This window comes from Methylosinus sp. DMC45, assembly GCF_056313885.1.
Map to the genome: position 1 here is coordinate 1 of NZ_JBQUZK010000062.1, position 55316 is coordinate 55316.

General features: G+C 63.9%; 55 protein-coding genes and 1 tRNA gene (1 of these 56 running past the window's edge). 21 read left to right on the forward strand and 35 right to left on the reverse strand.

What is annotated here, in order from left to right; translation table 11 throughout:
- The first annotated feature begins 357 nt into the window (after positions 1-357).
- Entirely contained in the window at positions 358-2391 is a 2034-nt protein-coding gene (locus ACT53T_RS23105) for a peptidoglycan DD-metalloendopeptidase family protein (RefSeq protein ID WP_476163040.1), read from the forward strand.
- Positions 2392-2403: 12 nt separating this feature from the next.
- Here ACT53T_RS23105 and ACT53T_RS23110 read toward each other — a convergent pair whose 3' ends face one another.
- Positions 2404-2958, reverse strand: coding sequence for a hypothetical protein (locus ACT53T_RS23110; protein WP_476163041.1), 555 nt, complete (start codon positions 2956-2958; stop codon positions 2404-2406).
- A gap of 90 nt (positions 2959-3048) precedes the next feature.
- Positions 3049-3294 carry a hypothetical protein gene (locus tag ACT53T_RS23115; RefSeq protein WP_476163042.1) on the reverse strand — a complete coding sequence of 82 codons (246 nt, stop codon included), beginning with the start codon at positions 3292-3294 and terminating at the stop codon, positions 3049-3051.
- A 151-nt stretch (positions 3295-3445) separates the two neighbouring features.
- Here ACT53T_RS23115 and ACT53T_RS23120 point away from each other — a divergent pair, with 151 nt between their 5' ends.
- A complete protein-coding gene (locus tag ACT53T_RS23120; RefSeq protein WP_476163043.1) occupies positions 3446-4477 on the forward strand; it encodes an AI-2E family transporter in 1032 nt (343 codons plus the stop codon).
- Between the two features lie 3 nt (positions 4478-4480).
- On the opposite strand, the gene ACT53T_RS23125 is transcribed toward ACT53T_RS23120, so the two are convergent.
- The 9 genes from ACT53T_RS23125 to amoC form a co-directional block, all read right to left on the reverse strand.
- Entirely contained in the window at positions 4481-4813 is a 333-nt protein-coding gene (locus ACT53T_RS23125; RefSeq protein ID WP_476163044.1) for a hypothetical protein, read from the reverse strand.
- Positions 4814-4922: 109 nt separating this feature from the next.
- Positions 4923-5726 (reverse strand): tRNA glutamyl-Q(34) synthetase GluQRS, encoded by an 804-nt coding sequence (gene gluQRS, locus ACT53T_RS23130; protein WP_476163045.1) that lies wholly within the window; start codon positions 5724-5726, stop codon positions 4923-4925.
- 25 nt (positions 5727-5751) lie between these two features.
- Positions 5752-6408 (reverse strand): (d)CMP kinase, encoded by a 657-nt coding sequence (gene cmk, locus ACT53T_RS23135; RefSeq protein ID WP_400768691.1) that lies wholly within the window; start codon positions 6406-6408, stop codon positions 5752-5754.
- Complete coding sequence (aroA, locus tag ACT53T_RS23140; protein ID WP_476163046.1) at positions 6401-7783, reverse strand: 3-phosphoshikimate 1-carboxyvinyltransferase; 1383 nt, start codon at positions 7781-7783, stop codon at positions 6401-6403. Before aroA ends, cmk begins: the two co-directional genes overlap by 8 nt.
- 407 nt (positions 7784-8190) lie before the next feature.
- Entirely contained in the window at positions 8191-9408 is a 1218-nt protein-coding gene (locus ACT53T_RS23145) for a hypothetical protein (RefSeq protein WP_476163047.1), read from the reverse strand.
- 671 nt (positions 9409-10079) lie between these two features.
- Positions 10080-10556 carry a hypothetical protein gene (locus tag ACT53T_RS23150; protein WP_476163048.1) on the reverse strand — a complete coding sequence of 159 codons (477 nt, stop codon included), beginning with the start codon at positions 10554-10556 and terminating at the stop codon, positions 10080-10082.
- A gap of 360 nt (positions 10557-10916) precedes the next feature.
- A complete protein-coding gene (amoB, locus tag ACT53T_RS23155) occupies positions 10917-12203 on the reverse strand; it encodes a bacterial ammonia monooxygenase, subunit AmoB (protein WP_400770295.1) in 1287 nt (428 codons plus the stop codon).
- Positions 12204-12334: 131 nt separating this feature from the next.
- Entirely contained in the window at positions 12335-13105 is a 771-nt protein-coding gene (gene amoA / locus ACT53T_RS23160; protein WP_018265987.1) for a bacterial ammonia monooxygenase, subunit AmoA, read from the reverse strand.
- Positions 13106-13246: 141 nt separating this feature from the next.
- Positions 13247-14023 carry a bacterial ammonia monooxygenase, subunit AmoC gene (gene amoC / locus ACT53T_RS23165; RefSeq protein ID WP_476163049.1) on the reverse strand — a complete coding sequence of 259 codons (777 nt, stop codon included), beginning with the start codon at positions 14021-14023 and terminating at the stop codon, positions 13247-13249.
- A gap of 820 nt (positions 14024-14843) precedes the next feature.
- Between amoC and ACT53T_RS23170 the strand changes: the two genes are divergently transcribed.
- The 3 genes from ACT53T_RS23170 (at position 14844) to ACT53T_RS23180 (ending at position 18160) form a co-directional block, all read left to right on the forward strand.
- Positions 14844-16166 (forward strand): hypothetical protein, encoded by a 1323-nt coding sequence (locus ACT53T_RS23170; RefSeq protein ID WP_476163050.1) that lies wholly within the window; start codon positions 14844-14846, stop codon positions 16164-16166.
- A gap of 436 nt (positions 16167-16602) precedes the next feature.
- The gene (locus ACT53T_RS23175; RefSeq protein WP_026191392.1) at positions 16603-17121 is read left to right on the forward strand and encodes a hypothetical protein; all 519 of its coding nucleotides are present in this window, start codon (positions 16603-16605) and stop codon (positions 17119-17121) included.
- 22 nt (positions 17122-17143) lie between these two features.
- A complete protein-coding gene (locus tag ACT53T_RS23180; RefSeq protein WP_476163051.1) occupies positions 17144-18160 on the forward strand; it encodes a Mu transposase C-terminal domain-containing protein in 1017 nt (338 codons plus the stop codon).
- 46 nt (positions 18161-18206) lie between these two features.
- Here the strand turns inward: ACT53T_RS23180 and ACT53T_RS23185 are convergent, their stop codons facing one another.
- Both ACT53T_RS23185 and pgi read right to left on the reverse strand, forming a co-directional pair.
- Positions 18207-19163, reverse strand: coding sequence for a phytanoyl-CoA dioxygenase family protein (locus ACT53T_RS23185; RefSeq protein WP_476163052.1), 957 nt, complete (start codon positions 19161-19163; stop codon positions 18207-18209).
- Positions 19164-19266: 103 nt separating this feature from the next.
- Positions 19267-20907 (reverse strand): glucose-6-phosphate isomerase, encoded by a 1641-nt coding sequence (gene pgi, locus ACT53T_RS23190; protein WP_476163053.1) that lies wholly within the window; start codon positions 20905-20907, stop codon positions 19267-19269.
- 266 nt (positions 20908-21173) lie between these two features.
- On the opposite strand from pgi, the gene ACT53T_RS23195 reads away from it, so the two are divergent.
- The gene (locus ACT53T_RS23195; protein WP_476163054.1) at positions 21174-22211 is read left to right on the forward strand and encodes a C45 family peptidase; all 1038 of its coding nucleotides are present in this window, start codon (positions 21174-21176) and stop codon (positions 22209-22211) included.
- A 17-nt stretch (positions 22212-22228) separates the two neighbouring features.
- On the opposite strand, the gene ACT53T_RS23200 is transcribed toward ACT53T_RS23195, so the two are convergent.
- Complete coding sequence (locus ACT53T_RS23200; protein ID WP_476163055.1) at positions 22229-23209, reverse strand: L-threonylcarbamoyladenylate synthase; 981 nt, start codon at positions 23207-23209, stop codon at positions 22229-22231.
- Entirely contained in the window at positions 23206-23952 is a 747-nt protein-coding gene (locus tag ACT53T_RS23205) for a proteasome-type protease (protein WP_476163056.1), read from the reverse strand. Before ACT53T_RS23205 ends, ACT53T_RS23200 begins: the two co-directional genes overlap by 4 nt.
- A gap of 183 nt (positions 23953-24135) precedes the next feature.
- Between ACT53T_RS23205 and ACT53T_RS23210 the strand changes: the two genes are divergently transcribed.
- Positions 24136-24211: transfer RNA gene (locus ACT53T_RS23210), tRNA-Ile, on the forward strand.
- A 148-nt stretch (positions 24212-24359) separates the two neighbouring features.
- On the opposite strand, the gene ACT53T_RS23215 is transcribed toward ACT53T_RS23210, so the two are convergent.
- From ACT53T_RS23215 to ACT53T_RS23235, 5 genes are all read right to left on the reverse strand, one after another.
- Positions 24360-25220: a TauD/TfdA dioxygenase family protein gene (locus tag ACT53T_RS23215; protein ID WP_476163057.1), complete on the reverse strand. Its 861-nt coding sequence runs from the start codon at positions 25218-25220 to the stop codon at positions 24360-24362.
- A 230-nt stretch (positions 25221-25450) separates the two neighbouring features.
- Positions 25451-26056 (reverse strand): TetR/AcrR family transcriptional regulator, encoded by a 606-nt coding sequence (locus tag ACT53T_RS23220; protein WP_476163058.1) that lies wholly within the window; start codon positions 26054-26056, stop codon positions 25451-25453.
- Between the two features lie 137 nt (positions 26057-26193).
- Positions 26194-27501 carry an SCP2 sterol-binding domain-containing protein gene (locus ACT53T_RS23225; RefSeq protein ID WP_476163059.1) on the reverse strand — a complete coding sequence of 436 codons (1308 nt, stop codon included), beginning with the start codon at positions 27499-27501 and terminating at the stop codon, positions 26194-26196.
- A gap of 75 nt (positions 27502-27576) precedes the next feature.
- Positions 27577-28029, reverse strand: coding sequence for a MarR family winged helix-turn-helix transcriptional regulator (locus ACT53T_RS23230; RefSeq protein ID WP_476163060.1), 453 nt, complete (start codon positions 28027-28029; stop codon positions 27577-27579).
- Between the two features lie 203 nt (positions 28030-28232).
- Complete coding sequence (locus ACT53T_RS23235; protein ID WP_018266010.1) at positions 28233-29324, reverse strand: ATP-dependent DNA helicase; 1092 nt, start codon at positions 29322-29324, stop codon at positions 28233-28235.
- A gap of 194 nt (positions 29325-29518) precedes the next feature.
- Here ACT53T_RS23235 and ACT53T_RS23240 point away from each other — a divergent pair, with 194 nt between their 5' ends.
- Together ACT53T_RS23240 and ACT53T_RS23245 are read left to right on the forward strand one after the other, a co-directional pair.
- Positions 29519-30610 carry a DUF262 domain-containing protein gene (locus ACT53T_RS23240; protein ID WP_476163061.1) on the forward strand — a complete coding sequence of 364 codons (1092 nt, stop codon included), beginning with the start codon at positions 29519-29521 and terminating at the stop codon, positions 30608-30610.
- Positions 30611-30642: 32 nt separating this feature from the next.
- The gene (locus ACT53T_RS23245) at positions 30643-31248 is read left to right on the forward strand and encodes an MAE_28990/MAE_18760 family HEPN-like nuclease (RefSeq protein ID WP_476163062.1); all 606 of its coding nucleotides are present in this window, start codon (positions 30643-30645) and stop codon (positions 31246-31248) included.
- A gap of 32 nt (positions 31249-31280) precedes the next feature.
- Here ACT53T_RS23245 and uvrB read toward each other — a convergent pair whose 3' ends face one another.
- Complete coding sequence (uvrB, locus tag ACT53T_RS23250) at positions 31281-33797, reverse strand: excinuclease ABC subunit UvrB (RefSeq protein ID WP_476163063.1); 2517 nt, start codon at positions 33795-33797, stop codon at positions 31281-31283.
- 60 nt (positions 33798-33857) lie between these two features.
- Positions 33858-35768 (reverse strand): ABCB family ABC transporter ATP-binding protein/permease, encoded by a 1911-nt coding sequence (locus tag ACT53T_RS23255; protein WP_476163064.1) that lies wholly within the window; start codon positions 35766-35768, stop codon positions 33858-33860.
- Positions 35769-35917: 149 nt separating this feature from the next.
- Between ACT53T_RS23255 and ACT53T_RS23260 the strand changes: the two genes are divergently transcribed.
- Positions 35918-36523 (forward strand): LOG family protein, encoded by a 606-nt coding sequence (locus ACT53T_RS23260; protein WP_400770296.1) that lies wholly within the window; start codon positions 35918-35920, stop codon positions 36521-36523.
- Between the two features lie 46 nt (positions 36524-36569).
- Here ACT53T_RS23260 and cimA read toward each other — a convergent pair whose 3' ends face one another.
- From cimA to cysS, 4 genes are all read right to left on the reverse strand, one after another.
- Positions 36570-38165 (reverse strand): citramalate synthase, encoded by a 1596-nt coding sequence (gene cimA, locus ACT53T_RS23265; RefSeq protein WP_476163065.1) that lies wholly within the window; start codon positions 38163-38165, stop codon positions 36570-36572.
- On the reverse strand, positions 38162-38665 hold the full coding sequence (locus tag ACT53T_RS23270; RefSeq protein WP_476163066.1) for an N-acetyltransferase family protein: 504 nt from the start codon (positions 38663-38665) through the stop codon (positions 38162-38164). Before ACT53T_RS23270 ends, cimA begins: the two co-directional genes overlap by 4 nt.
- 2 nt (positions 38666-38667) lie before the next feature.
- Positions 38668-38802 (reverse strand): hypothetical protein, encoded by a 135-nt coding sequence (locus tag ACT53T_RS23275; protein ID WP_018266016.1) that lies wholly within the window; start codon positions 38800-38802, stop codon positions 38668-38670.
- 471 nt (positions 38803-39273) lie between these two features.
- The gene (gene cysS, locus ACT53T_RS23280; protein WP_476163067.1) at positions 39274-40677 is read right to left on the reverse strand and encodes a cysteine--tRNA ligase; all 1404 of its coding nucleotides are present in this window, start codon (positions 40675-40677) and stop codon (positions 39274-39276) included.
- Positions 40678-41218: 541 nt separating this feature from the next.
- Here cysS and ACT53T_RS23285 point away from each other — a divergent pair.
- The 4 genes from ACT53T_RS23285 (at position 41219) to ACT53T_RS23300 (ending at position 44367) form a co-directional block, all read left to right on the forward strand.
- Positions 41219-41488: a hypothetical protein gene (locus ACT53T_RS23285; RefSeq protein WP_476163068.1), complete on the forward strand. Its 270-nt coding sequence runs from the start codon at positions 41219-41221 to the stop codon at positions 41486-41488.
- A 119-nt stretch (positions 41489-41607) separates the two neighbouring features.
- Entirely contained in the window at positions 41608-42927 is a 1320-nt protein-coding gene (locus ACT53T_RS23290) for a homoserine dehydrogenase (RefSeq protein WP_476163069.1), read from the forward strand.
- A gap of 21 nt (positions 42928-42948) precedes the next feature.
- Positions 42949-43944, forward strand: coding sequence for a class II fructose-bisphosphatase (gene glpX / locus ACT53T_RS23295; protein WP_476163070.1), 996 nt, complete (start codon positions 42949-42951; stop codon positions 43942-43944).
- Positions 43945-43950: 6 nt separating this feature from the next.
- A complete protein-coding gene (locus ACT53T_RS23300) occupies positions 43951-44367 on the forward strand; it encodes an MAPEG family protein (RefSeq protein WP_476163071.1) in 417 nt (138 codons plus the stop codon).
- Positions 44368-44494: 127 nt separating this feature from the next.
- On the opposite strand, the gene ACT53T_RS23305 is transcribed toward ACT53T_RS23300, so the two are convergent.
- Entirely contained in the window at positions 44495-45067 is a 573-nt protein-coding gene (locus ACT53T_RS23305) for a recombinase family protein (RefSeq protein WP_476163072.1), read from the reverse strand.
- Positions 45068-45296: 229 nt separating this feature from the next.
- Between ACT53T_RS23305 and ACT53T_RS23310 the strand changes: the two genes are divergently transcribed.
- Complete coding sequence (locus tag ACT53T_RS23310) at positions 45297-45599, forward strand: hypothetical protein (RefSeq protein WP_476163073.1); 303 nt, start codon at positions 45297-45299, stop codon at positions 45597-45599.
- A gap of 14 nt (positions 45600-45613) precedes the next feature.
- Here ACT53T_RS23310 and ACT53T_RS23315 read toward each other — a convergent pair whose 3' ends face one another.
- On the reverse strand, positions 45614-45775 hold the full coding sequence (locus tag ACT53T_RS23315) for a hypothetical protein (protein ID WP_476163074.1): 162 nt from the start codon (positions 45773-45775) through the stop codon (positions 45614-45616).
- 111 nt (positions 45776-45886) lie between these two features.
- Positions 45887-46009 carry a hypothetical protein gene (locus tag ACT53T_RS23320; protein ID WP_476163075.1) on the reverse strand — a complete coding sequence of 41 codons (123 nt, stop codon included), beginning with the start codon at positions 46007-46009 and terminating at the stop codon, positions 45887-45889.
- Positions 46010-46036: 27 nt separating this feature from the next.
- Here ACT53T_RS23320 and ACT53T_RS23325 point away from each other — a divergent pair, with 27 nt between their 5' ends.
- Positions 46037-46216, forward strand: coding sequence for a helix-turn-helix domain-containing protein (locus ACT53T_RS23325; protein WP_476163076.1), 180 nt, complete (start codon positions 46037-46039; stop codon positions 46214-46216).
- A gap of 66 nt (positions 46217-46282) precedes the next feature.
- Here ACT53T_RS23325 and ACT53T_RS23330 read toward each other — a convergent pair whose 3' ends face one another.
- Positions 46283-46426 carry a hypothetical protein gene (locus ACT53T_RS23330; RefSeq protein WP_018266023.1) on the reverse strand — a complete coding sequence of 48 codons (144 nt, stop codon included), beginning with the start codon at positions 46424-46426 and terminating at the stop codon, positions 46283-46285.
- 203 nt (positions 46427-46629) lie between these two features.
- Here ACT53T_RS23330 and ACT53T_RS23335 point away from each other — a divergent pair, with 203 nt between their 5' ends.
- The 4 genes from ACT53T_RS23335 (at position 46630) to guaA (ending at position 50316) form a co-directional block, all read left to right on the forward strand.
- Entirely contained in the window at positions 46630-47922 is a 1293-nt protein-coding gene (locus ACT53T_RS23335; protein ID WP_476163077.1) for an RsmB/NOP family class I SAM-dependent RNA methyltransferase, read from the forward strand.
- A gap of 79 nt (positions 47923-48001) precedes the next feature.
- Positions 48002-48271, forward strand: a complete 270-nt coding sequence (locus ACT53T_RS23340; protein ID WP_476163078.1) for a type II toxin-antitoxin system ParD family antitoxin — start codon at positions 48002-48004, stop codon at positions 48269-48271.
- Entirely contained in the window at positions 48268-48582 is a 315-nt protein-coding gene (locus tag ACT53T_RS23345; protein WP_476163079.1) for a type II toxin-antitoxin system RelE/ParE family toxin, read from the forward strand. The genes ACT53T_RS23340 and ACT53T_RS23345 overlap by 4 nt, the downstream gene beginning before the upstream one ends.
- A gap of 132 nt (positions 48583-48714) precedes the next feature.
- On the forward strand, positions 48715-50316 hold the full coding sequence (gene guaA, locus ACT53T_RS23350) for a glutamine-hydrolyzing GMP synthase (protein WP_476163080.1): 1602 nt from the start codon (positions 48715-48717) through the stop codon (positions 50314-50316).
- A gap of 4 nt (positions 50317-50320) precedes the next feature.
- Here guaA and ACT53T_RS23355 read toward each other — a convergent pair whose 3' ends face one another.
- From ACT53T_RS23355 to ACT53T_RS23365, 3 genes are all read right to left on the reverse strand, one after another.
- A complete protein-coding gene (locus ACT53T_RS23355) occupies positions 50321-51094 on the reverse strand; it encodes a hypothetical protein (protein ID WP_476163081.1) in 774 nt (257 codons plus the stop codon).
- A gap of 3 nt (positions 51095-51097) precedes the next feature.
- Positions 51098-51571 carry a hypothetical protein gene (locus tag ACT53T_RS23360; RefSeq protein ID WP_476163082.1) on the reverse strand — a complete coding sequence of 158 codons (474 nt, stop codon included), beginning with the start codon at positions 51569-51571 and terminating at the stop codon, positions 51098-51100.
- A 187-nt stretch (positions 51572-51758) separates the two neighbouring features.
- Complete coding sequence (locus ACT53T_RS23365) at positions 51759-52091, reverse strand: rhodanese-like domain-containing protein (RefSeq protein WP_476163083.1); 333 nt, start codon at positions 52089-52091, stop codon at positions 51759-51761.
- 148 nt (positions 52092-52239) lie between these two features.
- Between ACT53T_RS23365 and ACT53T_RS23370 the strand changes: the two genes are divergently transcribed.
- On the forward strand, positions 52240-52674 hold the full coding sequence (locus ACT53T_RS23370; RefSeq protein WP_400768818.1) for a CHRD domain-containing protein: 435 nt from the start codon (positions 52240-52242) through the stop codon (positions 52672-52674).
- 23 nt (positions 52675-52697) lie between these two features.
- Here the strand turns inward: ACT53T_RS23370 and ACT53T_RS23375 are convergent, their stop codons facing one another.
- Both ACT53T_RS23375 and ACT53T_RS23380 read right to left on the reverse strand, forming a co-directional pair.
- On the reverse strand, positions 52698-54005 hold the full coding sequence (locus ACT53T_RS23375) for an ABC transporter ATP-binding protein (RefSeq protein WP_476163084.1): 1308 nt from the start codon (positions 54003-54005) through the stop codon (positions 52698-52700).
- A gap of 11 nt (positions 54006-54016) precedes the next feature.
- A protein-coding gene (locus ACT53T_RS23380; RefSeq protein ID WP_476163085.1) for an ABC transporter permease crosses the window boundary here: on the reverse strand, positions 54017-55316 show its 3' portion. The gene runs 434 nt beyond the window's last position; the window shows 1300 of its 1734 coding nt (coding positions 435-1734); its start codon lies beyond the right edge, outside the window; its stop codon occupies positions 54017-54019.

Here is a 55316-nt window from a genome sequence, read left to right on the forward strand (position 1 = left end):
CAATTCCAGAGACGCTTCTTCGTCCCGACGAACCAGCCAGGTTGGCCAACTCCCCAAAAGACGAAGAAACGACTTCGTTCGCCGCTCGTTGGCAGCGCCGCCGTCGATGAACGCCTTATAGGACCGCCCCTCCCGGACTGTCAACGACCGTTTTGGAGATTTTTCACGAAACCGTCGTCGAGATCGTCAACCCTCGGCTTTCCCGGGGTTTCGGCGGTGGATAACTTCAGCGCCGCAATTGGGCCATAATGCGCAGGCTTCGTTTTGCGGTCCCTGGGAGCCGTTCCCGGGCCGTCCATCGAAGCGCCCCGCGTCTCAATCGTTTATCGCACCCGAAAACGGATCGGCCGCCACTCTATGCCCCTCGATGCGAATAGGCGCCTCGTTTCCGCTCTGGCGGAGGTCGACTGGACCGATATCGGCGATCAGCCGGCCATAGAGGCCGACGGCCGGCGCCATTCCCCTCTCGACCGCCGGCGCGTCTCCATTCGTTGGCTCGCCGGCACGGTGCTCACCGGCCTGTCCGGCGCCCTGCTCATCAGCTCGGCGGCCTATACGGCGCTCGATCATCAGTCGCGCTTCGCCGAGGCGCCGACCCGGGCGCAGCTCGGCCGCAAGGACGAGAAGGACAGTCAGGTCGTCAATCCCAAGAAGGGCGACCGCATCGTGCGCTCGGTGGACATTGTCGCCGCCAAGCAGACCTTCAAGACGACGACCACCTCGCGCGCCGGCGAGAAAGAAGTGATGCGCACGCGCGCCTATACGCATGTGGCGACGACGCTGACGCTCGCGCCGACCAGCTTCGCGGAAGAGGTTCCGTCGTTCAATCCGCTGAAGCTGCTGGCGGATTCCCGCAACGCCGCCGATAGCGCGGCGGAGCCGGACATTGCGCCGGACGACGCCGAGGTCTCCTTCGTCACCAGGGACTTCGCGGTCGGCGAGCCGGAGCGGCAGAGCGCCGCTCTGTCGCTCGAGGAGTGTCAGGCGCAGGTGGCCGAGCAGGCCAAATCGCAGATCGCCTCCGGCGCCAAGCCCGCCCTGCCCTTGCCCGGCCAATTGCTGCTGTCGCGCACCAGCCGCGCCTCGCTCGATCCGCAGGCGCTCGCCTATGCGGCGGCGGGAACGCCCTCTGTCACGGCGCCCTTCTCGGCCATCGAGGTGCGCATGGTGCCGGAGAATGTCACGATAGCGCCGCGCTCGGCGGGACCGCAGCCGACGCAGATGGACGAAAAGCTCATCGTGCTGCGCCGCGGGGAGACTCTGGTCGACGCGCTTCTCGCCAATGGCGTGCCAAAGGCGAGCATAGGAGCGGTGGCGGCGGCTTTCGGCGCCAAGCGCGTCGAGACGGCGGCGCGCGAGGGCCAGAAGGTCAAGCTGCTCTTCGCGGATTTCGACGGCTCCGGCGCCAATCTCCAGCTCGCCCGCATCTCGATCTATACGGATGATCGGCTGGATACGATGGTGGCGGCGACCGATCGCGGAACCTTCCTGCAGGTGACCGCCCCCGCCAATCTGGCCAAGGTCGGTCGCCGCGGCTCCGCCAATGTGGAAGAGGATGGCGGCGACGCAGACGACGATCCGGGCGGAATGCGGCTCTACGATTCGCTCTACGAGACCGCGCTGAAGCAGGATATTCCTCGGCCGATCATCAATGATCTCGTGCGCATATTCGCCAATGATCTCGATCTGCAGCGCGGCGTGAACGGCGGCGATTCGCTGGACGTTCTCTATGACGAGAACGAGGAGGGCTCGGGACGCGAGGCGCTGCTCTACGCCTCCATCACCACGCGCAACGAGACCTTGCGCTATTACCGCTATCAGACGGCCGACGACGGGCTCGTCGATTATTATGACGAGAGCGGCCGCTCGAGCCGCAAATTTCTCGTGCGCAAGCCGATCGCCGCGGGCGAGACGCGCTCCGGCTTCGGCATGCGCCGCCATCCGATCCTCGGCTATTACAAGATGCACACGGGCGTCGATTGGGCGGCGCCCATCGGCACGCCCATTCTGGCCGCCGGCAATGGCGTGGTGGTGGAGGCCGGCTGGCACAGCGGCTATGGCCGCCGCGTGGAGATCCAGCACGCCAATGGCTATTCGACCGCCTATAATCATATGTCCGGCTTCGCGCGCGGCATTCGCGAGGGAATGCGCATAAAGCAGGGCCAGATCGTCGGATTTTTGGGCTCGTCCGGCCTCTCGACCGGTCCGCACCTCCATTACGAGGTCATGGTCAACGGCCATTTCGTCGATCCGATGCGCGTCAAGCTGGCGCGCACGCGCGAGTTCGACGGCAAGCTGCTCGCCGACTTCAAGCGCGAGCGCGACCGCATCGATCAGCTGATGGCGAAGGCGCCGAACAACCCCCATGTCGCCACGCGACAGGGGCGGTGAGGCTCCGAACTCTCATGTCGAGGCCTCGCCGCCGCGTCGCCAAAAGGCCGCGGCGAGCGCGCCGAGCACGATGACCGCCAGGATCAGGAACAGCGCCGATTGCTTGAACCAGGCGATGGCCGGCACGGCGACCGCCATGGCGAGGCCGAGCACGGCGATGTCGAAGGACACCTGAATTCCGGCGACGAATGTGCCGAGCGCCAGCAGCAGCAGAAGAGCGAGCCCGGTCGCCGGCGCATTGAGGAAGCTGTTCACGCTCGGCCAGAGCACGATGTTCATGGCGACGAGAAAGGCCGCCCAATGCAGCGCCTGCGTGCGCGCGAGAATGAAGCGCGCCTGGCGGTCCGGCGCCTGCCGCCAGCCTATGGCGACGCAGGCGACGCCGATCGCCACGCCGAGAAACTCCCAATAGCCGTAGAGCGGCTGCTGGGCGAGGCTGGTGTAGGCGACGCCGAAAATGGCGAGGCCGAGCACGATGAGATAGGGCGCCTTGCGCTTCAGCCAAGCGCCCGCCCGCGCCGCGACGGCCTGCTCTCCGAATTCCGGCGCGACGCTATAGTCGTTCATCTTTATCCCCTGCCCTTGGAGGCATGCCGCTCGAAGGCGGACATGCCGCGCCCCCGCCTTCTCGAAGGCGCGCGAATGGGTTCCTGCGCGTCAACGCACGGGAATGCGGACGCGCCGACGGAACAGGCTGCGATGGGTCGTCGGACCACGCACATGGCTGCGCGGGCGCTGCACGCGCGGCGTATGGGACGGGCGCACGAATTGCCGCTCCTGCGCTTCCGCCTCGGACGGAGCGACGACGGCGGCGAGCGGCGCGGCCGCCAGCGCCGCCAGAAGACCGGCGGCGAAAGCGCGACGGGAGAAATTTTCGTCCTTGTTTTCCACTGTGGTCGTCATCTCGTCTCTCCAATTCGTCCGAAAACGCTCGCAGGGAATTAGCGCTCGGCGCGCTTTCGACAATTGCGAGACGTTTTCCCGGGACGGCGGCGCTCTACCTTTTTCTCGCGAGCGCATCGCTCGAGAAAATTGACGAAAAAGCGGGGCGAGCATGGGAGAGCGAGCGGCCGATACGGCGGCGGTCATCGTCATCGCATTCGTGATGCTGGCGGCCTTCTCGATCGGCCAGTCGGTGCTGGAGCCGGTCGTCTTCGCGCTCTTCATCATCGCGCTCATCTGGCCGTTGCAGCAATGGCTGCAGACGTTGACGCCGCGGCCGGTGGCGCTCGTCCTCAGCATCGTCGTCGCGCTCGCGGTCATGATCGCTCTGTCCTCGCTGATCGTGTGGAGCGGCGGCGAGATCGTCGATTGGTTCATCCGCAATATCGAGCGCGTGAAGGCCTCCTTCGAGAACGCGACAAAATGGCTGGAGGCGCATGATATTTTCGTCGCCTCGCTGATCACCGAGCATTTCAACGCCGCCTGGGTGCTGGCGCTGCTGCGGGCGGCGGCGACCCGCGTCAACATATTCGTCGGCTTCGCGCTGGTGGTGCTGATCTATGTGATCATGGGCCTCGCCGAGGCCGGCGGATTCGAGAAGAAGCTCGCCGCCTCACGCAGCGAGGCGACGGCGCGCTCTCTGCTGCAGGCCGGCGCGCGCATCGCCGAAAAGCTGCGCCGCTACATGCTGGTGCGCACAGTGGCGAGCCTCGTCACCGGCGCGGTGGTCTTCCTCTTCGCGCTGGCGATCGGCCTCGATCTCGCCGCGGCCTGGGGCGTCTTGACCTTCGCCTTGAATTACCTGCCCTACATAGGCCCGGCGGCGGCGACGCTGCTGCCCGCGCTCTTCGCCTATGCGCAATTCGATTCCGGCCAGATGGCGCTGGTCGTGCTCGGCGTGCTGAGCATTATTCAGCTCGTCATCGGCAGCGGGCTGGAGCCGGCCTTCTCCGGCTCGGCGCTCGCAATGTCGCCGACGGTCGTCGTCTTCTCCGTCCTGCTGTGGACGTTTCTCTGGGGCCTGCCGGGCGCCTTCATCGGCGTGCCGATCGCCATCGCCTTTCTGACGCTGTGCGATCAATTCCCCTCGAGCCGCTGGGTCGCGGCGCTGCTCTCCGACAAAGGGCCGCGCGACGAGGGCTGAGGCTCAATCGACCGCCGGCTGCGGCGGAAAGGGGAAATCGGCGAAGCCCTGCTCGACCGAGGCGCGCCGGAGCTTCGCGAGACTGTCCTGCGCCTCCTTCTCCGTGTCGAAGCCCGGGCAGGTCAGCGCCCCGAAGCGGAAGCGATGCGAGGCCTCGAGACTCTGGCGATAGGCGTTCACCGTGGCGCCGTCCCAAAAATCGGCCTCGCGCACCTGATCGTGAACGACGACCTTGGTCCCGCCCAGCAGGCCATGGGTGAAGCAATAGCCATAATTAGCCTCGGCGGCGGAAGTCGTCGCCGCCAGAGCGGCCAGCGCGGCGAGCAATATCCTCATCGGGTGATCCTTCGCGAAAAGGCGGGAGATTTAAACTCGAGCAAGAATGCATGATTTGATCCGGGACGACAAGCGCCGCGTCCCGAGCGCCGTATCCCGCCCGACCGACTTACGACAGATCGAGCATGGCCCGCACATCGGCCGGCGTCACGCCCTCGGCCCGCAAATCCCGCAATGGCTTGGAGAGCCGGCTCTTGGCGAGCTTGCGGCCGTCCTCGTCCAGCACCAGCGCATGGTGGCGGTAGGCCGGCGCCGGCAGGCCGAGCAGTTCCTGCAGCAGCCGATGAATCCGGGTCGCCTCATAGAGGTCCCTGCCCCGCACCACATCGGTGACGCCCTGCAGCGCATCGTCGACGGCGACGGCGATGTGATAGCTCGTCCCTATGTCCTTGCGCGCCAGCACGACGTCGCCCCACTCCTGCGGCGCGGCGACGATCTCCTTCCCATGCTCGCGCCACGAGACCTCGCCGCCGACCAGCGCCGCCGCCTTCGCCATATCGAGCCGCAGATTGGCGCCGGCGCGCGCGAGCCTCTTGCCGCGGCAGGTTCCGGGATAGAGCGGCGCGCCGTCGAGATCGCGCCCCCGGCTCGCGCCGGCGATATCGGCGCGCGAGCAGACGCAAGGATAGAGCAGCCCCAGCGTGTCGAGCTTTGCGAGCGCCGCGGCGTAATCGTCCAAATGCTCGGATTGGCGGCGGACCGGCTCCTCCCAGGACAGGCCGAGCCAGGCCAAATCCTCATGGATCGCGGCCTCGAGCTCCGGCCGCGCCCGCCCCTGGTCGATATCCTCTATCCGCAGCAGGAAGCGGCCGCCCTCACGCTGCGCGAGATCGAAGCCGAGAAGCGCCGAATAGGCGTGGCCGAGATGGAGATAGCCATTGGGCGACGGCGCGAAGCGAAAGACTTTTCTCATGTCCTCGCGCATCGCGTCGCCTCGCTCAGCCGACCTTTCCGGCGAGCTCGGCCTTTTCCCGCACAATGTCCCGCGCGGCGGCGAAGGCGGCCTCTATGTCGAGATCGGTGGTGTCGAGCCGCACGGCGTCATCGGCGATTTTCAGCGGCGCCGAGCTGCGGCCGCTGTCGCGCTCGTCGCGGCGGCGGATATCCTCGAGAATATGCGCGTAATCGACGCGCTCGCCGCGCGAGGCGAGCTCCAGCGCGCGGCGCTGCGCGCGCTTCTCGGCGCTGGCGGTGACGAAGATTTTCACCGCGGCGTCGGGGCAAATCACCGTGCCTATGTCGCGCCCGTCCAGCACCGCGCCTTCCGAGCGCGCGGCGAAGCTGCGCTGCGCCTCGATGAGCGCCGCGCGCACCTGCGGAATGGCGGCGACGACGGAGGAAGCCTCGCCCAATTCGCGCGAGCGCAGCCGCGCCTCGTCGAAATCGCAGAGCGCGAGGCCGCGCGCCGCCTCCACCGCCGCGCGAATATCGTCGAGCGCGCGCCCGTCGTCGAGCAGCGCGCAGGCGGTGGCGCGATAGAGCAGGCCGGTGTCGAGATGCGGCAGGCCGAATTGCGCCGCGAGCCGGCGCGCCAGCGTGCCTTTTCCCGAGGCCGCCGGCCCGTCTATGGCGATGACAAGTCCCCGTTCAGGCAAAGCGAGCCCCCAGCCCTTCCATCAGGGCGCGAAAATTCGGAAAGCTCGTGGCGATCATGCGATCGTCGTCCACCACCGCGGGCGCGTCGGCGCCGAGCCCCATGACGAGAAAGCTCATCGCGATGCGATGGTCGAGATGCGTCTCGACATTTCCCCCGCCTTTCACGCGTCCGGCCCCGCCGCGCACGATGAGATCGTCGCCGACGATCTCGCAATCGACGCCATTGGCCTTCAGCCCGGCGGCGATCGCCTCGAGACGATCGGACTCCTTCACCCGCAGCTCGGAGAGCCCGCGCATGCGCGTCTCGCCCTCGGCGAAGGCGGCCGCCACGGCGAGGATCGGATATTCGTCGATCATCGACGGCGCGCGCGCCGCCGGCACGTCGACGCCCGTGAGGCGCGAGGCGGTCACGCGAATATCGGCGACCTCCTCGCCGCCCTCCTCTCGGACGTTCTCGAGCGCGATCCTCGCGCCCATCTCGGCGAGCGTGGCGAGGAGCCCGCAGCGCAGCGGATTGGTCATCACCCCTTCCACCACGATCTCGGAGCCCTCGGCGATCAGCGCCGCCACAATGGGAAAGGCCGCGGAGGACGGGTCCGCCGGCACGCGCACCAGGCTCGGGCGCAGCTCGGGCCGTCCCTCCAGCGTCACCTTGCGCCCATGCGCGCCATAAGGCTCGCTGACGACGCGGGCACCGAAATGGATGAGCATTTTTTCCGTATGGTCGCGCGAGGCCTCGCTCTCGATGACCACAGTGCGGCCCGGCGAGTTGAGCCCGGCCAGCAGCACGGCGGATTTGATCTGCGCCGAGGCGACCGGGGTCTTGTATTCGATCGGCAGAGGCTCGGCGGTTCCCTGCAGCAGAATCGGGCAGCGCCCGCCCTCCGCCTGCTCCAGCACGCGGGCGCCCTGCAGGACCAGCGGATCGAGAATGCGGCGCATCGGCCGCTTGCGCAGCGAGGCGTCGCCGTCGAAGCGCGCTTTGATCGGATGGCCGCCGACGACGCCCATCATCAGCCGCGAGCCCGTGCCGGCATTGCCGAAATCGAGCGTCTCGCGCGGCTCCAGCAGCGAGCCGAGGCCCGGCCCGCGCACGCTCCAGCTCCCCGGCCCGAGCCGCTCGACGCGCGCGCCGAGCTTGCGGCAGGCTTCGCCCGTGCGCAGCACGTCATCGCCCTCCAGCAGCCCCTCGACGCGCGTCTCGCCCACCGCCAGCGTCCCCAGGATCAGCGAGCGATGCGAGACGGATTTGTCGCCGGGCGGCCGGCAGCGTCCAGTAAGGCCGCTGGCGCGGAGCGCGCGGAGCGGCGAGGGGGAATGTTCGGCGTCGGTGTGCAATCTGGCTCGATCTCCCGCCGCGGCGCCGTTTCCCATGGCCCGCGCGGCATCGGCATATACAACGCGCGCCGCCGCGTCACAAATGCCGCGCGCAGACGCGAGCGCGGGGGGGCGAGAGTGGCGCCTTGGGGTTCCGAATTCAGGCTCCGAACGCAGCTCGACGAGCAGACGCCTCTCCAGCGTCATGGCCGCGCTCGTCGCGGCCATCCACGCCGCGACGACGCAGGAAAGCTGAAGAATATGTGCGGAACGACGCCGGGTCGTCTTTCTACGTGTGTCGCATGCCCCGGCGTGGATGCCCGCGACGAGCGCGGGCATGACGCGGCTGCATAGGAATTGTTGAGCGGGATTCGGGCCATGCGCGGAACGGGAAAGTCGTGCCGGGAGCGGACGTTGACGATTATTCAGTAAGAGGATGCCTTTGCTTGGCAGTTACGAGGCTCTCAGGAATAGAACGCGAACTGATCAAGCGTGAGCAACGCCTGCAGTGCCCGTGACTCTGTATAGTGTTCGGCTTTTGCACGCCCGTGCCCAACTGCGTTTCTGGCTACACTCGATTGATTCGATTCAACATCAAAATCCGCATAGGTGTAGTGTTTTAGATAGTGAGCAAACTCGACGGGGAAGAACAGCGTGTCCTTTCCTCCCGCCATCTTAGTGGCGGTGTCCACAGTGAATTCCAAAAGCTTACTGATTTTACGAGTATGCTGTCCGGTCGAAGCGAAATAGGCCTCAGCGATTATACCCTCAATCTCGGTCAGCACCACTTTCAGACAGGCCACCCAGTCACCTTCTTTATAGGCCTTCACGCCAGAGCGAAGGATGGCTTCCTTTTCCTTGAAATGAGGCCTGGACATCCAACGGTCGAACATCCGATCCAGGCGCTCGCAAGTGAACTTTTTTGCAAGCTCGGCCTCTGCCTCAAGCAGTGGAAAACCGGCCTCGCAGGCATTGCTCAGAGTTTTGAAGTCCCCAGTCATTATCTCGATGAAAGGAAACCAACCTGCGGCAACGACGCGCTTAAAGGTCGCCTCATTTGCCAGAACTGAATAGAGGTCGGCGTAGCGCATCTGTCGACATAACGTGCCAAGATCGCGTTTTGCATCCTCAATGTTGAGGTGACCTCCAGGGTTAAAGTCGAAAAATAGACCGAACCGAAACCCTTCACGGAAAAGGACGATTATTCGGTCCTCCGTCGCGATGTCTACCAACGGAAACCACATACCGGTGACGTCAGCGATATCACTCTCAAAGAGTACAGTCCCAGAGGATGCGTTTCGTTTCAGACGAGTCTCATTCATGATCGCTGCGGCGTCGATCCATAGTGCCGCCGTATTGTCCGGCTTTATTACCAGAAGAATTGTGCTGGCGTGGAGAAGGGCTGGATATTCTCCAGCCTGCTGGGTGCAGTGGCTTATTACCGAAATGAGATTCGGCGCCACTCGATGAAACACAGCTTGGTCTGAACACATTGTGGCGCGTGTCCACACCTTGACGGAAGTTCCGGGCATTGCCGCCTCGGCAGACACCCCATTAAACTTCGCGTCGCTCAGGATGATGGGCTTGCCGGGGTTGCGAACCATTACACCCGATCTCGAAGACCCAGGATCAGCTTCTGCCTTGCTCGCTTCATCGTGTTCGGAAATTGTCGTGCCTATCATTTATTCGCCCCGATGGAAGTCTGGATTGGTCATAACCCTACACCCTACCCCTGAACCGCGCCCCTTGACACGTCCTGAAAATATTCCTACACCCTTCCCACCTCCGCCCAAGAAGGGCGCGTTTCTCGGGTCAGGGAGCGCGGGCGGGGGGCGGCTCCATCCGGGATGGCGACCCCCGTCCATGGACAGCCAGCGCGTCGCCGGACGGCGTTCTTCTCCCGTCCATAGGGAGAAACAAGAACCGTTCGTGATCCCAGGCCGTCGGACTCGATCGCGTCTTGATCGAGAACCCCAGGATTCGCGGGTTCGACCAAGCCTCGGGATGTCGACGAGAACGACAACCGCGTTTCGGGACGCTCCGGCCCCGGATGATTTCCTCGCGCACCGGCCGAAGGGGCCGGAGCGTCCCGAACCGCCCTTCCCTCCCCGCCGCCGCGAGGCGCCGTGGCGCGCCCGTGCGATCTGAATTATTTCCTAGCCGCGCGTCATACCCTTTCCGGCGGATCGCTTCGCGCGGCGTTCGCCGCCTTCCTTCTCCCCGCTCGCGGGGAGAAGGTGAGGATGAGGGGCTCGGGGCGCTTTCCGTCCGTGGCTCACGCCCCGAGCCCCTCACCCCGGCCCTCTCCCCGCAGGCGGGGAGAGGGGGAACGCGCCCCGAAGAGCTGAAAGCATCAGAGCGCGGTCGATGATCGGTCCCCGGCTTCACCCGGCGCGTCGGCTTCCGTCAGACGGTCACGCCAGCACGCCACGAAGGCCTCGAAAGACGCCTCATCGGCGAAGATCACATCGACATGCCATTCGATGGTCTGAACGCCCTCGTCCCACAGCCGGCTCTCCTGGCGCCAATGAAAGGACGGCCAGGCCGGGTTGCGATAGGCGGGGCTCGCCGGATAATCCGGCGGATGCAGCGAGGGACGGCCGAGCAGATCGATCAGCCATTGCATGATCTCGGGCAGAAACGTGCAGCCGAAGGAGACGCCATGGCGATGAATGCGATGCACATCGCGCAAGATATTCTGCCGAATCAAAGCGATGGCCGGCGGCTGATCGGCCGCGCGAAATTCCCGCAGCACGAGCAGCCGAAAGCCGCGCTCCAATAATTGCGCCGGAACGGCGCGGACATCCCCGGCCTGCTCGTGATCGTGCATCGCGACCCTGCTCGCTCGCCCGGCGGAGGCCGGGATGCGCTCTCCGCACGCAAGCGCCGTGCCCCCGTCCGCCAGAACGGTCGGATGAAAGACAACAATCCTCCCCCTCTTGCTGAGGAGCCCACGAAGCGGGCGTCTCGAAGCACGAGGGGGAGTTCCAGATGGCCGCGCATGAAGATTTCCTCGTCCTTCGAGACGCCGCTTCGCGGCTCCTCAGGACGAGGAAACCTTCAACCCATCGCCCTGCCCCGCCCCCATCCTCGGGCAAAAAAAAGCCGCCCGGACGAACCGGGCGGGGAGGAAGTTTCACACCAACACGCGGAGAAGAGTGAAGAGAACCGCGTGAAGCTCGTGGTTCGGTCAGAGCGTCGCTCCGGCCGCGAAGCGCGGGATCACCGGGCCGCCGATCTCGACGCCGACGCGATTGCCCGACGGGCTGAAGAAGAACAGCAGGCCGCCGAACTGGCTGTCGGTGTCATAGGCGAGGTCGGACAGGCGCTCGATATCGAAGCGGGCGTCCTGAACGCTGATCGTGACGTCGCGCGTCTCGCCGGGCGCGATGGGCGTCTCGTCGCTGACGGAGAGGCCGCGATCGGCGAGCAGATATTCGGGGAACTGCGGCCGCGTGGTGAACACAGCGGGGTTGAGGAAGCGCAGGCCCGCCGTCGTGAACTCGCCGATCTTCACCGGCTCGGTTCCGCTATTGGTGACGCGCAGCTTCACCGACAGCTCGCGGCCCGGCACTGTGTAGGAGCCGCCCTTGAATTGCGCCGTCACAGTGGCCGGCGGAAGCGCGATCGGATCTATGCCCTTGAGCAAGCCCGCCTGCATCGGCAGCGTGCGTGGGAAGGCGCTATTGGCCCAGGCGTAGCCGAAGAGAACCGCCAGCAGGGAGGCCGCCAGCCACAGGCCGCCGATGCGCTTCTCGCGCAGGGTGATGAGCTCATTGGCCTTGCCGGCCTTCACCCACCAATAGCGCACGATGAGGCCCTTGGTCATGAACCAGTAGAGGATCCAAACCGCCGCGGCCGCCATCCAGGCGAAGTGATAAATGTAGGTCCAGGTGATGCCATAGGTCTCGAGATCGATGGTCGAGCCGTCGAGCAAAGTCACCGGATTGGTGAAATTCGCCATGTCGCCCTTGATGGTGATCCACTCGCCGGGGCCGACGATGGGTCCGCCGCCTTCGACGTTCATCTGCACATGGACGTGGAAACGCCCCTGCCGGCGGGCTTTGAGCACGAGCTTATACTCATAGTCCTTGCCGACCTGCAGAGAGAAGGAGCGCGGCGCCGGCACGTCGCCGACATAAGCGCCCTTGCGAATGAGCACCGGGCCGGGCTCGCCGACGTTCAGAAAGGCGACGTCCGGCTTGGCGACGGCCTGCGGCCAGCCGGAGAAGACATGCACCTTGCCGGAGAGCACCATCTCCTCATTGACGTTGACCTCGGTCTTCGACCATTTCACATCGTACCAATTGAGCGTGCGCATGCGCAGAAAGGCCTGCTGCGAGCGTTCGCCATGCGCCGATGCGGGCGTCGCCGCCGGCAGAGTGGTGGCGGCGATCGCCGCGGCGAGGCCGAAGGCCAGAGCGCGCAGCGCCCGCGGCCTCACGCATCCCGCCAGTGTCGCGAGGAGCTTGTTCATCATTTCGATCTGTCTCCCTTGTCCTTGTTTTCTCGGCCGCGCCGTCATTCGCGACGGGCCTCTTGGATTTCTTGCTATTTCTGGGCGAAGCGGGCCGCAGGTCCGCCTCGCGCTCGCGAATATTCGCGGGATCAAATGTCGTCGACCTCGATGTATTTGGTGTTGGTGAACCAGGTGCCGATCTTCCACCACAGGAAGTAGATCAGCATGGAAATGAAGGAGGAGAAGAAGGCCGCGACCGGAACGACGTCCTTGCCGAAGGTGCGCAGCGTGCCGCGCTCGACCATGCGGATATATTCCGGCGTGCCCGTGCGGACGTAGTTGAAGCCGATGAGATCGGCGAGCGTCAGCAGCACGCCGTCGATCTCGGCGGACTGGTGATATTGCGCCAGCACCGGCCAGTTGATCGGATAGAACAACAGGCCCCAGCCCATGGAGCCGACCAGCGCCGTCACCAGCCAACTGCCCGACAGCATCAGCACCACATCGAGCCAGAAGCCCATGGGGATGAGCGCCGAGGGGAAGACCAGATTGATCGGGAAGAAGGTCCAGCCCCAGAAATTGTCGTAGCGGTTGATCCATTCGCCGGTGAGCAGCGCAAGGCATGCGACCGTGGCGCCGATCGGCAGACGGAACTTCTGCCACAGGAAGGATTGCACCGCGGCGGCGAAGCACATTGCGACGATGGGCGCCACCGTCGGCCACATGCGGCGATCTTTGAAGTCGATCCAGAAGTCCCAGTCGCCGGCGAGCAGCATATAATGGATGTGGAAGGATCCGAGCACCACGGCGAATAGCACGACGAGGAGAATCCAATCGGTCAGCATCACGCAGCCGAGAAACTCCTCCTTCGATTTCCATGCCTTGCCGGCTGGAGCGCCGGCCTCTGTGGAAATGGACATTTCGTTCTTGCTCCTTGAGATTGTCGCCTCCCCGGCGCAGCTGCGCCGGATATTTCTTTTTTGCTTGCTCCGCCCCCGCCGCGACCGCGCGCGAGGCGCGATCGCTTTACCGAGGAGGAGAATGTGCGAGCGTGCGAAGGATCAGAGAGAGAGCGCGTCCTTCTCATATTCCTTGGAGAGCTCGATCACGCGATCGAGCACTTGGCAGGCGGTGCCAAAGACGGCGAGCGCGAACCAGCCGAAGAACACGAAGCCCCAATGCAGCGGCGCCGTGAACAGCTCTTCCATGAACCAGAAGGTGTGGCCCCACTCGTTCAGGCCGATGTTCGGGAAGATCATGAAGGGGCCCGCGAAGAACAGCAGGAAGGGCAGCGAGATTTTCTTCGCGAATTGCGGAATGCGCGTGCGCGCATACATGAAGGCGCCCCAGCCGGCGATGATGTAGATCGGATAGCTGAGGTAGAACTCCAGAATATGGCTGGGCGTGAAGTCGGTGTCGCGAATGACCGTCTGATGCCAGGTGCCGTCCTGCTCGGTGAAGTAGGAAGCGCCCCAATAGACGGTGAAAGCATAGATCGCGAGCCAGCCGATCAGCGTCAGCAGACGGCGCATCTCCTCGCGCGGCGTGACGGCGTCTATGTTGCGGTCGCGCGTTTTCCAGAGATAGCCGCCGATGCCGCAGAAGGCGATGAATTCGAGCGGCAGCTCGGTCCACATCAGGTTCAGCCAATAGGTCTGAAACTCGGGCGCGAAAGAATCGAGGCCCGCCTTCCAGCCGAAATACTGCTCATAGATGCGGATCGTCACATAGAACACGAAGAGGCAGATCATCGTCCAATAGGCAGGCCAGTAATTGACGATGGTGTCGCTCTCCGCGGCTCGGATGGATCCGGCCGCTTTCTCCGTTGTCAGACTCATTGTCGGGTTCCTCCTCTTTATAAAGTCATCGGCTCGAAAACGGTCTCCCGCCGTTCCGAATGACATTTCGTCTCCCCGTGCGGGCGGGGCCGCGACTGCCTTCCCAGCGGCGTCGCGGCCCCGCGCGCCACGTTCGGCGCGTGACGCGGACGCCGGAACTATTTCGGCGCCGCGCCTCTTTGCAGTAGAGCCCGAAAGCTCTTTGCATGTCGGAACCTACCATGTCGCTCTCGGCGCTTGTCAATTGATCATAAAGAATACATATGCGACATTATGCTGCATATACTGCAGTTAATACTTATATAGCGCGATATTTTGATATTTTAATATTATAAAAATTGAGACTCGCGCGGATAACTCCACATTTTACGCTGCACTTTTGAATGATACGAATTATAAAATATGAGATTGTCCCGTATTATTAAGTACTGCGACATTGTGCCGCCTGCATATGCTTGTTGTGACTCGCCTCCTCTTGCCTCAAAAACAGGGCGTGCGCCGCCTTCGAGACGCGGCGTGGACCAATTTTTAAAAAACGGGAGGAGAAGCTCGAATGCTGCACAAGGTCGAAGAACTCAAATGGGTCGTGCTGTGGATCCTCGTCACGGTCTTCGTATTCGCGATCTTCATTCCGACGGTGAACAGAGCGCTCAATCTCTGATCCTGCGCGACGCGCGAGCGCTGCGCGCTCGCCGCACGCAAAGGTCGGCGCAGGCAGGGAAAATCCGCCTGCGCCGAAACGGCGGGAGGTTTTCGCGCCGAGCGAATTGGTCTATATCCGCCGCGGCTCGAAACCACGGGCGGCGGCATGGATCAGACTTTGACAACGACGATTCTCTATGACGACGACGAGATACGCGTCATCTGGGCTCCGGCAGATTCGAAAATCGTTCTGATCACCTTCGGCGATGCGATCACGCCGGCCAAGGACCATCGTTTTTTCGCCGACACGCCTTTGCGGAAATCGCAAATCGCCGCGATCGGCGTGATGGCCAAGCGTGCCAATTGGTATCCGTCCGAAAATCTCCGCAGAGCGTCACAGATCATTCTGGAGACGATCGCCGATTATGAGACGCGCGTCGCCTATGGCGGCTCCATGGGCGGCTATGGCGCGGTGAAGTTCTCGCGTCTTCTCGCCGCCACGCATGTCATCGCAATGTGCCCGCAATGGTCGATCGATCGCGAGGAATGCGATGGAAGAGACCCGGGCTGGCAGCAGGATTTCATTCCCTCGATGCGCGGCATGGCGATCCGCCCGGCGGACGTCGCCGGCGACGTGTTCATATTCGCCGATTCCTATAACGCCATAGACGATTTTCACTGCCGCAAGATCGTGGAGACCTGTCCCGACGCGCATTTCATCAAGGTGCCGAGGGTGGATCATCACGTGACCACGGTTTTCGCCGGCGCCGCCAATCTGCGCGCGCTCATCGACGGCGCGCTGACGCGCGACATGGCGGAACTGCGCCGAATCGCGCGTCAGATTCGCAAGAGCCATTGGCGCTGGCAGAGCCGCATTCTGCAATATGCGATGCGCCGCTTCCCGCGCCTCGCCGCCTCCTATCTCGCCGGCTCCGACAATCGCGATCTGCTGCGCGAGAATTGGCGCTATTTCCCGCAGCTCATCAGCCATCTCGCCCAGACGGCCGGCGCGCCGCGCGCGGTCGCCTTCTATGAGGAATATTCGTCGCTGATCCCCGGCCCCGCGGAACGGCTGCTGATCGGCGCTTTTCTCGCGAGCGTGACCGGCGCGCGTATCGCCATTGCGACGACCCACGACTCGGCGCTGGTCTATGACGTCTCCGAGAACCGAGCGATCCACAAGCCCGGGCCGCTCGCGCCATGGGAGTTTCTGGTCGAGGCCGAATATCACGGCGCGGAAGTCACGCTGCTCGCGACCGTCGGCGGAACGAGATTCCCGCTTTCCGTGACGGAGAATGGATCGCTCGCCTTCGAGAGCAAAGGGCGGCGAGAGAGCATGGGCTTCGAGCTCATTCAGAACACGGACGACGAATTCACCCTTCGCCACAACGCCAAATATCTCTCCGCGATGCGGATGGGCGGCGTCGCCTGTGATCGCGACGGGCCCTATCGATGGGAGATGTTCCGCTTCCGGCCCTTCGGCGGAGCGAGCGCTCCGTAAAGGCGATTCGATCGAAAGCGCGGTGCGCGGTCGACGGGCGCTCGCTATGGCCTTCGCGGCGCCCCTCACAAAATCGACTACGTACGGATACGCATTCCACTGAATCGGCGAGAGTCTACGCTGCGACATTATGTAGCAAGACTGGTTCTATTCGATTTTCGGCCGCCATTCTTGCTATTTTGAACTATTCCAATTCCGTGAAACGTCGTCGAAACACATGGTTTACTAGGGCTTTCTCGCCCGCGCCCCCGCGCGGAAACGGGCGCGCCCGCGCGAGCCCCGCCGAGAGGCTCGGCGGGCGCGCGCGGACCGTTCAAAATCGAACGTTGTCTTCGGTTTTGAAATCATGAGAAAAAAGTCGCCTCGCAGCGCCGTGCGGCGATATGATCGGCGCGCGCGCTGCGAGAGGTTCAGTCTGCACGAGGAACGCCTGGAAATGAGCGGAAACGTTCTCGACCCCGACCATCCCCGCCTGGCCCCGGCGCCCGAACGCAAGCTCGAGACGTCGATTGGACGCGAGAGACGCAGCCGGCGCCCGGATGAGAATCGCCATCGCGAGGAGGTCATTCGCGAGGTTCTCACGCGAGAGGGCGAGCGCCTGTCGCAGGAGGTCATTCGCAAGCTGACGAGCGATCTCGGCGTTTCGCGCGCCACCGCCTATCGCATGATCAAGACCTTCCGCAGCTGCGGCGCCGTCACCGCGCCGATGACGCGTCCGGTCGGCCGCCCCAAAGGCGCGCGCGTGCTCGATTCGGCGCGCGAGACTCTCATTCGCGACACGATCGAGACCTTCTACCTGCAGCCTTCGCGGCCCAAGTTCAGCCAGCTCGTGCGCGAGATCGCCAAGCGCTGCTTGAAGGAGCGGCTGCCGGCGCCCAATTGGCGCACCATCAAGGCGCGCGTGCACGATATCGACATCCAGACGCGGGCGCGGCGGCGTAGCGAGAGCGAGTAGAACGAGAGCGGCGGCGAGCAAGGTGCGGAAGAGATCAGAGGCCACGCGGCCGCTCGAGGCCGTTCAGATCGATCACGCGAAAGTCGACGTGATGATCGTCGACGAGGACTCCGGCCGCGAGCTCGGCCGGCCCTGGATCACGCTCGGCGTCGACGCGCTCACACGCATGGCGACGGGCTTTCACCTCGCGCTGACGCCGCCGACGCGGCTGTCGGCGAGCCTCGCCATCCTCCACTCCGTCTGCGACAAGACGCGCTGGCTGGAGGAGCGCGGCGTCGATTTCGATTGGCCCGTCGCCGGACTGCCGGAGGCGATCCATGTCGACGCCAACAGCTTCTTCGGTCGCCGCGCCTTGGTGCGCGCCTGTCGCGAGATCGGCATAGAGACGGTGTGGAGCGAGCCGGCGAGCGCGCGCTATGGCGCGCATATACAGGAGCTGATCGGCAGCCGCTTGGGCTGCGTTCCGCTCATAACCGATATCGGCCCAATGGAGCGCGGCGAGCGTGATCTCTATGTCGGGCCGCATGCGCAACGTCTGACGCTGCGCGAGCTCGACAGCTGGATCGGCGCGGAGATCGCCGGCGTCTATCATTGCCGCAAGCATCGCGATCTCGGCCGCGCGCCGCTGACGCTGTGGCGCAAGCATATGCGCGACGATCTGCTGCGCCTGCCGCTCGATTGCGTGAGCTTCCGCCTGTCGCTGCTGCCGGACGACGAAGGCGTGCTGGACCAGGAAGGACTGCGCCTGCACGGCCGCCTCTATTGGTCGCGCGCCATCGCCGATGATTTCGCCGCCGGGCGCAAGCGCCTTGAGGCGCGCTATGATCCGAACGATCCTTCGCGCATTTTCGTGCGTCGCCCCTCTGGCCGATTCGTGAAGGCGCGCGCGCTGGCGATCACGACGACGATCGAGGCGCCGCCGCCAGACGTCGAATTGTCCGAGGACTCGATCAGCGCATCCGTCGTGACCGGCGCGACCGCCATCTCCTGCGCGCGCAAATGCGCGAACGCCTGCCCGTTCCTGCCCGCAGATCGCTGAGCATCGAAACGAAAACTGGAGCGTTTTCGAGCGAAGCGGAAAGACTCTAGCTCGCGCGCGCCGAGCCTATCCCGCGCCTGCCGAGCAGCCCCGCAGCTGCAGCCCGCAGCTTTTGGCCGAGCAGCCCGGCGAAGCTCACGCGCGGCGGCCGCTCATAGGCGGCCTCAAGATATGACGCCACCTCGCCCAGCGGCGAGCCGTCGCCATGACGATCCAGCGCCTCGAGCACATAGCGGTATTTTTCGTGATTGGTCATGGACAGCACGAATTTCTCGAGGCTGCCCCAGCTCAGCAGATGCTCGCGCCGAACCGGCGTTCCGCCGCGCGCCATGCGGAAGGACACGGCCAGACGATCGCATTGGCGATCCTGCGTGCGGTGAAAGACATCGCCGCGGAACAGCAGCAGATCGCCCTCGGCGAGCCGTGGCGTCTCGGCGAGCGCCTCGACATCGAAATCGAAAGCGTGCTTTTTCCCGGTGTCGCGAACGAGAACGGTCGTGCCGCCCGATTCGCGCTTCAGCGACATGGCGCCTTGTCCGACCGTCAGCCGATGCGCACCGGGCGCCGCCGCCTCGAGACGGTCGAGCGCAGCCAATGTCAGCCCGGTCTTCTCCGGGTCGGGCTTGGCGATGGGAATGAACATGTGAAGATAGTCCACATGGTTCTCGCCCCACAGCCACCAGCTGTCATGATCCTGATGCCACGCGTCGGTCACGCCCGCCTTGGCCTTGCGCGAGGACCAATAGACCGCGCCGCTCAGCATATCGGCGCGCGTCTCGCTGCCCGCCGCCAAGGCGCGGCAGACGTCGAGCAGGCGCGGCTTCATCTCTTGCGCGCAAGCGGGCGTGACGTCCTTCACGCCATAGAAACGAAAGCTCACGCGAGAGGCCTCGTCGAAATCGCGACGCAGCCGCTCTATCTCCTCTCGGGAGAGAAATCCGGGGACGGCGACAAATCCCTTGGCGCGGTATTCCGCGATCTGATCTTCGGACAGGGTCGACATGCAGCGGGCCGGCTGTGAAATATTGAAACGACTAAGGTCGAATTGATAAAAACTCTATCGTCGCGCAGGGCCGCGCGTCAATCACGCATCGGCGAGCGGAAAGTCAGGCTTCCCGCCGCCGCCAGCGGATGAGTCCCGCCGTCGAGCCGTCGAGCCCGGCGAGCGGCGCATTCTCGTCCTCCACGATCGGCGCCAGACGATTGGCCAGCTCCTTGCCGAGCTCCACGCCCCATTGATCGAATGGGTTGATGTCCCAGATCGCCGATTGCACGAAGACCTTGTGCTCATAGAGCGCGACGAGGCGGCCGAGCGTGCGCGGATCGAGCCGGCGATAGAGCAGCACGCTGCTCGGCCGATCGCCGGTGAAGACCTTGTGCGGCGCCAGCGCCTCGACGCGCGCGGCGTCGAGGCCCGTGGCGGCGAGCTGCGCTTTCGCCTCGGCGAGCGTGCGCCCGCGCATGAAGGCCTCGCTCTGCGCGAGGCAATTGGAAAAGAGCAGCGCGTGATGATGCGCGTCGGCGTCGATCGGCTCGGCGGCGATGAGGAAGTCGATCGGCGTAACGTCGGTTCCCTGATGCAGCAGCTGAAAAAAAGCGTGCTGGCCATTGGTCCCCGGCTCGCCGAACACGATCGGTCCGGTCGCGAATTCCGCGACGCCGCCGTCGCGCGTCACCGATTTGCCGTTCGACTCCATGTCGAGCTGCTGCAAATAGGCGGGAAAACGCGCGAGGCGCTGATCGTAAGGAATGATCGCCTGCGCCGCCCTGCCCTCGACGTCGCGATGAAACACGCCGATCAGCCCCATCAGCGCCGGAATATTGCGCTCGAGCGGCGCGCTGCGGAAATGCTCGTCCATGTCGAAGCCGCCGCGCAGAAATTCCGTGAAATTCTCCGGGCCTATGGCGATGACGAGCGAGAGGCCGATGGCCGACCAGATGGAATAGCGGCCGCCGACCCAATCCCAAAAGCCGAAGACGCGCGATGTATCGACGCCGAATTCCGCGACCTTGTCGAGCCGCGTCGACACCGCGGCGAAATGCGCGGCCACCGCCGCCTCGCCGAGACGCTCCACGATGAAAGCGCGCGCCAGCGCGGCGTTGGCCATTGTCTCCTGCGTGGTGAATGTCTTGGAGGACACGATGAACAAGGTGCGCGCCGCATCGAGCCCGGCGAGCGTGTCCGCCATATCGGCGCCGTCGACATTGGAGACGAAATGCGCGCGCGGGCCGCCTTTGCCGAAGGGCGCGAGCGCGCGCGCCGCCATGGCCGGGCCGAGATCAGAGCCGCCTATGCCGATATTGACGATATCCGTGAACGGCGCGCCGCCGGCGCCGCGCAACTCGCCCGAACGCAGCGCGCGCGCAAAGGCGTAGACTTTCTCGCGCTCCGCCTCGACCGCGCCGCGCACATTCTCGTCGCCGACGATGAGCGGGCGATCCGAGAGATCGCGCAACGCCCAATGGGCGGCCGCGCGGCCCTCGGTGAGATTGACCGGCTCGCCGGCGAACAACGCTGCGCGCGCGCCTTCGAGATCGGCGGCGTGGGCGAGCGCGAGGAGCAGACGCAAGGTCTCGCCGTCGATCCGATGCTTGGAGAAATCCAGCAGGAAATCGTCGAGCGCCACCGAGAATTTCGCGAAACGATCAGGGTCGGCGGCGAACAGATCGAGCGTGCGCGACCCGCGCAGCGCCCGCGCATGATCCTGCAGCGCCGCCATTGCTTCGAGAACGCGCGGACGGGACATTCGAGCTCCTCCCGAGACGACGGCGACGCTCACGGTCCCCGCCTCGCTGTTTTCTTTAGCCGATCCGCGCCGAATGCGCGCGCCTCGCAGCGCAGAGATTTTCGCCGGCGCGGGATCGGAGCGCTTTCCGATCGATCCGAGAAGGTTCCGAGGCGAATCACCGCGTCCCCTCTCGGCGGAGATATACGACGGGTTGCTTTCCGACTGTATTATGACAGTTACATGTGTGATTTATATCGTTCGGATGACATGGCGGAGGAGCCTTGGTGCGGCAAATTCCCTTTCTGGATGTGAGAGATGGCGGCCCCATCGCCCATGCCGCGGCGCGCATCGCGGCGGCCGAGGCGCTGCGTGACGCCTGTCTCGCGCCCATGCCGCGCTGGGGCCATGTCTGCCTCGCGCCGCTCGATCGGCTGGCGCGATCCTGGCTGCAGAAATCCGCCTCCCGCTATTTCGAGGATTTGGAGCGCATCGCGGAAATATTGGGATTTCACGGCGCGGCCACCCTCAACATGTCCTATCTCTTCGCCTGCACCACCCAGGCCTTCGTCGCGCCCGACGGCGCGCCGACGATTCGGCGCTCGCTCGACTGGCCCTTTCGCGGCCTCGGCCGCGGCGTCGAAATCGCCTGGGCCGCCGGCCCGGCGGGCGGCTTCTACAATGTGACCTGGCCGGGGGCGATCGGCGTGCTGACGGCCATGGCGCCCGGACGCTTCTCGGCGGTGATCAATCAGGCGCCGATGCGCCGTCGCATCGATGGCGTCGCCGCCTTCCCTTATGATTTCGCGCTCAATCTCGCCAATGCGCTGAAATATGAGACCGGCTGGCCGCCGGACCATCTCCTGCGCTACGCTTTCGAGACTTGCGCGACATTCGAGGAGGCGGTCGCTCTACTCGCGCGGGAGCCGCTGGCGCGGCCGGTGCTGTTCACGCTGACGGGAACCGCGCCACATGAGATCGCGCTGATCGAGCGGACCGAGCGCGAGGCCCATGTGCTGCGCGGCCCGGTCATCGTCGCCAATGATTGGCAGCAGCCGCGTCCCGGCTGGCGCGGCCGCATGGGGCCGGAGAATAACGAAGCCCGTCGCGCGCTGATGCGCGAGACTTCGGCCGACGCCGCGCCCTTCGCCTGGGCCGTGCCGCCCGTGCTCAATCACACGACGCGCCTCGTGGTCGAGATGACATCGACCCACGCGGATGGCCTCGCCGCGCGCGGCTATGAATGCGCGCCCTGGCGTAGCCTGCCGGAGCCGGCGACGATGGATTTCCGCCTCGGCGACGACGCAGCCGCTCTTGCGGCCTGATTATCCAGGCCGCCTGATTACTTGGGCGCCGCCGCGCGCCGCAGCCGATCATTGATCGCCTCGCCGAGCCCATGCGCCGGAATCGGCGCGACGGCGATCGCCTTCGCGCCGCTGGCGTCCAGCTCGCGCAAATAGAAGAAGAGATTGGCCGCCGCCTCCTCGAGATCGGCGGATGGGGACAAATCCATGATCGGCCCGGCCCCGCCCCGCTCGGCGAGGCGGCCGCCGAAATCGAGCCCGGCCTCGCCCGCGCGCAGCTCTTTCGCCTCGAGCCGCAGCCGCGCCGATGGCGCGTAATGGGAGGCGGTCATCCCCGGCGCGACGATCGCCGCCGCGCCGTCCTCGCCCTCCAGCGGCGCGCCCAGGACCTGCTCCAGCGCCTCCCGCGCCAAGGCGCCCGGCCGCAGCAGCCGCGGCCGCCCGCCGAGAAAGGCGACGATCGTCGATTCGACGCCCTTGTCCGCCCGCCCGCCATCGATGACGAGATCGACCCTCGGCCCGAGATCCTCCAGCACATGCGCAGCCGTCACGGGGCTGACATGGCCGGAGCGATTGGCGGAAGGCGCCGCGATCGGCCTCCCCGCCGCCAAAATCAGCGCCCGCGCGACCGGCGCCGAGGGCGCCCTGAGCGCCACGCTTCCGAGCCCGGCGCGCGCCAGCTCGCAGACCGAGCCGCCAGCCGCCCGCGGCGCCACCAAGGTCAGCGGCCCCGGCCAAAACGCCTCGGCGAGCCGCAGCGCCTCCGGCGGCAGCTCCGCCTCACGCCGCGCCGAATCGATATCGGCGACATGGGCGATGAGCGGATTGAAGCTCGGGCGTCCCTTGGCGGCGTAGATTTTGGCCACCGCCGCGGCGGAGGTCGCATCCGCCCCGAGCCCATAGACCGTCTCAGTGGGAAAAGCGACGAGCCCGCCCGCGCGCAAAATGCGCGCGCCTCGTTCGATCGCCTCCTCCCCGGCCGGCGCGAGCCGCGCCGCGCCGTCCTCGCTCCGCGTCATCGCGCCCCGCCATAGGGCGGCGCGGGAATGGCGATATGCGCGGCCCGCAGCGCCCGTGACCAGCTCTCGCGCAAATCGCGGAAATAAGGATCGGAGCCGTCTATGCGCGTCGAGACGTCGGTATGCAGCGCATCGCGGCGCAGCAGAGCGATATCGACCGGCAGGCCGACGGAGAGATTGGAGCGAATCGTCGAATCCATGGAGATGAGCCCGATCTTGAGCGCGTCGAGCACATCCGTGTCGAAGGACACCGCGCGGTCGAGGATGGGCTTGCCATATTTGTGCTCGCCGATCTGCAGATAGGGCGTGTCCTGCGTGCATTCGATGAAATTGCCCGCCGTATAGATCATGAACAGCCGCAGCTGACCGGAGCCGATCTGCCCGCCGAACAGCAGCGATACGTCGAAGCTGACCCCCGAATCCTCCGCCCCCTCCCCCGCGATGGCGTGCGAGCGCCGGACGGCGCGGCCGACGAGCTGCGCGGCCTGCAGCATACCGCGCGCGTCGACGAGACGCTCGATCTCATGAGTCTCGGGATTTTCCAGCCCTTCCGCGAGCAGAGTGACGGCGCCCTGGGTGACGGAGAGGTTTCCGGCGGTGGCGAGCATCATGACGCGCTCGCCCGGCTGCTCGAAGACATGGAGCTTGCGAAATGTGGAGATATTGTCGAGCCCCGCATTGGTGCGGGTGTCGGCGATCATGACGAGGCCGCCGCGCACGAGAATGCCACAACAATAGGTCATCGCCGCTCCGATAGCTCTGGCCCGGCTCCGACGCCGGGCGCGTCCGGCGGGCGGGCGGCGCAACTTAGCGCATCGCAAGGGAATTGGCCGCGCGAAAATCAGCCGGCGCCCAATTTTCGATCGGGCGTTGCGGCGCGGCGCGAATCCGCTATAGGAACATTATTCCCGGCCGAAACGGCGGCTGGGCCGGTAGCTCAATGGTTAGAGCCGGCCGCTCATAACGGTCTGGTTGCAGGTTCGAGTCCTGCCCGGCCCACCAATGAAATCAATATCTGACAATGTCGAGACGAGTCGCGCGACGCTCCCGTCCTTTGTTCGATTAATGAACGAGCCGACTCGTCTCGTGACGGCGGACAAAAAATGACGGGAGGCCGTCGGGCGCCGAAGGCCCGAGCGCGGAGGCCGAGTCAGGCGAGCCTGCTCTCGCGCCTTCGCGGCTGTGGCTCGTCCCCTGCGATCGTCGTGCGTGTGATCAATCGTCCGCTCTCTGGCGCATAGGGGGTCACGCGGCGCATCACGCCGGTATTATCGAAGATCAGCAGATCGCCGACCTCCCATTGGTGGCGATAGACGTAGCGAGGCTGCGTCGCCCATTCCATGAGGTCGCGTAGCAGCATGCGGCCTTCATCCGTGTCGGCGCCGTCCACATGCGAAACGGCGCTGCCGAGCATGAGCGATTTGCGGCCCGATTTTTTGGTCCAGACCAGCGGATGGACCTTGGGCGCATGGCTGCGCCATCGACGCAGCTCCTCATAGGAGGGCGTGGGATCGATCAGCCATTGCGCCGTCTCGACAGTGTGGACGACATGTAGATCGCCGATCGAGGTCTTCACCGTGTGCGGCATTTCTTCCCAGGCGACGCAGATGTTGCAGAATTCGGTCTGCCCTCCCGTCGCCGACAGCCGTCTCGCATTGAGAATGGAGGCTGCGGACGGCGCATCGTCGGTGGCGCCGTCGATGCGCCAATGGAACGAGCCTCTCACATATTCCGCAGCGGCAGGGCTCGCCGCTTCGTCGAGCGTGATCCGAAACAGGCCGTCATCGCCCTGCGGCGACAGTTCGCCGAGGGTTCGAGTGAAGGCGCGCTGCTGCGCATCGTCGAGATGGAGGCCGCGAAAGACGAGAACGCCGCGCCGCTCCAAAAGATCACGAATTTCCGTCGCGAGACGGCCGCTCAGCAGGGACGCGGCGTCGATCTCGACCTGCGCGCCAATATTCGGCGTGAGGTCGAGAGCCTGCAATTTCGTTTCGGCCGAGGACGACCTCATGGCGATGTTCTCCGAGCGACAGCGGCCTAGACCGGGATCGACGAGCCCGCCCGGCTCGAGATAGGGCGCGGAAGCGATGCTGGAATGGGCGGAACCTCGCCGTCCGAAACGACAGCTCGCGCCTCGACTAGCCGCGTCGGAATTAGCACCTATTCTAAAAACCGTCCAGATGGTTTGTTTATAGGATAGACCCGATCCGGCGTACTTTCTCACGTCGAATCAGCGGCCTGCTATTCGCTCGATGCGGACGGAGCCGGGGAGCCGTCGGCCGTCTCGGTCCGCTCGGTCCAGGAGGCCTCATCGAGCAGACGATCGAACAGGCGGTCGCGCTCCTCCTCGCCGAGCGGGCAAAGGCCCAGCAGCGCGCTCATCGCCAGGCCGCGCGCCGCCGCCCAGCGCAGCAGCGCCAAATCCTGATCTTTCGCCTCCGCCTTGATCGCCTCCAGCGATTCCGCGTCGCTCTCGCGCGCGATCGAGAGCAGGCTCGGATCCTGCCCGAGGGCGCCGAAAATCGCGAAAGCGACCGGTTGCGGCTCGACCAGCGTTTGACGCAGCGTCGCGATTTGCGCGGCGAGATGCGGCGAAGCCTGACCGGCGCCGTGCTCGGCCATATAGGCGCGCGAAAAATCCGCGAAATAGTCGATCTGATGCTCGAGCAGGGCCTTGAGCACGGCCTCCTTGGTGCGGAACTGATGCATCAGCCCGCCTTTGCTGACGCCGCTCTCGCGGGCGATCGCATCCAGCGTCAAGCGCCCCGGCCCCTCGCGCGCGATGATCGCCAGCGCGGCCTGGATGACCGCCTTGCGGGTTCGTTGCGACCTCGACGCGTTGTCCATGTCCCCTCACGTGATCTGCGCCCGCGCCACAGAGCCGGCGCTCTCTCACATATAGCGCGCCCCGCGATCGGATTGGAGCATAGCGCCCACATTGGCGCCCGCATTGGAGGGACTCCATTCGACTCCAAAGCGCGACATCAGGGAAAGCATTTGCCGAAGGCCGCGAGCAGCCGCGGATCGCCGCGCAGCCTGATCTGGAGCGTGACCAGCGCCCAGAGCAGGCTCCGCTCCTTACGCAGAAAGCGCAGCCAGCTCTGCGCATCGGCGCGGATCGACAGATCCGCCTTTCCGACCAGCCCCTCCTCCACCTCGAGCCGGCCATTGGCGATGCGCACGGTGAGGTCCTTGCGCTCGGCTCCGCTGAAGGCGAAGTGATAGACCGCCGAGAGGCCGGCCGCGCGCTTCCTCTGAAACCGCAGCGACAGGCCGCGCGCGAAGCTCGCAATGGAGGCGGCGCGCAAGCCATTGGCGACGCGCTTCACGCTCTTGTGCGGAAATCGGCGCTTCACATAATCCTCGGCGTCCGAATGCGGCGTCACATAGATCGTCTCCTCCTTCTTCTTCAGCGGATCGACGATGGCTTCCACAAAGCCCTTACGATCGTCACGATAGGCGCCGATCACATCCTCTCCCGCCGGACAGACGGCGAGACAATAGGCGGCTTTGTAATTCGGCCCATAGGCGAGGCTCTGCCACATGGAGACGGTTTCCGCATCCGAGACCTTGCCGCGATAGGAGGCGGCGCTTTTCGCATCGGCGATCGTCTCCGCCCAATCCATGAATCCGCCCATGAACTCGCGATAATTATGCGTGTAGCAGGCGGCGAAATCGAAGCCCCCGTCCGGCGCTATCGCGCCCGTCGGACAGGCGGCGACGCAGAGCTTGCAGGAGAGGCAGGGATTGTAGTCGAGCGGGCGCGAATAGGAATCGAGCGCGACATCGACGACCATCGTCCCGAGCAGAATGAAATTCCCGAATTTCGGATGAATGACATTGCGATGCACGCCCATCTTGCCGAGCCCGGCGGCGACGGCGACGGGCTTATGCGAGATCACCCACATTTTATTGGGCCAGCGCGCCGCCTCCATCGGAAAGGCCATGGCGGGATAGGCGGCGCGATGTCCCAAATCCTCGAGCATTCGCGTCAGCCGATGCGACACCGCATCGGTCTCGTCGCCGACGCGGTGAAACTCGACATTGGCGGACGAGCGCGCCGGGCTTCGGACATTCTCGCGATTCATCCTCATCACGAAAGAGACGAGCGTGCGCGCAAAGGGAAAAGCGGCGAGAATCCCAGCGCGCTCGAAAGTGATCGCCGGATCGTCGATGGAGACGAAGCCGACATCGTCAGCGCCGGCGGAAAGCGCCATCTCGCGCAAGCGTCGCGCCTCGAAAGCCGGAGCGATCGCCGGCGACGATTGCATTTCATGAGCTTCGACAGACATGTGCATATGCCCCTTTTTGCTTGCGCGAAAACTGGACAGCCAGCCTTCAGGCTCGCTCTCGCTCCACCGGGAACATCACTCTTCCTGAACGGCGGCGGCGAGCGCGCGCAGTTCCGCGACGAGATGCGCCAATCTTTCGGCGCCGAATTTTGCTTCCGCCTTGGTCTGCGCCGCGCGCCACAGCGGCAGCGCTATGGCCAGAGTGGCGCGGCCCTGCTTGGTCAGCGTCACCTCGCGCGTGCGACGATCCTCGCCCGCCTTCACGCGCAGCAGCCCGCGCTTTTCCATCACCGCCAGATTGCGCGCGAGCGCGCTGCGATCCAGCACGAAAGCCTCGGCGAGCTTGCTGACCGTCCAGCCTTCCGCCATCGAGCAGGCGACGAGCAGAGAATATTGCGTCGGCTCTAGATCGAGCCCGGAAAGACTCTCCGCATAGAGCTTGCCGACCGCGCGCGCCGCGCGCCGCACATTGGCGATAGCGCAGCTTTGCGCGCAAGCTCTGACTTCGGCCGGATCGGGCTCGTTCATACAAAAGAGGCATATGCCCCTATCTCGCCGATGTCAATGAAATCATCATTCCTCGAGGCCAATCGGATAATGACGGTCACCTTCCCACCTCATGCTGAGGAGGCTCCGCAGGAGCCGTCTCGAAGCGCGAGGGGACTCCAGAGGGCCGCGCTGACGGTTTCCTCGTCCTTCGAGACGGCGGCTGCGCCGCCTCTTCAATGAGCTCAGGCGATGACGGTGAGACGCCGCGCGGCGCGCGTCACGCCCGTGTAGAGCCAGCGCGCGCGATGCTCGCGAAAGGCAAAGGATTCGTCGAAGAGCGCGACATCGTCCCATTGCGAGCCCTGCGACTTGTGCACGGTGAGGCAATAGCCGAAATCGAACTCATCCGTGTCCTTGCGCTGCGCGTAAGGAATCTCGGCGTCGCCGCCTTCGAAGAATTGCGGCAGCACGCCGACGCGCTGGAACTTTCCCGCCATCTCCTCGGGCTCGACGAGCAGGCGCACCTTGCCGCGCCGCAGAGCGCCGGCGCTCTTCACCTTGAACAGCGCGCCATTGAGCAGGCCCTTCTTGCGATTATTGCGCAGGCAGACCAGCTTCTCGCCCGATTGCGGCAGCGAGCCCGTAAAGCCGCGCAATTGCCGCAGGCGATTATTATAGGCGCGGCGTGTGCGATTGAGGCCGACGAGCACCTGATCGGCGTTGGTGACGAGCGCCGGATCGAGCGCGTCGCGCCGCACCACTTGCGTCTCGCCATAGACGCCATAATCGAGCCGTCCGCCCTCGCGAATAATCATGGAGAGACGCACGATCGGATTGTCCGCCGCTTGGCGATGCACTTCCGTCAGCATCACATCGGGCTCGGCCTCGGTGAAATAGCCGCCACCCTTCACCGGCGGCAATTGCGCCGGATCGCCCAGCACCAGCACCTTCTTGCCGAAGGAGAGAAGATCGCGGCCCAATTCCTCATCGACCATGGAGCATTCGTCGATGATGATGAGCTTGGCTTTCGCCGCGTCGCTGTCCTCGTTCAGCTCGAAGGCGGGCTCCTCCGTCTCCGTATCGGTGGCGCGATAGATGAGACTGTGAATGGTGCGCGCATCCTTGCAGCCCTTGGAGCGCATCACCAGCGCCGCCTTGCCGGTGAAGGCGCCGAAAACGACATCGCCGTCGACGCTCTCGGCGATATATTGCGCCAGCGTCGATTTGCCCGTGCCGGCATAGCCGAACAGACGAAACAGCTGCGCGCGGCCGTCCTTCAGCCATGCGGCGACGGCCGAGAGCGCGCGCTCCTGTTCATTGGTCCAGACGGGCATGGGGATTTGAGACTCGTTCGATTGTCGGGCGGACAGGATGGCGGAAGCGGCGGACAGCGGCAAGAGGACGACCGCTGGAATTGCTCCCCCAGCCTCCAACTATTCCCAATTTTACCGTATCATCGAAAGCCGAATCGAAGAGCGCGCCACGCAAGGATACAAAGACAGTTCCACACTTGATCTCGGGAAATAATATGTCACTTGAAAAAGAGATCGAAAATGCAAGACGCCGCGTCAACACAGACGAATACGCCATGTCTATTGGCGAAATAGTTACGATGTACGAAAAAGATGAGCTTATAATAAACCCATCGTTCCAACGCCTATTCCGCTGGAGTGAGCATCAAAAGTCAAAATTCATAGAATCAATCTTGTTGGGAATACCTGTGCCGCCGATTTTTGTATTTGAAACAAACGAAGGACAGTGGGAACTTATTGATGGCTTACAGCGACTATCTACAATATTAGAATTTATGGGTCTACTCATAGACCCTAGCAATAAAAAGCGAGTGATTCCGACCCCACTATCTGCGACGAGCTATCTCCCTTCTCTAGCAGACGCGAGATGGGAAAACACTCGTCTATTCCCAAGAGCGCTACAGTTCTCTTTTCGGCGCGCCCGCTTAAATGTTCAGATATTGAAGCGTCCAAGCGATGAGCATACAAAATTTGACTTGTTCCAGCGCTTGAATGGCGACGGCTCTATCGCAACGCCGCAAGAGGTAAGAAACTGCGCTGTAATTATGGTTGATGAAAAATTATTTGAACTACTTGATAAACTTTCTCGCAATATAGAGTTTTCGGCAGTGTCGCGGATCACCGAAGCAGGAAAAATAAAGCAAAAAAAGCTTGAGTTTGTCATGCGATTTTTTGCATTTACCAAGTATGACTTTGACCCGACGTACGATGTTGAAGAGTTTGTTGACAAGCATATTGTTAATTTTGCCAACAAAAAGAGTGAGCAGGACAAGTATGCAAATATATTTCGGACAACATTTGAACTTCTATTTAGCGCAGCGGGTGAGGATGCACTCCGCCGTTACGATCCCGACTTACAAAAATTCGTCGGTGGTGTCGGGCAGGTGGCACTGGAGTCTGTCGCCGTAGGCATTGCACGCAACATCGAAGCGATCGGCAGACAAAGAAGTCCCGACTCTTTTATTTTGAAAAAGATTAAATCGTTTTGGAGCGAAGAGCGAGCAAAAGCTTTTTCTGCTCCAGGACTACGTGGAACGAAAAGATTGACTGAGACGATTTCGTTCGGAGAAGCGTACTTCGCGCCATGAAGACATACAACGCTGACGAATTTTCGCGCATCGTGACCGAGAACTACACTTGGCGGGTGAGAGAGATATCCGATCTCAAGCAGGTTGTAATGCTTAGCGGAGAACCCTATGGGGCCGTTGCCCGAAAAGCCGCATTCGCATTGGTCTATGCGCACTGGGAAGGCTATGTAAGCTATGTTTCTTTCGCTTACCTGAAGCATATCGCGAGCAAAAAGCCGAAATTTTCGACCCTAATTCCAGCGCTTCAAGCCATACGCCTAACATCAAACGTTCAACAATGGCAGCAACAACGAGATACCATTGGCTTAAGGCTAGATATTGTACAAACCATCCTAAATATAGGAAGCGAACAGTTCAAAAAGGTTCCAGCGGCTTCAATAAACACCGCCGGAAATCTTAATTTTGCTCGCTTTGCAGATATATGCAAGATTATGGGGATTGATGCAAGTCAAGTAGTTACCGACCAGCAATTTCTTGACGAGGAAATAGTCGGAACACGAAACAAGATAGCTCACGGAGATACCATAATTATTTCCGACGACCGCCTTCAAAAAGCAGCGGAATACGTCCTTGTTTTGATGCGCTGCTTCAGAACAGATGCAGAAAATTGTATTTTATCAAAACGATTTGAGATTTGATAAACTTCTTTGAACAATTTATTTGAAATATTTTACTGTTGCTTCCCCTTAACCACTTTCGTCCCCGCCTTGCCCGCCATCGATCGCGGCGCGGGGCGCGACAGCGGCCGCGCTTCGCCTCCGCCGAAATTATGCGGCCCCATATCGGCGTCGGTCGGCTTGCGGGCGCGCGTGCCGGAGATCGCGGGCGCCTCCCCTCCCCGCCCGCGCGGGCGCATCAGCGGATTGGCCTCGGCGAGAAGCTCGGCGCGTTGCAGGCGGGAAATCTCGTCGCGCAGCCTTGCCGCCTCCTCGAAGGCGAGATCGGCGGCGGCCGCCTTCATGCGCTTCTCGAGATCGGCGAGCGTCGCCTGCATATTGTGCCCCGGCGCCAGTTCCGAGAGGCCCGCGTCCACGGTCACGTGATCTTGCTCGGCGAGCGAGCCGAGAATATCGGCGATGTCGCGCTTTATGCTCGCCGGCGTGATGCCGTGCTCGGCGTTATAGGCCTGCTGCTTGGCGCGGCGGCGATCGGTCTCGTCCATGGCGCGCTTCATCGAGCCGGTGATCGTATCCGCATAGAGGATCACGCGTCCATCGACATTGCGCGCGGCGCGGCCGATCGTCTGCACCAGCGAGGTCTCGGAGCGCAAAAAACCTTCCTTATCGGCGTCGAGAATGGCGACGAAGCCGCATTCGGGAATATCCAATCCCTCGCGCAGCAGATTGATGCCGACGAGCACGTCGAAGGCGCCGAGGCGCAGATCACGAATGATCTCGATACGCTCGATCGTGTCTATGTCCGAATGCATGTAGCGCACGCGCACGCCGTTCTCGTGCAGATATTCGGTCAAGTCCTCCGCCATGCGCTTGGTCAGCACCGTGACGAGCGAGCGATAGCCGGCGTCGCTCACCGCCTTCACCTCGCCGAGAAGATCGTCGACCTGCGAACGCGCCGGGCGTATCTCCACCGGCGGATCGATGAGGCCGGTCGGGCGAATGACCTGCTCGACAAAGACGCCGCCCGTGCGCTCCAGCTCCCAATCGCCCGGCGTCGCCGAGACAGCGACCGATTGCGGACGCATCGCGTCCCATTCCTCGAAACGCAAAGGACGATTGTCCATGCAGGATGGCAGGCGAAAGCCATATTCGGCGAGCGTCGCCTTGCGGCGAAAGTCGCCCTTGTACATGGCGCCGATCTGCGGAATGCTCACATGGCTCTCGTCGGCGAAGACGATGGCGTTATCGGGCAGATATTCGAACAGAGTCGGCGGCGGCTCGCCGGGCTTGCGGCCTGTGAGATAGCGCGAATAATTCTCGATGCCGGCGCAAGAGCCGGTCGCCTCCATCATCTCGAGATCGAAGCGCGTGCGCTGCTCCAATCGCTGCGCCTCGACGAGACGCCCGGCATTGTTCAGCTCGCCGAGCCGCCCGCGCAATTCGTCCTTGATCGCCTTGATCGATTGCAGCAGCGTCGGGCGCGGCGTCACATAATGCGAATTGGCGTAGACCTTCACGAATTCCAGGTCTTGCGTCTTCTTGCCGGTCAGCGGATCGAACTCGCAGATCGACTCCACCTCATCGCCGAAAAAGGAGATGCGCCAGCCGCGGTCCTCATAATGCGCCGGGAAAATATCGACCGTATCGCCGCGCACGCGAAACGTGCCGCGCGTGAAATCGGAGCCGATGCGGCGATATTGCAGAGCGACGAGATCGGTGACGAGCTGGCGCTGCTCCAATTTCTCGCCCAGGCTGACGCCGAAGGTCATCGCCGTATAGGTCTCGACAGAGCCTATGCCATAGATGCAGGAGACCGAAGCGACGATGATGACGTCGTCGCGCTCCAGAAGCGAGCGCGTGGCGGCGTGGCGCATGCGGTCGATCTGCTCATTCACCGAGGATTCTTTCTCGATGTAGGTGTCGGTGCGCGGCACATAGGCCTCGGGCTGATAATAATCGTAATAGGACACGAAATATTCGACAGCGTTATTGGGAAAAAAGCTCTTGAACTCGCCATAGAGCTGGGCGGCGAGCGTCTTGTTCGGCGCCAGCACCAGCGCCGGCCGCTGCGTGCGCGCGATCACCTGCGCCATCGTATAGGTCTTGCCGGAGCCGGTGACGCCGAGCAGCACTTGATCGCGCTCATTCGCCTCTATGCCGGCGACCAGCTCCTCGATCGCCTGCGGCTGGTCGCCGCGCGGCTCGTAATCGGAGACGAGATCGAATTTGACGCCGCCTTCGCTCTTCTGCGGCCGCTCCGGCCGATGCGGCGTCCAAGGCTTCTTCTCGCGCAGATTGGGATCGCCGAGCTTCAGCAGCTGCTCGAGGCTCTCCATCGTCGCCGAAACGCCGCCCGCCCCGCCGAGATCGAGCCGCTCGGCCAGCTCGCCATCGACCGCGCCGGCGTCATAGACGGCCTGCGGCGCCTCCTCGAAGCCGGCCTGCCTCTCGGCGAGACCGGGATTGAGCAACGCCTGCAAATGCGGCGCGATCGGCGACACCTCGGGCTTCGCCGCCTTGGCGCGGGTCGGACGGGCCGGGTTCTTGGGCTTTTTCGGGGGAGAGGCCATGGCCGCGAATATGGCCCCGGAATCGCGCTTTTGGAAGTGAAAAGCGATCCGCCTCGCCGGTCACGCCGGCTCCTCCGCCTCCATCCATTCTTGTGTTCCCGCGCGGGGCGCGCCCTCTTCATCCGCCTGCCGCTGGCGACGCCACATAGCGGCATAGGCGCCGTTCTTCTCCAGCAATTGCTGATGCGCGCCGCGCTCCACGATGCGGCCGCGGTCGAGGAACAAGATTTCATCCGCATCAACGACGGTGGAGAGGCGATGCGCGATGACCAGCGTCGTGCGGCCGCGCGAGACGCGCGCCAGCGCCTCTTGAATCTCATGCTCGGTGAAGCTGTCCAGCGCCGATGTCGCCTCGTCGAGAATGAGCAGCGGCGGGCCTTTCAAAATCGTGCGCGCTATGGCGACGCGCTGCTTCTCGCCGCCCGAGAGCTTGAGCCCGCGCTCGCCGACCTGCGCCTCATAGCCGTCGGGAAGCGAGCGGATGAAGCTGTCGATCTGCGCGAGACGCGCCGCCTCGCGCACCTCCTCCATGCTCGCGTCCCAGCGGCCATAGCGTATGTTGTAGGCGATGCTGTCGTTGAACAGCACCGTATCCTGCGGCACCATGCCGATGGCCTCGCGCAGCGAGCGCTGGGTGACGGCGGATATGTCCTGCCCGTCTATGGTGATGCGCCCCGCCTGCGGCTCGTAGAAGCGGAACATGAGCCGCGAGATCGTCGATTTTCCCGCGCCCGAGGGGCCGACGATGGCGATGGTCGCGCCGGGCTCCGCAGTGAAGCTCACGCCCTGCAATATCGGCCGCTTGCTGTCATAGGCGAAGACCACATCGTCGAAGACGATGCGCCCTTCCCTCACATCGAGGTCCTGCGCGCCGGGACGATCGGCGATCTCCGGCTGCTGCGACAGAATGGCGAACATTTTTTCTATGTCGACGATCGCCTGCCGCGTCTCGCGATAGAGCGTGCCCATGAAATTGAGCGGCTGATAGAGCTGGATCATCATGGCGTTGACCAGCACGAAATCGCCGACGCTGTTGCGCCCGCTGCGCACGCCCTGCACGCAGAGGACCATCATGACGGCGAGGCCGATCGTGTAGATCACCGCCTGTCCGGCGTTGAGCAGAGCGAGCGAAATATAAGAGCGTATGCTGGCGTTCTCATAGATCGCCATGGATTTGTCATAGCGCTCCGCCTCGCGCCATTCGGCGACGAAATATTTCACCGTCTCATAGTTCAGCAGGCTGTCGATCGCCTTCACATTGGCGTCGACGTCGCTCTCGTTCATCGAGCGGCGAATGGCGATGCGCCAATTGGTGGCGACGAGCGTGTAGCCGAGAAAAGCCGCGATCGTCGCCATGGCGACCAACGCATAATCCCAATCGAATTGCACGCTGAGCACGCCGACGACGAGCGCGAACTCGACGATTGTCGGAACAGCCGTCGACATCACGAGCCGCGTCAGCGTCTCTATGCCGTCGCGACCGCGCTCCAGCACGCGCGTCAAGCCGCCGGTCTTGCGGCCGATGTGAAAGCGCAGCGACAATTGATGCATATGCACGAAGACGTGATTGGCGAGGCGCCGCACCGCATGCATGGCGACGGCCGCGAAAAGCGCGTCGCGCGCCTGCGTCAGAAGCGCATAGAGCGCCCGCAGCACGCCATAGAGAATGGTGAAGCCGACGGCGCCGCCGAGCAGCGTCGGGACCGCCGCATCGCCGGCCAGGCCGTCCGCCGCCCATTTGAAGGCGAAAGGAACAGCCATGTTCACCAATTTTCCGACGAGCAGCAGAGCGAGCGCGATCAGCACGCGTCGCTCGAGGTCGCGGCGGCCTTTCGGCCATATATAAGGCCAGAGGTTGCGAATGGTCGCGACGAGGGAATCGCGCTGAAGCGGTTGTTCCAGCGTCTCGGCCGCCCCATGTAATGAAACTTGCGCCGAAACCTGCTCTTCTTCTCCATCGACCTGTCGCATCACCCTTTTCCAGTCCTTCCCATGGAGGCGCCGCTATGACATCCGGCATTCATATAAGAGGTTTGGAGCGCGAACGCACGAATGCAACGGTCACGCTGCCGATCGGCGCCGGCCTTGACGCCGCGGCGTCGGCGAGCCATCAAGCAAAAATGAACGACATTCGAAAAATCGAACGTGTCTGCGTCTATTGCGGCTCCTCCACCGGCGATGATCCTATCTACGCCCATGCTGCGGAAGCGCTGGGCGCGGCGCTGGCGCGCGAAGGCATGGATCTCGTCTTCGGCGGCGGCTCCTGCGGCCTGATGGGCGCCGTCGCGCGCGCCACTCTGGCGCAGGGCGGCAAGGTCACTGGAATTATTCCGAGCTTTCTCGACGAGCGCGAGATCGCGCTCTCCTCCGTCACCGAGCTGGAGGTCGTGCCGGACATGCATACGCGCAAGCGTCTGATGTTCGAGAAGTCCGACGCTTTCGTGGCGCTGCCGGGCGGCATAGGCACGCTCGAGGAGCTGACCGAGCAATTGACCTGGATTCAGCTCGGCCGCCACAGCAAGCCGCTCGTCATCGCCGATATCGGCGGCTTTTGGAAGCCGCTGCTCTCGCTCTTCGCGCATATGCACAACGCCGGCTTCATCCGCCCGGGATATGAGGTGCGCTATCTCGTCGCCGAGCGCATAGAGGATGTGATCCCTATGCTGCGCGCGACGCGCGTCGCCAAGAGCGAAGGCGACGAGGCGGCCATAGAGAAGCATTTTTGATCGTAGAGCGCTCCCTTCTCCCACAAAGTGGGAGAAGGACGAACGACTAGACCGCGCCCGATCTGACCAGCTTATAGACGATGGCGTCGACCAGCGCCTCGAAGGACGCGTCGACGACATTGGGCGAGACGCCGACGGTGGACCATATCTCCCCCTTGGCGTCCGCGCATTCGACCAGCACGCGCGTCACCGCATCGGTGCCGCCCTGGAACACGCGCACGCGATAATCGACGAGCTTCACATCCTCGATGAAGGATTGATATTTGCCGAGATCCTTGCGCAACGCCACATCGAGCGCATTGATCGGGCCATTGCCCTCGGCGGCGGAAATGGTCGAGCGCCCGTCTATGCGCAGCTTGACGATCGCCTCGGCGCCCGCCTCCTCCGCGCCGATATTGGCGCCGAAGCGGCGATCGACGGCGACGCTGTAGCGCTCGATGTCGAAATAATGCGGAACCTCGCCGAGCACGCGCTTGGCGAGCAGATAGAAGGATGCGTCGGCGCCCTCATAGGCGTAGCCTTGCGCCTCCTTCTCCTTCACCTCCTCCAGCAGGCGCGTGAGCCGCGGATCGTCCTTCGCGAGCGAAATTCCCAATCGCTCCAGCTCGGCGACGATGTTGGATCGACCGGCCTGATCCGACACCAGCACGCGGCGCTGATTGCCGACGCTCTCCGGCGGCACATGCTCATACGTGCGCGGATCGGTCAGCACGGCGGAGGCGTGAATGCCGGCCTTGGTGGCGAAGGCGCTGGCGCCGACGTAAGGCGCGTGACGATTGGGCGCGCGATTGAGCAATTCGTCGAGCGCATGGCTGGTGCGCGTCAAATTCGTCAGGCTCTCGCGCGTCACGCCGATCTCGAAACGATCCGAGAATTCACTCTTCAGCAGAAGATTTCCGATGATCGTCGTCAGATTGGCGTTGCCGCAGCGCTCGCCGAGCCCGTTGAGCGCGCCTTGAATCTGCCGCGCGCCGCCGCGCACCGCGGCCAGCGAGACGGCGACCGCCTGCCCCGTATCGTCATGCGCATGTATGCCGAGCTTGGCGCCTGGAATGAGGCGCGCGACCTCCGCCACTATGCGCTCCACCTCATTGGGCTGCGAGCCGCCATTGGTGTCGCAGAGCACGATCCATCTCGCGCCGGCCTCATGCGCGGCATTGGCGCAGGCCAGCGCATAATCGCGATTGTCCTTATAGCCGTCGAAGAAATGCTCGCAATCGACGAGCACTTCCTTGCCGCGCGCGACGGCGGCGGCGACAGATTGGCGAATGCCGTCGAGATTATCCTCGAGCGTGGAGCGCAACGCGACGCGCACCTGATAATCCCAGGCCTTGGCGACGAAGGTCACGCAATCGCAATCGGCGTCCAGCAGAGCGGCGACGCCGGGATCGTTGGACGCCGAGCGGCCCTGCCGGCGCGTCATGCCGAAGGCGGCGAAATGCGCCTTCAAGGGCGGGCGTTTCGCAAAAAACTCTGTGTCGAGCGGATTGGCGCCGGGATAGCCGCCCTCGATGTAATCGAGGCCGAGCTCGTCGAGCATTGCGGCGATCTGGCGCTTGTCGGCGAGCGAGAAATCGACGCCGGTCGTCTGCGCGCCATCGCGCAGCGTCGTGTCGAAGAGCGTCAGCCTCTCCCGTGTCATTGCGTTGCAGCCTTGCTCTCGAGTTGCTTCTTCATCGTGGTGTTGCCGAGCCATTCGCCGCGCAGCTCGCGCATGTTGCGCTGATGGGCGACATAGCCGCGCGCGGCGAAGAAATCGCGCGCCGCGTCGGAAGCGTCGACGCTGATCTCGCGCGTTCCGCGCGCGGCGGCGAGCTTTTCCATGGCGTCGGCGAGCGCCGAGCCGACGCCGCGCCGCGCCGCGCGCGGATGCACATAGAGCATGTCGAAGAGCTTATTGTCGCGCAGCGCGGCGAAGCCGGCGATCTCGCCGTCGAGCGAGGCGACAATGGTGAGCGCGCCAGCGAGCTTTTTGGCGAAAGCCTCTTCGTCATCGGCGGCGGCGGCCCAGGCGGCGAGCTGGTCCTCGCCGTAATCTTCGGCGGCGAGCGTCTCTATGCTCGCGCGAAACAATTGCGCGAGGCGCGGCGTATCGGTCGGCAGAAAGGGGCGAAGCCCGGGAGCGGAAGCGGAGCGCGCCATGACTAGATCAGCTCGAAAGCCACGAGCACATGCCATGCGGCGACGGCTGCGAGCGCGAGGATGATGAGCTTGAACACGAGATAAGACGCCCAATGCCCCGGAAAGGGCAGAAATCTGCGCCAGTCGTTCTTAAGCATGGGCGTGGTCTCCTCTCGCGATCTCCGCGCGCGTCTCCTTCTCCCACTTGTGGGAGAAGGTGGCCTCGCAAAGCGAGGTCGGATGAGGGTCCGTAACGATATCCAACGATTCAAGTCGCCGCAGCGAGCCCTCATCCGACCCGAATTCGTCGGGCCACCTTTTCCCCCAAAGCGGGAGAAGGAGTCGCGCGTCTTGATCGTTGGAAATCGATCGGGATTCGTGAGGCGTCGACATGGAGGTCTCACTCCGATCGAAATGCGCAATCGTCGCGCGCGCATCCTTCTCCCATTCATGGGAGAAGGTGGCCTCGCGAAGCGAGGTCGGATGAGGGTCCGCGAACATGACCATCGATTCCGGCCGCCGCAGCGAGCCCTCATCCGACCCGGCTGCGCCGGGCCACCTTCTCCCCCAAAGCGGGAGAAGGAATCGCGCGCCATGATCGTTGGATAATGTTCGGGCGCAGTGAAGCTTCATCGCTTCACCTCCCATGTCGTCGTGCCGTCCTTATTGTCCTTCAACGCAATGCCCCTCGCCGCGAGTTCGTCGCGTATGCGGTCGGACTCGGCCCAGTTTTTTGCCGCACGAGCGGCGTTGCGAGCCTCGATAGCCCCATCGATGAATAGCTTCTCGTCTGGGCCGAGCGTCGATTTGACAAAGTGTTCCGTTAGCTCGACGCCGCAGAGCGCCAAACATCCGGCGAGCGATTCTCGCGCTTCTAGCTTCTCGATATCGCTCGCTGCAGTCCGTGCTATCTTTTCCAGCCTGCGAACTTCAGTCTTGGCGCTTGCTGTGTTGAGATCATCGGCGAGAGCAGCCGCAAATGCCTGCGACGGCACGCCTAGTCGCGAGATCGTTCCTTCTAACAGTCCTGCCAGGCCACCGAGTTCATCCTCTGATTCCTCCAAGCGCTCGACAGTCCAATCGATCGGCTGCCTATACTGGGTCGACAGCATCGCCCAACGAATCGTCGAGCCCGGCCATTTCCGCCCGCCGAAATTCTCCGTGTGCAGCAGCTCGTTGATGGTCACGAAATTCCCCAGGCTCTTGGACATTTTCTCGCCCTCGACCTGCAGGAATCCGTTGTGCATCCAGTAATTCGCCATCGCCTCATGGCCGAAGGCGCAGCGCGTCTGGGCGATCTCGTTCTCGTGATGCGGGAAGACGAGATCGATGCCGCCGCCGTGAATGTCGAAGACCTCGCCCAAATGCTTCCACGACATGGCCGAGCATTCGAGATGCCAGCCGGGCCGACCACGGCCCCAGGGCGAGTCCCAGCCCGGCTCGCTCTCCTTGGAGGGCTTCCACAGCACGAAATCCATGTCGCCGCGCTTATAGGGCGCGACATCGACGCGGGCGCCGGCGATCATCTCGTCGAGCGGACGACGCGACAAGCGGCCATACTCCGGCATGGACGGCACGTCGAACAGCACATGGCCGTCCGCCGCATAGGCGTGGCCGGCGGCGATCATCTTCTCGATGAGGGCGATCATCTCGGCGATATGCTCTGTCGCGCGCGGCTGCACGCTCGGCTCGAGGCAGCCGAGCGCCTTCACATCCTCCTGGAAGATTTTATTGGTGCCCTCGGTCAGCTCGCGGATGGTGATTCCGCGCTCGGCGGCGCGCGCGTTGATCTTGTCGTCGACGTCGGTGATGTTGCGCACGTAAGTGACATGATCGGCGCCATAGAGATGGCGCAGCAGGCGAAACAGCACGTCGAAGACGATGATCGGCCGCGCATTGCCGATATGGGCGTAGTCATAGACGGTGGGGCCGCAGACATACATGCGCACATTCGCCGGATCGAGAGGACAGAACTCCTCCTTGGCGCGCGTCAGCGTATTGTAGAGCTTCAGAACGGGAGCGTCGGACGACATGAATTTCCCCTCGGCCTGCCGGCCCGGGGCGTCATTGCGTGTCATGAAGAGAGACGTGACGGCTCCGGCCAGCGATTGGGCTAGCTGATAATGATCCGACAAAGGATGCAGGAGTGGAGCGTGCTCGTCATGACGCTAACATGCGCGCTCCGCGGCCGTCCGTCAAGTCGCAGACTCGGCCCGTCCTTCGCCTCCGCTCCCCCGGCCCGCCCCCTCGCCCACGCAGCGCACGGCCGCGAGCGCGGGCTTGCCAGATACATCGTTCCACGATATGAAATACATCGTAGAACGATGCAATTGCGGACGCTCTCCCGCGTCGGCGATCGCGCCCGTTCGCATCCCGACGGCTCATCGCCGGCGGCCGCCCGTTATTCCCTCTCGAGGCGACCGATCCGCGGAGAAAGGCGGGATGTGGCGCGCGCCGCCTTCGACTGCCCCGCAAGTCGAAGGCGGCGCGCCTGAAACGACCGAAGAAGGCCCGGACGCCCTCGCGATCGGCGCGAGCGACGTATCGAGAGGCCCGCAATTGGAGGAAACGACAATGAAAATCCGCTTCGTCTTCACCTTCGCCCTCATCGCCGCCGCGGCCGGCGCCGGGCTCGCAGAGGCGACGCCGCGCCAGCTCGGCGATCTCGGCTTCTCGCCGCGGCCGATCGAAAAAGTGAGCTGCGACAATCGCGGCGACGACAAGCAGGCGCGCTGCATGGAGAGCTGCGACGAAGCCTGGATCAAGGCGACGCAGGCCTATAATGGCAATATCGACAAAGCCAAGGTCGACAAGAAGGCCTGCGAGGCCAAATGCGGCTGCTGAGCCGCGCAGCCACGCCTCGCGGCTAAGGCTTTCCTTGATCCCTTCGCCGGAATAAGTCACAACAGCCCGCGCCGCGGCCCTACGCCGCGGCGCGGGCTTTTTTCTCGGAACAGGGTCAAATGGCGGAAATCTTGCGCGTCGGCGTCGCGGGCTTGGGCACGGTGGGCGCATCGGTCGTGCGGCTGCTGCAGAGGCAGGCGCAAGCGCTGGCGGCTCGCACGGGGCGCGAGATCGTCGTCACGGCGGTTTCCGCCCGCGACAAGGGCAAGGACCGCGGCGTCGACCTCTCCGGCGCGACCTTCTATGACGATCCCATCGCCCTCGCCGCCGCGGATGGCGTCGATCTCTTCGTCGAGCTGATCGGCGGGTCCGAAGGACCGGCGCGCGTCAGCGTCGAGACCGCGCTCGCCAAAGGCAAATCCGTCGTCACCGCCAATAAGGCGCTGCTCTCCGCCCATGGCTCGGCGCTCGCGGAGCTGGCCGAGAGCCGTCACGTCGCGCTCGCCTTCGAGGCCTCCGTGGCCGGCGGCATTCCTATCGTCAAGACGCTGCGCGAAGGCCTCGCCGGCAATTCGATCGAGCGCGTCTATGGCATTCTCAACGGCACCTGCAATTACATCCTCTCGCGCATGGAGGCGGAGCGCCTCTCCTTCGAGGAGTGCCTGAAGGAGGCGCAGCGCTTGGGCTACGCCGAGGCGGACCCGACCTTCGACATTGGCGGTTTCGACACGGCGCATAAGCTGTCGATTCTCGCCTCGCTCGCCTTCGGCGCGAAGATCGCGCCCGAGGCGGTGGAGATAGAGGGCATAGAGCGCGTCACCCTCGCCGACATCGACGCGGCCGGTGAGCTCGGCTTCCGCATCAAGCTGCTCGGCGTCGCCCAGCGCACGGCGCAGGGGATAGAGCAGCGCGTGCATCCCACAATGGTGCGCAAGACCACCGCCATCGCGCAGGTGATGGGCGTCACCAACGCCGTCACCATAGACGCCGACGCGGTGCATGAGCTGACCTTGGTCGGCCCCGGCGCCGGCGGCGACGCCACCGCCTCCGCCGTCGTCGCCGATATCGCCGATATCGCCAAAGGCGTGCGCTCCGCGCCCTTCGGCCTGCCGAGCGCCGCTCTGCGCAAGCTTGAGCGCGCCCCGGCTGCGCTGCATGAGGGCGGCTATTACATCCGCCTCGCCGTGCCGGACGTGCCCGGCGCCTTCGCCGCCATCGCCACGGCAATGGCGGAACGCAAAATCTCGCTCGAGAGCATCATGCAGCATGGCGCGCGCGCGGCGCGGCGCAGCGGCGCGGCCCAGGTCGGAGCCCAAGTCGGCGTGATTCTCATCACCCATGCGACGACCGAGCGCCTGGTGCGCGAGGCGCTCGACGCCATCTACGCCGACGGCGTCATCGCCGAGCCGGCGCAGGTCATCCGCATCGAGCGCGAATAGCGCATCGCCGGAGAAAAACGCATGGCGCGCCCCGCATCGGCCGCGGAAAAACCGATCGACCGCAATCTGACCCTCGAGCTCGTCCGCGTCACCGAAAGAGCGGCCGTGGCGGCGGCGCGCTGGCGCGGGCGCGGCGATGAGATGGCGGCCGACCAGGCCGCCGTCGACGCCATGCGCAGCGAGCTGGATCGGCTGGCGATTCGTGGTCGCATCGTCATCGGCGAGGGCGAGCGCGATTCCGCGCCAATGCTGTTCATCGGCGAGGAAGTCGGCGCTGGCGGCGGCCCTCGGGTCGATCTCGCCGTCGCGCCGCTCGAGGGCTCGACGCTCTGCGCCAAGGACATGGCGGGCGCCATCTCCATCGTCGCCATCGCCGCCGCGGGCTCGCTGCTCTATGCGCCGGATGTCTATATGGACAAGATCGCCATCGGCCCCGGCTATCCGCCGGGCGTCGTCGATCTCGACAATGAGCCGGGCGCCAATATCGCCGCTCTGGCCGCGGCCAAGGGCGTCGCGGCGCAGGACGTCACCATCTGCATATTGGACCGGCCCCGCCACGCCGAGCTGATCGCGCGCTGCCGCGCGGCGGGCGCGCGGGTGCGGCTCATCAGCGACGGCGATGTGGCGGGCATCATCTTCACCGCCCAGCCGGCGGAGACCGGCGTCGATATGTATCTCGGCGCCGGCGGCGCGCCGGAGGGCGTGCTGGCGGCCGGCGTGCTGCGCTGCGTCGGCGGCCAGATGCAGGGCCGCCTCGTGCTCGACAGCCCCGCCAAGGCGGCGCGCGCGGCCGAGATGGGCGTGCGCGATCCGCGCAAGAAATATGAGCTCGAGGAGCTGGCCTCCGACGATGTGGTGGTCTGCGCCACCGGCGTCACCGACGGGCCGCTGCTGTTCGGCGTCGTCTTCGGCAAGGACGCCATCGAGACGGAGACTCTGGTTTATCGCTCCTCCACCGGCACTGTGCGCCGCATCAGCGCCCAGCATCGCGTGAGCGGGAAATTCGAATTGGATTGAACGATCTTGTCCACGAAAGCCGTTCTGCTTCCCGTCTTCGCGCTCGTCGCTCTCGCTCTGGGGCTGCTCGTCGCTCTCGCGCGGTCGCGCATTCGCGCGCTGCGGGGCAAAATGGTGAAGCCGGCGGATATAGCGCTCAATCGGGGCTGGCCGGACCAAATCGCCCAGCTCGGCAACTCCTACGCCAGCCAATTCGAGCTGCCGGTGCTGTTCTATGCGCTGGTCGCGCTGACGTTGGTCACGGAGAAGGCGGACCTTTTATTCGTCGCGCTGGAATGGGCCTTTGTCGCGACGCGCTACGCGCACGCCTCTATTCATGTCGCCAGCAATCATGTGCAGCGGCGGTTTTTCGCCTTCGCGGCGGGTTTCGCGCTGCTCGCCCTGATGTGGGCGATCTTCGCCGCGCGGATCGTCTTTTCCTGACGATCCGCGGCCGCGAGCTCGAGGCCGCGAGCTCGAGGCCGAATGACATTCGCCGGCCGCATTATTCATGTTCGGCGGAACATGAATAATGCCTCGTCGCTATCGACCAGAGCGCTCTCCGATACTTCTAGCCCCGACCGGCGGGAAAGGCGTTGCGCAGGCTCCGCTGGAGGGTGCGAACGGACACGCCCAGTTCGTCCGCCACCTCCTGTACCTGCGTCTTCTCCTGCCGTATGGCTTCGAAAGCGTCGGCGATCTGATCGGGACTGAGCGATTTCGGCCGCCCGAGCGTGCAGCCGCGCGCGCGCGCGGCGGAGAGCCCCGCCCGCGTTCTTTCGCTGATGAGGGAGCGCTCGAACTCGGCCAGCGCCGCCATCATATGGAACATCAGCCGGCCGCCCGATGAGGTCGTGTTGATGTTCTCGGTCAGGGACTGAAAATTAATCCCTCGCTTTCCGAGCTTATCCATCAACGCGACGAGACCTGGCAAAGACCGGCCGAGCCGATCCAGGCGCCAGACGACCAAAGTGTCGCCAGACTTCAAATTTTGCATCGCTTTCTCCAGACCGGCGCGACTGAAATCAAGTCCTGATCGCCCATGATCCGTAAAAATTTCATCACATCCTACCTTTTCTAAGGCTTTGAGCTGCAGATCGAGTTTTTGCTCGTCTGTTGATACTCGCGCATAGCCGACGATCATTATTTGTTCTCGTGTCTCGATGCCAAAACGGCGCTGCCACGTCGTAAAGAATCGGTTTTTGTCTACCAAACTATCTCATTACGAGACAGAAAGGCTTGACAAAATCGGTCCTTTCTTGCCTGCGCCTTGAAATATGCGCTCGGTTAAAATAATCCTGTAATTACAATGCTAACATGCGCACGATGTCACAGGATTTTTACGCGCTAGTTATGGTCACAAAGGACCGTTTATGCCGCGAAATCGGGAGTTCGACGCTGCAGCCCTGCGCCGACGCGGGGATGAAAAAATGTCTTCTTTCCCTTCGAGCTTCGGCGGCGACGGGCTTGCAGTCCCGGACGAGCGCGCGGCCCACCGCGACCTCGAGGCCAGGGATATCCGCGTGTCGGACACTGTCACCGGAATGATGATCGCCGCAGTCTCCGGCGCGGTCGTCGGGTTTCTGACTGCCGGAGGGGTTGCTTGCGCGGCTCTGGTCTTCGTGTCGGCGATTGTCGGCGCCTATGCGGGCTGGCAGGCGCGAGGCGGCGAATGATGGCGGACCATTCCTCACGCGCCTCCGGCGTGGCGCCATTCGGAAGGCGTGGCCTGCGTCGCGACGACGAGCCGGGCGGCGGGCGCCGATCCGGGGACGAGCAGAGCAAGTATCGACGCGTCAGACTGCGGACGCTCGGCGCGGAGCTGACGCTCGTCTATATCGCGGACTTTCAAGGGCTGGCTCCGCAATTTCTGGTGCGGTTCGACGCAGACGGGCCATATCTTTCCGTCGGGGATCCAGTCGCGTTTTCGCTGGCGTCGAAGGAAGAGCCGATCGGCCGTGAATCACCTCGCCGTCCTCGCGTCCTCTCCGACGCCGATGCGGAGCGGAACCGAATCCTGCTCATAGCCGGAGACGAAGACGCGATCGATCGCGCCGCCGCTCAGCCTCAGCAAAATCGTGGACAAATTCCGCTCGACACAGCGGATATAGCCGTGGACATGCTCATCGGCTATTCGATCGAGGCCGTCGAACGACGGCTCGTCCTGCGCACATTGCGCCGTTTCAACGGCGATTATCGACAGACTGCCTTCGCTCTGGGGCTTTCCACGCAAGAATTGTCGGCGAAACTGCTGGCGCTGCTCCACGCGGACGCGTCCTCGACCGCGGAATGACGCTGCGGAACCATCTTCGCCGCGCGGATCGCCTTTTCGTGACGATCCGCGACGGCGAAGCGAAGCTCAGTATTTGCGGCCGGTCTCGAGCTGGGTCTTGGCGTCGAGCGGCTTCTTCGGCGGCGGGGTCAGATCGGGCTGCGACTGAGCCGCGCAGGCGGCGAGGGAGAGAGCGAGCAGAATAGCGGCGAACGGACGAAGAGAGCGCATCTTTAGCTTCCGACGGTATGTGTGGAAAACGCCGTGGCTTTCGCGGCGCAACATGACTTCAGCTAGGCTATTGAGGCCAGATTGTGGCCGTGAGCGCTACCATAGCGATTTTCTGAGACTTTTCGCTTTTCCATGGCAATCTCGCCTCCCGAGGCGCGCCGGCGCTGGCCTGCCGGCCCGCGAGGCCGTAAAGCAGAGCCGACATGACTCCCGCCGCACAAGTCTCCGCCGCCATAGAAATCCTCGCCGAGCTCGCCGAGCGCCGCCGTCCGGCCGCCGATGCGATCAAGGATTGGGGGCTTTCGCACCGATTCGCCGGCTCCAAGGACCGCGCCTCCATATCGAGCCTCGTGTTCGACGCGCTGCGCAAACGCGCCTCGGCCGCTTTCCTGATGGGCTCCGACGCGCCCCGCGCCGTCGTCATCGGCGCGCTGCGCGAATCGGGCGGGCTGACCGTCGAGGAGATCGCGGCGCTGTTCTCCGGCGAGGGCCACGCCCCCGCCCCGCTCACGGATGAGGAGCGCGAGCGCCTCGCCACGGCGACGCTCGAGGGCGCGCCGGCGCATGTCCGCGGCGATTATCCCGAATGGCTCGCCGAGCGCTTCGACGCCGCTTTCGGCGAATCCGCCGCCGATGAAGGCCGCGCGCTGGCCGAGCGCGCGCCGGTCGATCTGCGCGTCAATATTTTGAACGCCGCGCGCGAGGATGGCCTGCGCCGTCTCGCGCATCTTTCGCCGGAGCCGACTCCGCTGTCGCCGCTCGGCCTGCGCATCGCGCCGCCGGCCAAAGGGCGCGGCCCGGCGCTGACGGCCGAGCCCGCCTATGTCAAAGGCCTGGTCGAGCTGCAGGACGAGGGCTCCCAGCTCGCCGCTCTGCTCTGCGCCGCCGAGCCCGGCGAGCAGATTCTGGACCTTTGCGCCGGCGGCGGCGGCAAGACGCTGGCGCTGGCCGGGCAGATGCACAATCGCGGGCAGATCTACGCCTTCGACGACGACGGCCGCCGCCTCACCCCCATTTATCCGCGGCTCGAGCGGGCCGGCGCGCGCAATGTGCAGGTTCGCGCCCCGCGCGGAAAGACGGATGTGCTCGCCGATCTCGAGGGGCGCTGCGGCCTCGTGCTGATCGACGCGCCCTGCACCGGAACCGGAACCTGGCGCCGCCATCCCGACGCCAAATGGCGTCTCGCCCCCGGCGCGCTGGAGCAGCGCATCGCCGAGCAGCGGGAGCTGCTGGACAAGGCCCCGCGCTTCGTGAAGGCGGGCGGGCGCGTGGTCTATGTGACCTGCTCGCTGCTGATCGACGAGAATGAGGCGCAGATCGCGCGCTTTCTCGAGGGCCATGCGGATTTTTCCGCCGTTCCGGCCGAGGAGACGGCGGCCAAGGCCGGGCTGCCGGAGCTGGCGCGCTTCGCCTCGCCGCATGGGGCGGGATTCCGGCTGACGCCGCGCACGGCGGGAACGGATGGGTTCTATGTGTGCGTGCTGAAGCGCGGGTGAATAACGAAATTTGTCAAAGCTCGTTATTGCGCTATCTTCGGCCCGAGAAACCTTTTTCCGAGCCCATGCGAGCGACCCCATGAATGTGAGCCTCACCCCGGAGCTCGAGCGGCTGGTGCATCAGAAGGTGCAGACCGGCCGCTACACCTCCGCGAGCGAAGTGGTGCGCGAAGCGCTTCGCCTGATGGAGGAGCGCGACCGGCTGGAGGCCTGGCGCAAGGACGAAATCCGCGCGCAGATCGCCGCCGGCCTCACGTCGCTGCGGGCCGGGCGAGGCGTGGACGGCGAGGAGGCGTTCGATCGGCTGGAAGCGGAGATCGACGCCGAGGAGAAGCGTAGCGCCGAGTGAGCCGCTTTCGCCTTTCGCCGGAAGCCCAGAGCGACCTCGAGGCCATGAGGCGCTACCTGACCCGCAAAGGCGGTCCGATGCTCGCCCGGCATGTCCTGGGCGAAATCCGTCATGCGCTGCGATTCATCGCCGAAAATCCTGGGGCCGGGCATAAAAGAGAGGACCTCACCGACGAGATGGTGAAGTTTTGGCCCGTCTTTTCCTATTTGATCGTCTATGAGCCGTCGATGCGTCCAATCGGAATCGTGCGCATCATTCATGGGGCGCAAGACGTCGAGACGATGTTTTCCGAGAAGCCGCCGCAAATGTGAGTGGTCCTCCGCGCCAGAGCCTTCGCCTTTCGTCTCGCAACATCCCGAAGGGGGCGCGCCGCGCTCTTGCGCATTGCCGACTACGAGAGGTAGTCACTAGCTCTCGCGAGCCCCCACACACGAAAGACCAGCATGACCGCCACTGAGAGCTTCCACCACGACATCGCCGATCGCCACGACAAGCTGCTGATCGTCGATTTCGGCTCGCAGGTGACGCAGCTCATCGCGCGGCGCGTGCGCGAGGCGGGCGTCTATTGCGAGATCGCGCCCTTCCAGAGCGCAAAACGGGCCTTCGCCGAAATCCGCCCCAAGGCGGTGATCCTCTCCGGCGGCCCCTGCTCCGTCACCGAGGACGGCTCGCCGCGCGCGCCGCAGAGCATTTTCGACGCGAAAATCCCCGTGCTCGCCATTTGCTACGGCGAGCAGCTGCTGGCCGCGCAACTGGGCGGCGCCGTCGAGGGCGGACATCATCGCGAATTCGGCCGCGCCGAGATCGGCGTCGTCGAGGAGAGCCCGCTCTTTGCCGGCGTGTGGGAAAAGGGCGGCCGCTATCCCGTGTGGATGAGCCATGGCGACCGCGTCACCCGCCTGCCGGAAGGCTTCCGCGTCATCGCCGCCTCGGAGAACGCCCCGATGGGCGCCATCGCCGACGAGGCGCGGCGCTACTACGGCGTGCAATTCCACCTCGAGGTGGCGCATACGCCGGATGGCGCGAAGCTCATCTCCAATTTCGTGCACAATGTCGCTGGGTTGAAATCCGACTGGACCATGTCGGCCTTCCGCGGCGAGGCGATCGAGGCCGTGCGCCGCCAAGTCGGCTCCGGCCGCGTGCTCTGCGGGCTTTCGGGCGGCGTCGATTCCGCCGTCGCGGCCGTGCTGATCCATGAGGCGATCGGCGACGCCCTGACTTGCGTCTTCGTCGATCACGGCCTGCTGCGTGGCGGCGAGGCGGAGGAGGTCGTCACCCTCTTCCGCGATCACTACAATATTCCGCTCGTGCATGTGGAGGCGCAGGAGCTGTTCCTGCAAGCGCTGGAAGGGGTCGAGGACCCGGAGGTCAAGCGCAAGACGATCGGCCGCCTGTTCATCGAGACCTTTGAAGAAGAGGCCAGGAAGATCGCCGCCGACGGCCGCGGCGCGCCGCAATTTCTGGCGCAGGGCACGCTCTACCCGGACGTCATCGAGAGCGTGTCCTTCTCCGGCGGGCCTTCGGTGACGATCAAATCGCATCACAATGTCGGCGGCCTGCCCGAGCGCATGAATATGAAGCTCGTCGAGCCCTTGCGCGAATTGTTCAAGGACGAGGTGCGCGCGCTCGGCCGCGAGCTGGGCCTACCCGAGGCCTTCGTCGGCCGCCACCCCTTCCCCGGCCCCGGCCTCGCCATCCGCTGCCCCGGCGGGATCAGCCGCGAGAAGCTGGAGATTTTGCGCAAGGCGGACGCCATCTATCTCGACGAGATTCGCAAGGCCGGGCTCTATGACGTGATCTGGCAGGCCTTCGCCGTGCTGCTGCCGGTTCGCACTGTGGGCGTGATGGGCGACGGCCGCAGCTACGACCATGTCTGCGCCCTGCGCGCGGTGACGAGCACGGATGGAATGACGGCGGATTTCTATCCCTTCGACATGAATTTTCTGGGCCGGGCGGCGACGCGCATCATCAATGAGGTGCGCGGCGTGAATCGCGTGGTCTACGATGTGACCAGCAAGCCGCCGGGGACGATCGAGTGGGAATGAGGCGTTACGCACCTACGACAAGTAGACCTGACTTCTCGACGTACGCTTGGCCTGTCGGTAGGATTTGCACTGTCGACCTACGCTCATCGAAATGAACCCATGCATTCTCGTGAAGGCTCTTGAGGACCTTACGCTTAAAGTCAGTCCCGTTCTTATATTCGGCCCAAGCTTGCAGTTGCGCGACGGTCACAGGCTTGCCTTCAGCATATAGCAGGATCAATACTTTTTGACCTGCCGTTCTCGCTGGCTCAAGCACTCGCCGCGCATCGCCATTGTACCAGACCATATGAAAGGTTCGAGCGGTAACTGCTTCCACGACGGCGTGGGAGTCGACGAGAGCGAGTTGTGAATAGTTGCGAACAAATTCGCCCATTATCCATTTCATGCAACGTAGGAAGAACTCGGCATCCATATGATTAGGACTTACCTCGGCCGAAACATGGCCAATCGCCCGATTGTTCCGAAGTTCGTAAAGCGCCGTCAAGACCTTCGGCACCTGAATGCATAGTGAGCGCCCTTTGGTGCCATTATGCTGTTCTAGGTCCCGACATGCCTGCGGAAAATTCGCTGGCTTCGATGGCGTTGAAGCATAGCTTCCCTTCACGTGCCCGGCACATATACAATAGGCGATCTCGCAAAACTTTCCCGCCTTGAGGCCGACCTTTTCCCAATCAGCGGCACGATATTCGTCAAGGGCTTGCTCAAACTCTTGGATTAGAGGATCGCGCAGGCCCGCAGGGATCGTCTTCAGTGATTCTTGAAGGCTAGGCAGACTCAAGCGTCAGGTCCGATCCCAGTAATATTTGAAGCTACCTGAACCCTCCCTAGTTCTTTGAAGCAGCCCCCTTTTGAAAAGGGATTCACCCGCCGCAGCTACTTGGTTTGATTTATGAGTAAAGCCTTTCTCTGCCAATCCAGCTACAATATCGTTGCCAACACGTTTTAATTTGAAGAAACCCTCTTCCTTCAGCGCCATCATTCTATCTGCGCATGAATGACCTTTGGGAGCGATACTACGCTTGCGCTTGGCTTTTAGCTTTCCGCCGCTGCCATTTTCTTCGACAATCTCCTGATCTAGACTGCTGTTTGCTTCGTTGTGAAGAGGTTGAGCCTCGTCGTTTGCCTGCGAACGGCTTCCGAAACCCGCTTCTTCAAGGAGCGGGAACAGCTTTGCGAGAAGTCCTTCAACGAAATCCTTTTCGCCTTCGATCTCAATAACACCCGCAGGTGCATCAATGTGAACCCTGTTCGTCACGCAGGCCCCCGCTTGCAAGAATCACCTAGATCTTGCCTGACTTGCTGTGACGATCAAGTGCTTTCCCGAATTGGCCACGGCTAAATCATGACTGGGGCGTTCGGAGCGAAATTTGACGAGTTGTGCAGCTTTCACGAATTGGTAGTGCGGGCTGCTGCCCGCATCGCCCCAGCCGCGCTCGCCCCCATCACATTCCCGTGACCACCGGCTCCCCGGCCTTTTGCCAGCCGATGATGCCGCCGCCGAAATGCGTGCTCACGTCGCGGCGGCCGAAGAGGCGGGCCTGCTCCATGGCGTTCACCGAGCGCTTGCCGGAGCGGCAATAGACCACCACCTTCTGGCCCTCGGCCGGCGCGGGAATCTTCGTCGGATCGAAGGCGGACAGCGGCACGAAGAGCGCGCCGTCGATATGGCCCTGGGCGTATTCGTCCGCCTCGCGCACATCGACCAGAATGATCGACTTGTCGGCGATGCCGCTCTTCAAATCCTCTAGGCTGATATCGCTGTACCACTCGGCCATTTCGTTCTTCCCAAAATCTCTGCGCGGCGTCGCGCGCTTTCGCCACAGCGGCAAAGGCGCGGGCGGCGGCTTGAAGCGTCGCGCGGGCGCGTTAGGTGGCAAGCCCTCGGGGGCGTTGTTTCCGCCATTTGACACAGGAGCTCCACAAATGTCCAGGAATGCATCGCTCGCGCTCGCGGCCGCCGTCGCGCTCGCCGCCGTCGCGGCCTCGCCCGCTTTCGCCGAAGTGCAGATGTTCAAGGGCGATCTCTCCGGCGGCGCGGAAAATCCGCCGAGCGCGAGCAAGGGCGTCGGCTCCATCGCCGTGACGCTGGATCCCAAGACGCGGAAAATCAGCTGGAAAGGCTATTATGTCGGCCTCGAGGGCCAGGATCTGAAGGCGCATTTCCACGGTCCCGCCAAGGCCGGCGAGAAAGCCGCGCCGGTGCTGCCGGTCGAGGCCGTGGAGGAGACCTTCCAGGGCTCGGCGACGCTCGACGCCAAGCAGGTGAAGCAGCTCGAGGACGGCCAGTGGTATTTCAACATCCACTCGGCCAAGCATCCCGAAGGCGAGCTGCGCGGACAGCTGAACCGCGTCAGATGATGCGCGTCAGTTGACGCGCGCGCCTATTGCGGGTTTTCCAGGCTGAAGGTCTGCGCGCCTTCGTCATAGGCGAAAATCTCGCCATAGCGGCCCCAGGTGGTGACGCTCTTCAGCGTCATCTCCGCATAATCCTCGCTCATGTAATCCTCGAGCTCCTCGCGGAAGCGGGTGGCCGGCGCGTAATGCGACGGCCGCTCGTCCAGCACGCGGCGGATGCGCTGCGCCAGCGGCACATAGGCGAGCAGATGGTCGCCGAACAGCTTCTTGCGCTGGTCGACGTCCATCTCCGCGAAGCGCTTGCCGGCCGTCGTCAGCTTTATGTCGCCCTCGGCGAGCTCGGCGAAGCGCAAGAGCTGCAGCGTTTCGGCGACGGGGAAGAGATCGTCGATCTCGAGCTGCAGGCTGTCGGCGAGCGCGGGGAGATCGGCCTTGCCGTCATAGGGCGGCGCGGCGACCTCCTCGATCATGCCGGCGAGCGTGTTGGTGGAGACCGTCGGCAGCGCCATGCCGAGGCCGAGGCCGGGGAAAGCCCCCTCGCGGGCCTTGGCCGCCTCGGCGCGACGCGTCATCAGCGCATAGATCTGGTCCACGAGCTGGCGGAACTCGGGATCGAGACGATTGCGCGGATGCGCCAGCGTCACGCGAATTTCCGCGGCGATGCGGCCCGGATTGGAGGAGAGCACGACGATGCGGTCGCACATCAGCACCGCCTCCTCGATGTTGTGCGTCACCATCAGAATGGATTTGATCGGCATGCGCCCTTCGACCCACAGATCGAGGAGATCGGTGCGCAAGGTCTCGGCCGTCAGCACGTCGAGCGCCGAGAAGGGCTCGTCCATCAGCAGAATATTCGGCGCGACGACGAGCGCGCGGGCGAAGCCGACGCGCTGGCGCATGCCGCCGGAAATCTCCTTCGGATACGCATTCTCGAAGCCGTCGAGGCCGATGATGTCGATCGCCTTCAGCGCGCGGCGGCGCGCGTCCGCCTCGCGCACGCCTTTGGCGCGTAGGCCGAGCTCCACATTGGCGAGCACGGAGAGCCAGGGAAACAGAGCGAAGCTCTGAAACACCATGGCGACGCCGTCGACCGGGCCGACCACTTTCTCGCCGCGGTAGAACAATTCGCCGCCGGTCGGCCGCGCGAGGCCGGAGACGATGCGCAGCAGCGAGGACTTCCCGCAGCCGGAACGCCCGAGCAGGCCGACGATCTCGCCATCGTCGAGCCTCAGCGAAATATCGTCGAGAACGATCGGGCCTTTTTCGCCGGAAGAGCGGCCATAGGCCTGGAAGACATTGCGGAGCTCGAGCAGAGGCGCTTTCGTCGCGGACATGGCGGAACCCTTCAGGAGAGGCGCAGGCGCCGTTCGACGAAGCCGAACAATTGGCGCCAGAAGAGACGGTTGAACAATATGACGACAACGCTCATCAGCGAGACGCCGAGCACGATCTTCGGATAGTCGCCGGCCGCCGTCGCCGCGGCGATATAGGCGCCTATGCCCTGCGCCTCGATCGTGTCCTCGCCCCATTTCACATATTCGGCGACGATGGAGGCGTTCCACGAGCCGCCCGAGGCGGTGAGCGCGCCGGTCACGTAATAAGGGAAGATCGCCGGCAGAATGACGTTCTTCCACCAGGCGAAGCCGCGAATGCCGAAATTGGCGGAGACCTCGCGCAGATCGTTGGGGAAGGCGGAGGCGCCGGCGATGACATTGAACAATATGTACCATTGCGTGCCGAAAATGATCAGCAGCGACAGCCATATGTCGGGATCGAGCCGGAAGGTGAGAATGCCGATGACGGCGATGGGAAACAGAACATTGGCCGGAAAGGCCGCCAGAAATTGCGCCAGCGGCTGGATTTTCTCGGCGATGCGCGGACGCAGGCCCACCCACACGCCGATCGGCACCCAGATCAGCGTGGCGAGCGCGATCAGCACGATGACGCGGATCATCGTGTAGAAGGTGAGCAGCAGCGCGTGACGGAACTCCTTGAGGCTCACCGCGCTGCGCACGAATTCGAGCACGAGATAGAGCGAATAGACGAACACCGCGCCGATCGCCGCGAACCAGACGATATCGAGGACGATGGCCGCGCGGCGGCTCTGCGGCAGGCGCGGCGCGGCGAAAGGCAAGGTCAGCTTCCACAGCGAGGCGCGGCGGAGCAGCGAGGCCGGCCAGGCCGCGGCGACGCGCAGCCAGCGCGTGCGCACGAAGAGATCGCGCACCCAGCTCTCGGCCTCGTCCTGCGAGGCGGAAAGCTCGACGCGGAACTTGCCCGAGAAGGCGACGATGGGCCGGAACAGCAGCTGGTCATAGGCGAGAATGATGAGCGCCACCGCGATCACCGCCGCCGCCACGCAATCGACCCGCTTGCTCTCTATGGCGAGCGCCAGATAGGAGCCGACGCCCGGCAGGCGCACATTCACGTCGCCGACGGTGATCGCCTCCGAGGCGACGACGAAGAACCAGCCGCCGGACATGGACATCATCATGTTCCAGATGAGGCCCGGCATGGCGAAGGGCGCCTCGAGCTGCCAGAATTTCTGCCAGGGCGTGAGGCCGAAGCTCTTGGCCACCTCGTCGAGATCGCGCGGCACGGTGCGCAGCGACTGGTGGAAGGAGAAGGCCATGTTCCAGGCCTGG

Excerpts from the sequence above, each read along its gene's own strand:
- amoB (WP_400770295.1), bottom strand. The coding sequence starts at position 12,203 with ATGAACAAGCTCCTCGCGACACTGGCGGGATGCGTGAGGCCGCGGGCG.
- ACT53T_RS23240 (WP_476163061.1), top strand. The coding sequence starts at position 29,519 with ATGTCACTTGAAAAAGAGATCGAAAATGCAAGACGCCGCGTCAACACA.
- ACT53T_RS23205 (WP_476163056.1), bottom strand. The coding sequence starts at position 23,952 with ATGACCTATTGTTGTGGCATTCTCGTGCGCGGCGGCCTCGTCATGATC.
- ACT53T_RS23225 (WP_476163059.1), bottom strand. The coding sequence starts at position 27,501 with ATGTCTGTCGAAGCTCATGAAATGCAATCGTCGCCGGCGATCGCTCCG.
- ACT53T_RS23230 (WP_476163060.1), bottom strand. The coding sequence starts at position 28,029 with ATGAACGAGCCCGATCCGGCCGAAGTCAGAGCTTGCGCGCAAAGCTGC.
- ACT53T_RS23260 (WP_400770296.1), top strand. The coding sequence starts at position 35,918 with ATGAACGACATTCGAAAAATCGAACGTGTCTGCGTCTATTGCGGCTCC.
- ACT53T_RS23270 (WP_476163066.1), bottom strand. The coding sequence starts at position 38,665 with ATGGCGCGCTCCGCTTCCGCTCCCGGGCTTCGCCCCTTTCTGCCGACC.
- ACT53T_RS23220 (WP_476163058.1), bottom strand. The coding sequence starts at position 26,056 with ATGGACAACGCGTCGAGGTCGCAACGAACCCGCAAGGCGGTCATCCAG.
- ACT53T_RS23275 (WP_018266016.1), bottom strand. The coding sequence starts at position 38,802 with ATGCTTAAGAACGACTGGCGCAGATTTCTGCCCTTTCCGGGGCATTGG.
- glpX (WP_476163070.1), top strand. The coding sequence starts at position 42,949 with ATGGCGCGCCCCGCATCGGCCGCGGAAAAACCGATCGACCGCAATCTG.
- ACT53T_RS23370 (WP_400768818.1), top strand. The coding sequence starts at position 52,240 with ATGTCCAGGAATGCATCGCTCGCGCTCGCGGCCGCCGTCGCGCTCGCC.
- ACT53T_RS23115 (WP_476163042.1), bottom strand. The coding sequence starts at position 3,294 with ATGACGACCACAGTGGAAAACAAGGACGAAAATTTCTCCCGTCGCGCT.
- guaA (WP_476163080.1), top strand. The coding sequence starts at position 48,715 with ATGACCGCCACTGAGAGCTTCCACCACGACATCGCCGATCGCCACGAC.
- ACT53T_RS23120 (WP_476163043.1), top strand. The coding sequence starts at position 3,446 with ATGGGAGAGCGAGCGGCCGATACGGCGGCGGTCATCGTCATCGCATTC.
- aroA (WP_476163046.1), bottom strand. The coding sequence starts at position 7,783 with ATGGGAAACGGCGCCGCGGCGGGAGATCGAGCCAGATTGCACACCGAC.
- ACT53T_RS23125 (WP_476163044.1), bottom strand. The coding sequence starts at position 4,813 with ATGAGGATATTGCTCGCCGCGCTGGCCGCTCTGGCGGCGACGACTTCC.
- ACT53T_RS23290 (WP_476163069.1), top strand. The coding sequence starts at position 41,608 with ATGGCGGAAATCTTGCGCGTCGGCGTCGCGGGCTTGGGCACGGTGGGC.
- ACT53T_RS23365 (WP_476163083.1), bottom strand. The coding sequence starts at position 52,091 with ATGGCCGAGTGGTACAGCGATATCAGCCTAGAGGATTTGAAGAGCGGC.
- uvrB (WP_476163063.1), bottom strand. The coding sequence starts at position 33,797 with ATGGCCTCTCCCCCGAAAAAGCCCAAGAACCCGGCCCGTCCGACCCGC.
- ACT53T_RS23330 (WP_018266023.1), bottom strand. The coding sequence starts at position 46,426 with ATGCGCTCTCTTCGTCCGTTCGCCGCTATTCTGCTCGCTCTCTCCCTC.
- ACT53T_RS23215 (WP_476163057.1), bottom strand. The coding sequence starts at position 25,220 with ATGAGGTCGTCCTCGGCCGAAACGAAATTGCAGGCTCTCGACCTCACG.
- ACT53T_RS23200 (WP_476163055.1), bottom strand. The coding sequence starts at position 23,209 with ATGACGCGGAGCGAGGACGGCGCGGCGCGGCTCGCGCCGGCCGGGGAG.
- ACT53T_RS23235 (WP_018266010.1), bottom strand. The coding sequence starts at position 29,324 with ATGCCCGTCTGGACCAATGAACAGGAGCGCGCGCTCTCGGCCGTCGCC.
- ACT53T_RS23145 (WP_476163047.1), bottom strand. The coding sequence starts at position 9,408 with ATGATAGGCACGACAATTTCCGAACACGATGAAGCGAGCAAGGCAGAA.
- ACT53T_RS23150 (WP_476163048.1), bottom strand. The coding sequence starts at position 10,556 with ATGCACGATCACGAGCAGGCCGGGGATGTCCGCGCCGTTCCGGCGCAA.
- ACT53T_RS23110 (WP_476163041.1), bottom strand. The coding sequence starts at position 2,958 with ATGAACGACTATAGCGTCGCGCCGGAATTCGGAGAGCAGGCCGTCGCG.
- ACT53T_RS23305 (WP_476163072.1), bottom strand. The coding sequence starts at position 45,067 with ATGATCGTCGGCTATGCGCGAGTATCAACAGACGAGCAAAAACTCGAT.
- pgi (WP_476163053.1), bottom strand. The coding sequence starts at position 20,907 with ATGTCCCGTCCGCGCGTTCTCGAAGCAATGGCGGCGCTGCAGGATCAT.
- ACT53T_RS23340 (WP_476163078.1), top strand. The coding sequence starts at position 48,002 with ATGAATGTGAGCCTCACCCCGGAGCTCGAGCGGCTGGTGCATCAGAAG.
- ACT53T_RS23105 (WP_476163040.1), top strand. The coding sequence starts at position 358 with ATGCCCCTCGATGCGAATAGGCGCCTCGTTTCCGCTCTGGCGGAGGTC.
- gluQRS (WP_476163045.1), bottom strand. The coding sequence starts at position 5,726 with ATGAGAAAAGTCTTTCGCTTCGCGCCGTCGCCCAATGGCTATCTCCAT.
- cysS (WP_476163067.1), bottom strand. The coding sequence starts at position 40,677 with ATGTCGTCCGACGCTCCCGTTCTGAAGCTCTACAATACGCTGACGCGC.
- ACT53T_RS23375 (WP_476163084.1), bottom strand. The coding sequence starts at position 54,005 with ATGTCCGCGACGAAAGCGCCTCTGCTCGAGCTCCGCAATGTCTTCCAG.
- ACT53T_RS23175 (WP_026191392.1), top strand. The coding sequence starts at position 16,603 with ATGAGCGGAAACGTTCTCGACCCCGACCATCCCCGCCTGGCCCCGGCG.
- cimA (WP_476163065.1), bottom strand. The coding sequence starts at position 38,165 with ATGACACGGGAGAGGCTGACGCTCTTCGACACGACGCTGCGCGATGGC.
- ACT53T_RS23335 (WP_476163077.1), top strand. The coding sequence starts at position 46,630 with ATGACTCCCGCCGCACAAGTCTCCGCCGCCATAGAAATCCTCGCCGAG.
- amoA (WP_018265987.1), bottom strand. The coding sequence starts at position 13,105 with ATGTCCATTTCCACAGAGGCCGGCGCTCCAGCCGGCAAGGCATGGAAA.
- ACT53T_RS23285 (WP_476163068.1), top strand. The coding sequence starts at position 41,219 with ATGAAAATCCGCTTCGTCTTCACCTTCGCCCTCATCGCCGCCGCGGCC.
- ACT53T_RS23255 (WP_476163064.1), bottom strand. The coding sequence starts at position 35,768 with ATGCGACAGGTCGATGGAGAAGAAGAGCAGGTTTCGGCGCAAGTTTCA.
- ACT53T_RS23310 (WP_476163073.1), top strand. The coding sequence starts at position 45,297 with ATGCCGCGAAATCGGGAGTTCGACGCTGCAGCCCTGCGCCGACGCGGG.
- ACT53T_RS23185 (WP_476163052.1), bottom strand. The coding sequence starts at position 19,163 with ATGTCGACCCTGTCCGAAGATCAGATCGCGGAATACCGCGCCAAGGGA.
- amoC (WP_476163049.1), bottom strand. The coding sequence starts at position 14,023 with ATGAGTCTGACAACGGAGAAAGCGGCCGGATCCATCCGAGCCGCGGAG.